Origin of the sequence: Falsiroseomonas sp. HW251, from assembly GCF_050563545.1 — a bacterium.
Classification (GTDB): Bacteria; Pseudomonadota; Alphaproteobacteria; order Acetobacterales; family Acetobacteraceae; genus Falsiroseomonas.
On the sequence record NZ_JBNXUM010000005.1, the window covers coordinates 111,514 to 165,210 of the forward strand.

The following is a 53,697-nucleotide window of genomic DNA, read 5'->3' on the forward strand; positions in this document are numbered from 1 at the left end:
GCGCTTCGCCGCGCTGATCCGCAGCGACGCCGAGAAATACCGCGCTATCATCCGCGAGATCGGGCTGAAGGCGGAGTAGCTGTCAGTACACCTCGGTGTAGGTCCGCCGCAGCTTCGCCAGGAAGCTGGGCGAGGCCTTAGCGCGCGTGCCCATCACGACGTCGGTGCCCGGCACCAGCGTGTCCGACGCCTCCAGCGAGAAGTCGCGGACGAAGGCGACGCGGGGGTCGCGGATGGCCGCGATCTCCTGCACGGTACCGCCGCGCTTCAGCACCTCGGCCGCCACGACGGCGCATTCCACGGCCTGGGTCGCGCCCTGGCCGAGCGTCGGCACCATGGCCTGGGCGGCATCGCCCAGGAACAGCGCACGGCCCGACGCGCCGTGCCGCAGCAGCGGCGCGGTGGCGGAGCGCGCCCAGTGGATCTGGTCGATGTGCCTGCCGACCTTGTCCAGCATCCAGGCGACGGCGGGGCAGGGTGGCGCGTGCTCCGGCGTGTAGAGCGCGCGCTGCGCGGCCTCGGTCTTCATCTCGTCGCGGATCCGCGCGTCGGGGCCGAGGGGAAAGGTGCCGGCGATGTAGACGGCGCCGCCCGGCACGCGGAAGGACAGCAGCCGCGCGTTGCCGCCGAACCATTGGCCGTAATCGTCATAGGGGCAGTCCGCGGCATCGGTCACCAGCAGGCGCCAGATGCAGACGCCGAGCAGCGTGCCCTCCGGCTCCCCGCAGGTCAGCGCGCGCAGGCGGCTGTAGCGGCCATCGCCCGCGACCAGCAGGTCGAAGCCGCCGTCGCGCACCAGGCCGTCCGCGGTGCGGAAGACCGGAAGGAGCCGGCCCTGGGCATCCTCCTCCAGCGCCTCCATCGCGTGCCCGTTGCGCGTGCAGCCTGCCGCGGGCTCGCGCAGCAGGCGATAGAGCTCGGACCAGCGGATTCGCATCCCCGGCTCCTCCGCGAGGTCGAGGAGATCGAGGTCGAGAAGCCGCGTCCCGTCCGTGAGGTCCACGAACCAGCGGCGCCATTCCAGCGACGCCGCGCGCAACGCCGCATGGCGCTTCGGCATGTGCAGGCGCAGCGCCTTCAGCGCGTTGGGGCCGACATTGAGGCCTGTGCCGGCCTCGGACTGTTCGCCCCGTGCGACGCGCTCATAGGCGGTGACGGAGATGCCAGGCGCCTCCAGCAGCGCCTCCGCGAGCAGGCTGCCGGCGACGCCGGTGCCGATGATGCCGATCCTCATGACGGGTAGTATGCTAGCGCCATGCCGCGCCTTGCCATCCATCGCCTGTCCATGGCCCATCCCGGCGACCTGTCCGAGCTGGAGGGAGTGATCAGGCGCGGGGAGGTCCGCGCCGGCGATGTCCGCGCCGTCATCGGCAAGACCGAGGGCAATGGCGGGCTGAACGACTTCACGCGGGGCTTCTTCACGCAGACGCTGATGCTGCTGCTGGCGTCCCACACCGGCGAGGCGCCGTCGGCGCTGGCCGCGCGGATCCCCTGCGTGCTGTCCGGCGGCACGGAGGGCGCGCTCAGCCCGCACTACATGGTGTTCAGCGTATCGGACGAGGCCGCGCCGGGTCAGCGCGGCCTGGCCCTGGGCACCGCCATGTCGCCCGTCACGCCGGCGCGCGAGATCGGTCGTGTCGCGCAGATCGAGGCAGTGATTGCCGCCGTCCGCGCCGCCATGGCGGATGCCGGCATCGGGCGGCCCGAGGACGTCGCACTCGTGCAGGTGAAGGCGCCGGCCCCGCAGGCGCCGGACCCCGCGGCGCGCAGCACCGACGCGAAGTTCCTGATGGCGCTGTCGCGCGCCGCGGCCGCGGTCGGCGCCGGCGTGGCGCTGGGCGACATCGACGCCGCCCGCGCGACGGAGGCCGCGCTGCTGACGGATCTGTCGCTGTATTCCAACCGCGTCTCGATCTCCTCCGGCGTCGAGGTCACCTGCAACGAGGTCGTGGTCTTTGGCTATGCGGAGGGCTGGCAAGACGGGATTGTCGCGGGCGTCGCCCCGATGGCGGATCTGCTGGACCTGGCCGGCGTGCAGGCTGCCTTCCCCGCCGCGCCGGGCGAAGTGCTGGGCGTCATCGCGAAGGGCGAGCCCGACCGGTCCGGCGCGATTCGCGGGTTCCGCCACACCATGCTCGGCGACACCGACATTGACGCCCAGCGCCACCTGCGCGGCGCGCTGGGCGCGATCGTCGCGGCCGTGGCCGGCGACGGCCGCGTCTTCGTCAGCGGCGGCGCGGAACACCAGGGTCCGCCGGGCGGCGGGCTGGTCTGCGTCTTCGCGCGCCGCCCCTGAGCCCTACCTCGCCGCATCCATCACCGCATGCGTCCACGCGCCCGTCGGCGCGCGGGTGATCACCGGGCTATCCCCGCCGCTCGAGAGCAGCGTCTGCACCGTCCGCTCATAATCCGCCGGCACCAGGCGCCCGCCTCCCTGCGCGTCCAGCAGCTTCGCGATCTCGCCCATCATGCGGCGCTGATGCGCGATGGTCTGCGCGCCCGTCGTGTCGTTGTCGATCACGATCTGCGCGGCCTGGTCGGGGTTCTGCCGCGCCCAGTCCCAGCCCTGCATGGACGCCCGCACGAAGCGCGCCATCCGCTGCACGAAGGCCGCGTCGTTCAGCCGGCCCTCCAGCACATAGAGCCCGTCCTCCAGCGTCGCGACGCCCTGCTCCTCATAGCTGAAGACGACGAGCTGGTCCGGCCGGAAGCCGCCATCGATGACCTGCCAGTACTCGTTGTAGCTCATAGTCGACACGCAGTCGGCCTGGCGCTGCAGCAGCGGGTCCACGTTGAAGCCCTGGCGCAGCACGCGCACGCCCTGCGGCGAGCCGTCGGTGCGGTAGCCCAGCCGGCTCATCCAGGCGAGGAACGGATACTCGTTGCCTGAGAACCAGACGCCGAGGGTGCGGCCGCGCAGATCCTGCGGCGCGCGGATGCCGGTTTCCGCCCGGCAGGTCAGCTGCAGGCCGGAGCGGCGGAACGGCTGGGCGACGTTGACCAGCGGCACACCGCGCTCGCGCGAGGCCAGCGCGGCCGGCATCCATTCCACGATCACGTCGGCGCGGTTGCCCGCAATGATCTGCGGCGGCGCGATGTCGGGACCGCCCGGATTGATCCGGACGTCGAGATTGGCCTGGCGGTAGAAGCCGCGGGCCTGCGCGACGTAATAGCCCGCGAACTGCGCCTGCGTGACCCATTTCAGCTGCAGCGTCAGGCGGTCCTGCGCGCGCGCGTCGGGCGCGGCGGCGAGGCCGAGCGCCACGAGCAATCCCAGCCACTTCTTCATCCCGTGATCTCCCTGCTTATCGACGGATGGATGGATGCCAGAAGGTCGCGGCGCGTTCGGCGAGCGCCACCAGCCCATAGAAGACGGAACCCGCGGCGGCCGCCACCACGATCTCGGCCCAGACCAGGTCGAGGGCGAGCTTGGCGGCCTCGGTCGTGATGCGGAAGCCCATGCCGGAGGTCGGGGATCCAAAGAACTCCGCCACGATCGCGCCGATCAGCGCCAGCGGCGCGTTGACCTTCAGCGCGGTGAAGACGAAGGGCAGGGCGGCCGGCAGGCGCAGCATGGTCAGCGTCTGCGCGTGGCTCGCCGCGTAGGACCGCATGAGGTCGCGCTCCAGCGAGCCCGACGCGGCCAGGCCCGCCAGCGTGTTCACCAGCATCGGGAAGAACGTCATGACGACGACGACGGCCGCCTTGGACGGCCAGTCGAAGCCGAACCACATCACCATGATCGGCGCGATGCCGACGATGGGCAGCGCCGAGGCCAGGTTCGCAACCGGCAGCAGCCCCCGCCTGAGGAAGGGCACGCGGTCCACCAGCAGCGCGATCCCGAAGCCCAGCGCATTGCCCAGCACGTAGCCCGTCAGCACGGCCTTCAGGAAGGTCTGCACGAAGTCCTGCGTCAGGATGTCGAGCGAACCCGCCAGGCGCGCCGCGATCGCCGATGGCGCGGGCAGCAGCACCATCGGCACGGCGAACCCGACGACCAGCACCTCCCACAGTGCCAGCACGACCGCGCCGAAGGCGAGCGGCGCCAGCAGCTCCGACAGCCGCCCGTCGCGGAGGTTCCCCAGCCGCTGCACGAGCCAGGCGGACAGGGCGGCCAGCAGCGCGACGCCCGCCCACAGCATCGGCCCGGCGCCGGCATGCACGGCGTGAATCGCCAGCGCGAATCCCGCCGCGACGAGCGCCCCCAGCGCCGCCGTCACGCGCGCGCCCCGAGCCGTCGGCCCACCGCGCGCTCCAGCAGCCCGAGCAGCCCGACCAGCGAGGCCGAGAGCACGGCTGCCACCACCAGCGCTGCCCAGATCTGTACGGTCTGCCCGAAATAGGACCCCGCCAGCAGCCTCGCGCCCAGGCCCGCCTGCGCGCCGGTCGGCAGTTCCGCGACGATCGCGCCGACCAGCGACGCCGCGGCCGCGACCTTCAGGCTGGCAAACAGGAAGGGCAGCGATGTCGGCAGCCTCAGCTTCCAGAAGACCTGCGCGGGAGATGCCGAGTAGGTGCGCATCAGATCCGTCTGCAGCCGGTCTGCGGCCGTGAGGCCCTTGGTCATCGCGATGGTGACGGGGAAGAAGCAGAGATAGCCCGCGATGACCGCCTTGGGGAAAAGCCCCTCGAAGCCGATGGCGCCCAGCGCCACGATGATGATCGGCGCCAGCGCCAGGATCGGCACGGCCTGCGACGCGATCACCCAGGGCATCAGGCTGCGTTCCAGCGCGCGGAGATGCACGATCGCGACCGCGACGACGACGCCCGCGGTCACGCCGAGCACGAAGCCCGCGAGCGCCGCCGAAAGCGTCACCCAGCCGTGCCAGACCAGGCTGCGCGCCGAGCTCGGCGGCGTCAGAACCAGGCTGCGCCAGAGCTCGCCGACGATCTGATGCGGCGCCGGCAGCAGCGGGCGGGCGAAGGACATCGTGCCCTCGGCAACCTGCCAGGCGGAGGGCGGCGTGCCGGAGCGCGCGAGCGTGTCGGACACGACCTGCCAGTTCAGCGCGAGCGCGGCGGCGTACCAGATGGCGATGAGAGCCGCGACGACGGTGAGGACGGGGAGCGCGCTGTCGCTAAGGCGGCGCATCATTGGCCGCGATCCCGCCATGAAGCCCTCTCCACCCGCAGGGGGGAGAGGAAAGGGTGAGGGGGGCGTGCAACGTGAGGAGCGCACGCGCGTTCGGCGCGTCCCCCTCACCGAACCCTCTCCCCCGAAAGAGGGGGAGAGGGCTTTCGGGCAGCCAGCTAGCGCCCCGCATTCGCATCCGCCCAGAGCAGGTCCCGCACGCGATGCGCGACCGTCGTGAACTCCGCGCTGTCGCGGATCGCGAGCGGCCGGTCGGCGCCGAGGTCGCACTCCACGACATCCACGATCCGCCCCGGCCGCGGCGACATCACGACGATGCGCGTCGACAGATAGACCGCCTCGGGGATGGAATGCGTGACGAACACCACGGTCTTGCCGGTCTTCGCCCACAACCGGTGCAGCGCGCCGTTGAGGTGGTCGCGGGAGATCTCGTCCAGCGCGCCGAAGGGCTCGTCCATCAGCAGCAACCGCGGATCGAAGGTCATCGCGCGCGCGATGGAGGCGCGCTGCTGCATCCCGCCGGAAAGCTGCCAGGGGTACTTGCGGCCGAACCCCTCGAGCTCCACCAGCGCGAGCTGCTGCCGCGCGCGTTTTCGCCGCTCCGTGCGCGGCACGCCCATCACCTCCAGCGGCAGGGCGACATTCGCCTCGATCGTCCGCCAGGGCAGCAGCGCCGGCGCCTGGAAGACATAACCATAGTCCCGGCGCAGCCGCGCCTGTTCCGGCGTCACGCCATTGACCCTGATCTCACCGGCGGTCGGACGCTCGAGGTCCGCGATGATGCGCAGCAGCGTCGTCTTGCCGCAGCCGGACGGGCCGATCAGCGACACGAACTCGCCGGGCTGCACGGTGAGGTTCACGTCGGACAGTGCACGCACCTCGCCATCGCGCGTGCCGAAGGCCAGCGAGACACGCTCGGCGTCAATCGCCGCCATGCACGATTTCCCACAGGCGGCTTGGCGAGAGCGGGATCTCGGTGATCTCGATGCCGCGCGCCGGCAGGTCGAGCGCGTCCTCGATCGCCTGCGCGAAGAGCGCGCCGACCGGGATCGCGCCGCCTTCACCCGCCCCCTTGGTGCCGAGCGGGTTGAGCGGGGAGGGCGTCTCGGTGTGCAGCACCTCCATCCGCGGGACATCCAGCGCCGTCGGCAGCAGGTAATCCGCGAGCGAGGCGTTGAGCAGCTGCCCGTCATCGGTCCAGGCGAGCTGCTCGAAGAAGGCGTTGCCGATGCCCTGCGCGACGCCGCCCTGCACCTGGCCCGCCAGGATCAACGGGTTCAGCACCGTGCCGCAGTCATGCACGACGACGTAGCGCAGGATGGTCGGCTTCATCGTCAGCGGATCGACCTCGATCACCATGGCATGCGCGCCGGCCGCGGTCGCGCCCATCGCCGGGCCGAAATAGGACGTCGCCTCCAGGCCCGGGATCGTGCCCGGCTTCACCGCGCCGCGCATCGGGTTCGCCAGTCCTGCCAGCGCGCCGAGCGTGATGAACTTCTCCGCCACGCCGGCGATCGACACCTTGCCGTCTTCCAGCACCAGGTCGGCTTCGGCGCATTCGAAATGCTCCGCCGCGGTCTTCAGGATCTTCGCGCGGACCTCCGTCGCGGCGCCATGCGCGGCCGATCCCGCGACGACCGCGCCGCGGCTGGCGAAGGTGCCGGCGCCCCAATCGAAGACATCGGTGTCGCCGGTCGTGACCTCGACGTCGCGCGCATCCACGCCGAGCTGTTCGGCCACCACCTGTGCGAAGGCCGTGAAATGGCCCTGGCCCTGCGTGCCGATGCCGGTCGCGAGCGTGACCTTTCCGCTGGCCTGCACGCGCACCTTCGCGCCTTCATAGGGGCCGATGCCGGTTCCCTCGACATAGCAGACGATGCCGAGGCCGAGATGCCGGCCGTCCTCGCGCGCCTTCGCCTTCTCGGCCGGGAAATCCGCGTAGCCGATGGCGTGCAGCGCCTTGTCCAGGATCGGGGCGTAGTTGCCGCTGTCATAGGTCAGCGGCGCGAAATCCTGGTAGATCACCTCGTTGCGGTAGGGGAAGGCGTCGGCGGGGATCAGGTTGCGCCGGCGGATCTCGGCGCGGTCCAGCCCGAGCTCCCGCGCCGCCGCGTCCAGCATCCGCTCCATCACGAAGATGCCGTGCTGGCGGCCCGCGCCGCGATACGGCGTGACGAGCGTGCGGTTGGTGTAGATCGCGCGGAAGCGGCTGTCATAGGCCGGGATGTCGTAGCAGTTCAGCAGCGTGCACTGGCTGTTCAGCGGCACCGTCAGGCCATAGGGGTTGTAGGCGCCGGTATCCATCAGGAACTCGTCGCGCACGCCAAGGATGCGGCCGTCCGCGTCGAGCGCCAGCTCGCATTCATGGATCTGGCTGCGTTCGTGCGTCGTCGCCGTGAAGTGCTCCAGCCGGTCCTCGATCCACTTCACGGGCGTCCCGAGGCGCAGCGCCATCCAGGGCACCAGCACTTCCTCGGGGTAGAACATCATCATCTTCGGCCCGAAGCCGCCGCCGATGAAGGGCGCGACCACGCGGACCTGGCGCTCCGACAGGCCGAGCATGGCGGCGAGGCCGTTGCGGATGAAGACCGGCGCCTGGGTGGTATCCCAGATCGTGAGCCGATCGGCCTTGTCGTCCCAGTCCGCGACGATGCCGCGGGTCTCCATCGGGTTGGACGCGCCCCGGTCATAGGTGAAGCGGCGGCGGATGAGATGCGCGGCCTTCGCGCGCGCAGCCGCGTAGTCGCCCTTGGACTGATGGACGTCGGCCGCGATGTTGTCGGGCAGGTCGGCATGCACGCGGGGGCTTTCGGCGGAGAGCGCGGCGTGAAGCCCGATCACGGCCGGCTGCGGCGCGTAGTCCACGACGATGTCGCCGACCGCGTCCTCCGCGACGTAGCGGGAGGTCGCGACCACCATGACGACGGGCTCGCCGACATGGCGGACTTCGCCCTTCGCCAGCGGCACCTGGCAGCGCTGGCGGAAGGTCATGCCGGCGATCGGCGGCGGCGGCACCAGCAGCGGCCCCGGCTGCCAGTAGCCGCCAAGGTCCTCCGCCGTGATCACCGCAGCGACGCCGGGACGCGCCTTCGCGGCGGCCGTGTCGATCGAGTTGATCGTCGCGCGCGCATGCGGGCTGCGCAGGAAGGCCGCGTGCAGCATCCCCGGCAACTCGACATCGTCGACGAAGAGCGCGCGCCCCGTCAGCAGGCGCGGATCCTCGTTGCGCGTGACGGGGCGGCCGATCTGGCGGGTTTCCATCACGCGCTATCCCGCATGCGGCGCGCCGCCAGCAGCACGGCATCCACGATGTGCTGGTAACCCGTGCAGCGGCAGAGGTTGCCGGACAGGGCGTGCCGCACCTCGTCCTCGCTCGGGTCGGCGTTCTCTTCCAGGAAGGCGGTGATCGTCATCAGGATGCCCGGCGTGCAGTAGCCGCATTGCAGGCCGTGGCTGTCCTGGAAGGCCTGCTGCAGGACGGAGAGATTGCCCGGCGTGCCGAGGCTCTCCACCGTCCGGATGTCGTGGCCTTCGGCCTGCACGGCGAAGATCAGGCAGGACCGCACCGGCGCGCCGTCGAGCCGGATGGTGCAGGCGCCACAGACGCCGTGCTCGCATCCGACATGGGTGCCCGTCAGCCCGGCCTCGTGCCGGATGAAGTCCGACAGCAGCAGGCGCGGCTCGACCTCGCGCGCGACATGCGTGCCGTTGATGCTGAGCGTCACGCGCCGCGTCATGCCGCGCGTCCCGCCGCGGTCGCCAGCGCGCGCGCGGCGATCACGCCGGCCAGGTGGCGCTGATACGCCGCGCTCGCCTGCACGCTGCCGGTCGGCTCGATTTCGGACCGCAGCAGATCGGCGGCCTGCGCGATGTCCGCCTCGTTCAGCCGCGTCCCGACCAGCGACGCCGCGGCCTTCGGCGCCGCCAGCGGCGTCGGCCCGGCGCTGCAGCAGGCGAGGCTCGCCGCGGCGCAGACGCCGTCCTCGCGGCGGGTGACGATCGCCGCCACGCCCATTATCGCGTAGTCGCCGCGGCGCCGCGTGACCTCCAGCCAGGCGGTGCCGCTGCGCGAGGGCAGGGCGGGGATGCGGATCGCGGCCAGCATCTCGTCCGCTTCCAGCGCCGTGGTCAGCGGGCCCAAGAAGAAATCGACGGCCGCGACCTCCCGCTCGCCGCGGGCGCTGCGCAGGACGAAGCGCGCGCCGAGCGCGACCATCACCGCCGGCATCTCCGACGCGGGGTCGGCATGCGACAGGTTGCCGCCCAGCGTGCCGCGGTTGCGGATCTGCGGATGCGCGACCTCGTGCAGCGCCTCGGCCAGGATCGGATGGATCTTCGCCGCAGCGGCATGCCGCTCCACCGCCGCGTTGCGCGCCATCGCGCCGATCACGAGCGACCCGTCCTCCTGCACCGCGATGTCACCCAGCCCCGCGATCCGGTTCAGGTCCACCAGAACCGCGGGCTGCGACACACGAAAGTTCATCGCCGGGACCAGGCTCTGCCCGCCGGCCAGGAAGCGCGCCTCCTCGCCATGCCGCGCCTTCAGCGCGAGCGCCTCCGCCAGCGCCTCGGGCGCGTGCCATTCGAAGGGTGCCGGCTTCACTCTTCGTCCCTCATGCCCCGCAGCTTGGCAGAGATCGCGCCCCCGTCGAGAGGGGATTCAGCGGGCATCGGCCCCGCCCTTGCGCGGCCTGCCCAAGGGATGGTCAAGATGCCCGATGCCCATCGCCTATCTCGCCGGTCCCGACGTCTTCCTGCCGGACGCCCCGGCCCATGCCGCCCGCAAGGTCGCGATCTGCGCCGCCCACGGCATCACTGCGCTGCCCCCGCTGAACGAGGACGTCGCCAGCCTTCACGCCATGGAGGCCGGCCAGGCCTGGCGGACCATCTTCGCCAAGGACGTCGCAATGATGGAGCGCGCCGAGATCGTCATCGCCAACCTCACGCCCTTCCGTGGCGCCAGCGCGGATTCCGGCACGCTGATCGAGGTCGGCTGGTTCCTCGGCCGCGGGCGCCCGATCTTCGGCTATTCCAACAGCGCGACGCCCTTCGCCGCCCGCAGCGCCGCGCTGACCGCCCTCGTCCCCGACCCCGTCCCGGGCCTGTCGGTCGAGGGCTTCGGCCTGCCCGACAACCTGATGATCCCCGGCGCGGTCGAGGCCGGCGGGGGCCATCCCGTCGTCCTGCCGGAGGGCGGCCGCGACCTGCCCTTCGACAGCCTGCTTGTCTTCGAACGCTGCGTCGCGATCGCGGCGGCGACGATCAGAGCGAGGCCAGGTACGCCCGCCAGCCCCCGAAGCGGCTGATCTCCTCGGCGCCGGCCAGGCCCTCGGGCTCGACCAGGAAGCATTTCGGCCGCGTGCCGTCTTCCAGCAGCAGCGTGCCGATGCAGAGCGGCGCGGGCACGCCGGCGACGAACTCGCCGAAGCCGGCCGGGGGCAGGGCCCAGACCTCGGCCTCGATGGCGTGACCCTTGCCGGCCGCGACGCGCAGCAGGCCGGGACGGCGCGGCGGGCCGCCGGCGAGCGCGTGGAAGCGGTAGGACGGCTCGGTCCGGGCAGCGCGCAGGAAGACGCCGCCGCGCGAGGTCAGCTCATGGTTCAGCGGCAGGCCCGTCAGGTGCGCGCCGACGACGGCGATCTCGATCATGCGGCCTCCTGGAAGCGCAGCCCGAGCGCGGCCAGCCGCGCATCCGACCCGCGCGGCGCGATCAGCGTGATCCCTGCGGGCAGCCTGTCCGGCCGGAACGGCCCGGGCAGCGCCAGCGCCGCCAGGTCCAGCAGGTTCACGAAGTTCGTGTACGCGCCGAGCCGCGCATTCGGCCCGATCGGATCGGCCTCGAGCTCGGCCAGCGTCGGGAAGCAGGGCGCGGAGGGCACGGCCAGCGCGTCCACGCGGTCCCACATCGGCTCCGTCCTGCGGCGGAGTTCGGCCAGCAGGTAGAGGCCGCGGAAGGCGTCCACGGCGGAAAAGCGTCCCGCACCGGCGATGATGCCGCGCGTGACGGGATGCACCGCCCCCGGCTTCGCCGCACAGAAATCGCCGACGGCCGCGGCGCGCTCCGCGACCCAGGGGCCGTCGTAGAGAAGCCGCGCGACGGCGTGGAACGCCGAGAGGTCCACCTCCTCGATCGCGATGCCGAGCCTCGCCAGCCGCGCGCGGGCTGCATCCCAGGCCGCGCGGCCAGCGTCGTCATCGATTTCCGGCACGGGCGGGACACCGATCCGCCGGATCGGCGCGGCGCCCGCAATGTCCTGCGCGGGCATCGACCTCGATTGCGGGTCCCGCTCGTCGTATGCAGCGATGACCTCGAAGCCGGCCCAGGCATCCTCGACCGTTGCGGCGAAGACCGAGATGGTGTCCAGCGTTCGGCAGGCAGGCACCACGCCGCGCGTGGAGACCGCACCGAGCGACGGCTTCAGCCCCACCAGGTTGTTCAGCGCCGCCGGGATTCGCCCCGATCCCGCGGTATCGGTGCCGAGCGAGAGCGTGGCCAGGCCCTGTGCGACCGCGACCGCCGATCCGCTGCTGGATCCGCCGGGCACGCGCGCCGCGTCGAACGCGTTGCGCGGCACGGGATAGGGCGTTCGGACGCCGACCAGCCCCGTCGCAAACTGGTCGAGGTTGGTCTTGCCGATCAGCACCGCACCCGCATCGAGCAGCGCGGTCACCGCCGGCGCGCTGGCCTTCGCGACATAGGCGAAGCCCGGACAGGCCGCCGTGGTCGGCAGGCCCTCGATGTCGATGTTGTCCTTCACCGCGACCGGCAGGCCCCAGAGCGGATATCGAACAGGATCGAAGGGCGGCAGCGCGGCCGCGGCGGCACGCGCCGTCTCCTCCGGCACCAGGTGGATGAAGATGCCGGGATCGTTTATCTCGGCCATGCGCCGATGGATCAGCGACACGAGCTCCGCCGGCGTGGTCGTGCCGGCGGCATAGGCGGCGTGGAGTTTGGCGCGGGTCAGCGCGGGCTTGGTCGTCATGCGGTGTCCTGAGCAAGCCGCGTGCCGGTAAACCCTCTCCACCCGCGGGGGAGAGGGCTTTTCACCGTGCCTAGCGCCTCGCCGCGGCGAAGCGCACGGCTTCCTCCGCGGCGCGGAACAGGGCGCGCGCCTTCTGCCGCGTCTCCTCGTATTCTGCCTCGGGGTCGCTGTCGGCGACCACGCCGGCGCCGGCCTGCACATGCATCGTGCCGTCCTTCACCAGCGCGGTGCGCAGCGCGATGCACGTGTCCATGTTGCCGTCCGCGCCAAAATAGCCGACGCCGCCGGCATAGGTGCCGCGCCGCGACGGCTCCAGCTCCTCGATGATCTCCATCGCGCGGACCTTCGGCGCGCCGGACAGCGTGCCGGCGGGGAAGCCCGCCATCAGCGCGTCCAGCGCATCGAGCCCCGGGCGCAGCCGGCCCACGACCTCCGACATGATGTGCATGACCTGCGAATAGCGCTCGACCTGGAAGCGCTGGGTCACGCGCACGCTGCCGATCTCGGCCACCCGCCCGACGTCGTTGCGGCCGAGGTCGAGCAGCATCAGGTGCTCCGCCAGTTCCTTGGGATCGGCGAGCAGTTCACGCTCGAGCCGCGCATCCTCCTCCGGCGTCGCGCCACGCGGACGCGTGCCGGCCAGCGGCCGCAACTTCACCTCGCCATGCTTCACGCTGACCAGGATCTCGGGCGACGCGCCTACCAGCGCGAAGGCGCCGAGGTCGAGGTAGAAGAGATAGGGCGCCGGGTTCAGCCGCCGCAGCGCGCGGTACAGCGCGAAGGGCGGCAGCGCGAAAGGCACGGAGAAGCGCTGCGAGGGCACGATCTGGAAGGCGTCGCCGGCAGCGACGTATTCCTTCGCCCGCTCCACCGCCGCGCAGAAGGCTTCCTTGGTGAAGTTCGACGCGGGCGCCGGCAGCGCCGGCAGCACGGCCGGCGGCGCGGGGCGCGGGAGAGGGCGATCCAGCGCGGCCTCGGCCTCGTCCAGGCGCGTCTGCGCGAGGTCCCACGCCGCCTTCGCGTCCAGCCCCGGCTCCGGCCAGACCGGCGTCACCAGGGTCAGCGTGTCCCGCACATGGTCGAAGACCGCGACCAGCGTCGGGCGGAACATCACGGCGTCCGGCGTGCCCAGCACGTTGGCGTTCTTCTGGGGAAGCCGCTCGATCTGGCGGACCATGTCGTAGCCCAGGAAGCCGAACAGCCCCGCCGCGATCGATGGCAGCCCCGCCGGCATCGGCATCCGGCAGGTCGCGACCAGCGCGCGCAGGCTGTCCATCGCCGGGGCCGGCTCAGCCTCGAAGGCGTGCGGCGCGGCGAGCGCGTGCCGGTTCAGCTCCGCCTTGCCGTCGAGGCAGCGCCAGACCAGGTCGGGCTCGAAGCCCATCGCGGAGAAGCGCCCGCGCGCGGCGCCGCCCTCCACCGATTCCAGCAGGAAGGCGTTCGGCCGGCCCTGCGCCAGGCGGAGATAGGCGCCGACCGGCGTGTCGAGGTCGGCGACGCGCTCCCGGAACAGGATCTGGCCCTGGCCCGCCGCTAGGCCCTCCGCGAAGGCGGCGAAGCCCAGGCTCACGGGATCACCTGCTGCAGCACGGTCGGGCTGATCCGCGGCGCGGCGCGGTTGCGCAGCGCGTTGGCGAACTGGATCTCCAGGTCCTCGGCGGCCTGCGCCTGGGCGGTGCGGCGGGCGTTCTCCAGCGCGCCTGGCACGGTCGCGGGATCGGGGCGGATGATCTCGAGCAGCTGCGCCACCGCGAAGCCCTGCGCGGTCGGGATCATCGCGGGCTCGTTGACGCGGATGTTGAACAGGATGGGCAGCAGCTCCGGGGCGACGCCCGGCGCGCCCTGGTCTGGCTGACGGCCGAAGGGCCCGACGCGCTCGGACGGGATCCCGGCGGCTTCCGCGGCCTGGGCCAGCGTCTTGCCCTCCCGCATCGCGGCCATCAGCGCGCCGGCGCGCTCCTCCTGGAAGCGCTTGCGGGCGTCGGTCAGGAAGGCCAGCCGCACATCGGCCTCGACCTCGGCCAGCGGCTTGACCGCCGGGGGCACGACGGCGCGGACCTCGATCGCGACGAAGGCCTCGCCCTGGCGCAACTCCTGCAGGCGCGGCGCGCGGCCGGGTTCGGTCGTGAAGATCAGCCGCAGCGTCTCGGGCCGGCCGGCGACGGGGACGGGCAGCCCCACGGGCCCGCCTTCGGCGTCGTTGCCCCTCGCATCGGTGCGCACGGTCGCCACCGCCATGCCGTAGCGGCGCGCCGCTTCCTCCAGCGTCGCGCCGCCTGCGATCGCGTCCTCGACCTTGTTGGCGCGGTCGAAGGCGAGGTCGGCCGCCTTCTCCAGCGCCATCTCCTCGCGCAGCTGGTCGCTCGCCTGCTCGAAGGGGACGGTGGTGCCCGGGGTGATCCCGGTCACGCGCAGCACATGCCAGCCGAAGGGCGAGCGCACGGGCTGGGTCACCCCGCCATCGGGCGCGGCGAAGGCCGCCGCCGCGAGCTCCGGCAGGGGCAGGTCGTCGCGGGCCAGCGTCCCGAGCGCGGCCGCGCTGCCGCCGGCGGCCTGGGCGGCCTGGCGCACCGCGGCGAAGTCGGGGTTCTGGGCCCAGGCCGAGGCGATCGCCTTCGCGGCATCCTCGGTCGGCAGGAGCGCCTGCTCGATCGCGCGCTTCTCCGGCGTCTCGAACTGGGACCGGCGGGCCTCGTAGGCCTGGCGCAGCTCCTCCTCCGGCACCTCGACCTGGTCGGCCAGCACATCGGCCGACAGCACCGCGACCACGGCCTCGCGCAGCTCCGGCGTCGAGAATTGTTGGGGGTTGTTGGTGTAGAAGCGCTCGATCTGCGCCTCGGTCGGCGCCGCCGGTTCCGGCGCGTCCACCAGCGGCAGCTCGACGACCTGCGCGACCCGCTGCTCGGCTTCCCAGTCGAACAGCGCGCGCGCCAGCGAGGCCGGCGCCGGCGCCCCGGCCCGCACCGCGCCCACCAGCTGTATCCGCTGCAGGTCGTCGCGCACGAGCTGGAGGAACATCGCCTCGTTCATGTCGTTCTGGCGCAGGAACTGGTCGAGGATCATCCGGTCGAACCGGCCCGCCGTCTGGAAGGACGGGATGGAGCGGACATACTCCGCGACCTGGTCGTCGGGCACCGACACGCCGAGGCGCGAGGCCTCCAGCCGCTGCGCCCGGCCGCCGATCAGCCCTTCCAGCGCCTGGCGGGCGACGGCCTCGCGGATCGCGGCGTCGGCCTCGAAGCTAGGGCCGAGCTGGCGCTGGATGCGCTGCAGCTCGCGCCGCGCGGCGGACTGGGCCTCCGGCACCTCGATGTTGCCGCCTTCCATGCGCACCACGGCGGACTCGCGCCAGATGTTCCGCACGACGTCCTCGATGCCCCAGATCCCGAAGGACAGGACCAGGAGCAGGAAGAGGATGCGCGAGACCCAGGACTGCGCGAGCTTGCGGAACCAGCTGATCATGGGCGGTGGCGTAGCGCAGGGCCCGGCCCGTTGCCAGCCCGGGCCGCTGTTGGTAGCCCGGACGGGCAAGGAGGAAGGCAGGACATGACCCCGGGCGTGAGGCCGCTGATCGCGGGCAACTGGAAGATGCACGGCACCCTGGCCGAGGCCGCCGCCCTGGCCGGTTCAGTGCGGGACGGGGCGGGCGGCCTGCAGGCCGACCTCCTGGTCTGCCCGGCCTTCCTGCATGTGGCCGGCGTCGCGGCGCTGCTGGCGGGCAGCCCGGTCGCGGTCGGGGCGCAGGATTGCCACGCCGCGGCCAAGGGGGCGCACACCGGCGACGTCTCGGCGCCCATGCTGAAGGACGCCGGTGCCGCCTTCGTCATCCTCGGCCATTCCGAGCGCCGTGCCGACCATGGCGAGACCGACGCCGCCATCCGCGCCAAGGCCGAGGCCGCCGCGGTGGCGGGCCTGACGCCCATCGTCTGCGTCGGCGAGACCGAGGCCGAGCGCCTGGCCGGCCAGGCCGAGGCGGTGGTGGAGCGGCAGCTGGCGGGCAGCCTGCCCGACGGCTTCGCAGGGGTGGTGGCCTATGAGCCGGTCTGGGCCATCGGCACCGGCCGGACGCCGACCGAGGCCGACATCGCGGCGATCCACGCGGTGATCCGGGCGCGGCTCGCCGCGCGTTTCGGCGCTGCGGGGCAGGGGATGCGCGTCCTCTATGGCGGCTCGATGAAGCCGGGCAATGCGAAGGCGATCCTGGCGCTGCCGAACGTGGATGGCGGGCTGGTGGGCGGCGCGAGCCTGGTGCCCGCGGACTTCCTGGCGATCGCCAAGGCGGCGGGGTAGGCGGCCCTACGCCCCGTCCACCTTGATGATGATGTCCTTCGCCATGTCCACGGAAGCCAGGCGCAGCGCCTTCAGCGGCTGGTACTCCGGCGACGCGTACCACGCATCCAGCGCCGCCATGTCCGGGAACTCGATGAGCGCCACCCGGTCGGGCAGCCAATGCGTGGTTTCGACGACCCGGTGGCTGCCGCCTTTCGTGAGGTAGCGCCCGCCGAACTGCGCGATGACCGGGCCGACCTTGACCCGGTATTCCTCGAAGACGGCGGGGTCGGTGATGGCGTGCTCGACGATCAGATAGGCCGGCATGATTGTCCTCCCAGGCGGGCGTCCCGGCGGGCCCGGGCGACAGCCTCGCGCCAGGACTGCCCCCGGAACAAGGTTAAATCGCCCCGCCGCTGGCCTTCCCGCCGCGAAGCCGCTAGATAGCGGCCGCCATGAACACGGTTCTCCTCGTCCTTTTCCTGCTCGTCACCCTCGCGCTGATCGGCGTGATCCTCGTCCAGCGCAGCGAGGGCGGCGGTCTCGGCGTCGGCAGCTCCCAGGGAATGGGCTCCTTCATGACGGGGCGAGGCACGGCGAACCTGCTGACGCGGACCACGGCCGTCCTCGGCACCGCCTTCATGGTGCTGGCGCTTGCGCTCGCCATCCTCGGCAGGGGCCAGGCGCCGCGCGGCTCCATCCTGGACGGGCCGGGCGGACCGGCCGCGCCGACGGCCCCGGCTCCGGCCCTGCCGTCGCTGCCGACCGTGCCGACGAACTGAGCGCCGTGGCGTCCCGCCCCGCGCCGTACGCGCGGGGCCAATGCAACAGACGGGTATCCGCGACTCCGGCGGCACGCTAAGACGGACGCCCATGACGCGGTTCGTATTCATCACCGGCGGCGTGGTCTCCTCGCTCGGCAAGGGTATCGCGGCGGCCTCCCTCGGGGCGCTCCTGCAGGCGCGCGGCTACAAGGTCCGCCTGCGCAAGCTCGACCCCTATCTCAACGTCGATCCCGGCACGATGTCGCCCTATCAGCACGGCGAGGTCTACGTGACCGACGACGGGGCCGAGACCGACCTCGACCTCGGCCATTACGAGCGCTTCACCGGCGTCGCCGCTGCCAAGGCCGACAACTGGACGACCGGGCGCATCTATTCCGAGGTGATCGCGAAGGAACGCCGCGGCGACTATCTCGGCGGGACCGTGCAGGTGATCCCGCACATCACCGACAAGATCAAGGACGTCATCCAGGCCGAGACCGAGGGCTACGACTTCGTCCTGGTCGAGGTCGGCGGCACAGTCGGCGATATCGAATCGCTGCCCTTCCTGGAAGCCATCCGACAGCTCGCCAACGAGCTCGGGCCGACGCGCAGCCTCTTCGTCCACCTCACGCTCGTGCCCTGGATCCCCTCGGCGGGGGAGCTGAAGACCAAGCCGACGCAGCACAGCGTAAAGGAGCTGCTGTCGGTCGGCATCCAGCCGCAGATCCTGCTCTGCCGCTGCGACCGCCCGATCCCCGAGAATGAGCGGCGCAAGATCGCGCTGTTCTGCAACGTGCGCCCGGAGAGCGTGATCCCGGCCTACGACGCGGACAGCATCTACGCCGTGCCGATCAGCTACCACGAGGAAGGGCTGGACCGCGAAGTGCTGCGGCACTTCAACCTGTCCTTCTACGGCGCGCCCGAGATGAAGCGCTGGCAGGCCATCGTGCAGGGCATCCGCCATCCCGAGGGCGAGGTCACCATCGCCGTCGTCGGCAAGTACACCAATCTCCTCGACGCCTACAAATCGCTGGCCGAGGCGCTGACCCATGGCGGCATCGCGCACAACGTGAAGGTCCGGCTGGACTGGGTGGACAGCCAGATCTTCGAGGACGACGAGGCTGCGGTCGCGAGGCTCGAGAAGGTCAACGGCATCCTCGTCCCCGGCGGCTTCGGGGAACGCGGCACCGAGGGCAAGATCGAGGCGGTGCGCTTCGCGCGCGAGCGCAAGGTGCCGTTCTTCGGGATCTGCTTCGGCATGCAGATGGCGGTGATCGAGGCCGCGCGGAATCAGGCGGGGCTCAAGGGCGCGTCGTCCACCGAGTTCGGCCCCTGCGCCGAGCCGGTCGTCGGCCTTCTCACCGAATGGACCCGCGGCAACGAGGTGGAGCGGCGCGCCGCCGGCGGCGACCTCGGCGGCACGATGCGGCTCGGCGCCTATGCCGCGAGCCTCGCAGCCGACAGCCTGGTGCGGGAGGTGTATGACGGCGCGGCCGAGATCCGCGAACGCCACCGCCACCGCTACGAGGTGAACGTCAACTACAAGGACCGGCTGGAGGAGGTCGGCCTGCGCTTCTCCGGCATGTCGCCCGACGGCACCCTGCCGGAGATCGTGGAGCGCCCGGACCACCCCTGGTTCATCGGCGTGCAGTTCCACCCCGAGCTGAAGTCCAAGCCCTTCGAGCCGCACCCGCTGTTCAGGGGCTTCATCGGCGCCGCGGTCCGCCAGGCCCGGCTGGTCTGAGGAGGACGCGATGGACGAGAAGGCCCGCTTCCGCCGCTTCGGCTACGGCATGGCCGCGACGGTCGTGCTGGTGCTGGTCGCCGGCTACTTCTTCGGCTCGATCGGGGTGACCTTCGGGCTGATGGCCGGGCTTGTCATCACGCTGCTGGCCGGCGGGGGCCTGTCCAGGAAGGGCTAAGTCCGGCCCGCTTCGCGGTCCGGGGCCGACAACGTCCAGGGCGTCGCGCGACGCCGCGTTCACCCTTCCGGAACATTCCCGCGCTAGCCAGCGAGCATGCGCATCATGTCCGGCCATGGCGGCGTCGAGATCTACCACTACGAGGTCGGCGACCTCGTCCGGCTCTGCCGGGACGAGGACGGGCCGCTGATCACCGCCTTCGCAGGCGACTGGGGTAGGGTGCTGCACGTGCATCCCGACGGGTCGCTCGACATCAAGTTCGCGGGCTCCGGCCGCGCGCGCGACGCCACGCTGACACGCGCCACCGCCGTCCACCGCAGCCGGGTGGAACCCTGCGACGACCAGGGCCGGCCCCGGATGCGCGGCACCGTCGCGGTCTGGGACACGCGCAAGGCGCTCTGACCTCGCCTCTCTTGCCGGCCCGGCGGGGCAGGGTTAATCGCCCTGCCACGCAACCGCCGGAGAGCCCCCGATGGCCGCCATAGCCGACATCATCGCCCGCGAGGTCCTCGACAGCCGGGGCAACCCGACGGTGGAGGCCGAGGTCGTGCTCGACACCGGCGTCCGCGGACACGCCATCGTTCCCTCCGGCGCCTCCACCGGCGCGCATGAGGCCGTGGAGCTGCGCGACGGCGACAAGGCGCGCTATGGCGGCAAGGGCGTGCTGAAGGCCTGCGCCAATGTCGAGGGCGAGATCTTCGACGCGATCGGCGGCATGGACCCGACCGAGCAGGTCAGGATCGACGAGACGATGATCGAGCTCGACGGCACGCCGAACAAGTCGCGCCTCGGCGCCAACGCGATCCTCGCGGTCAGCCTGGCGACGGCAAAGGCCGCCGCGGCCGAGCTCGGCCAGCCGCTCTATCGCTATGTCGGTGGCGTCTTCGCCCGCACCCTGCCGGTGCCGATGATGAACATCATCAATGGCGGCAAGCACGCGGACAACCCGATCGACATCCAGGAATTCATGATCATGCCGGTCGCCGCCGGCACGGTCGCGGACGCCGTTCGCATCGGCTCGGAGGTCTTCGCGCAGCTCAAGAAGGCGCTGCACGACGCCGGCCACAACACCAATGTCGGCGACGAGGGCGGCTTCGCGCCGAACATCGGATCGGCGGACGAGGCGCTCGGCTTCATCGCCAAGGCCTGCGAGAAGGCCGGGCATCGCATGGGCGAGGACATCGTCCTCGCGCTCGACTGCGCCTCCACCGAGTTCTTCCACGACGGCGTCTACAGGCTGGAAGGCGAGGGCAAGACGCTGGATTCCGCAGGCATGGTGGACTACCTCGCCGCGCTCGTCGCGAAGTGGCCGATCGTCTCCATCGAGGACGGCATGGCCGAGGATGACTGGGCGGGATGGAAGCTGCTGACGGAGAAGCTCGGCGCGACGTGCAACCTGGTGGGCGACGACCTTTTCGTCACCAACACCGAGCGCCTGCGGCGCGGCATCGAGGGCGGCTACGGCAACGCCATCCTGGTGAAGGTGAACCAGATCGGCTCGCTGACCGAGACGCTGGAGGCGGTCGAGACCGCCCAGCGCGCCGGGTACCGCGCCGTGATGTCGCACCGCTCCGGCGAGACCGAGGACGCGACCATCGCCGACCTCGCCGTCGCCACGAATTGCGGGCAGATCAAGACGGGCTCGCTGTCGCGATCGGACCGGACGGCCAAGTACAACCGGCTCATCCGCATCGAGCAGGAGCTTGGCCCGGCGGCGCGCTATGGCGGGCGGACGGCGGTCCGCCGCTGACCGTTGCGGTTTGACGGGCGGGGCAGGCTCTCACTAGGCTCCCCCCATGGCCGCGTGCCGCGGCCAGGCCCCCCGGAGCCCGCCCGATGCAGATCTCGACCCAGACGGTCCAGGACGTCCTCGTGGTGGGACTGTCCGGGCGTCTCGATTCCCACACCGTCGGCGACGTCGGCGACCGCATCGCGGCGATCGGCACGGGCGATGCGAAGCGCGTGCTGCTGAACCTCTCCGGGCTCGACTACGTCAGCTCCGCCGGTCTGCGCATCGTGCTGCGGCTGTCGCGGCTGCTGCAGTCGCATGGCGGGGAGCTGAAGGTCAGCGACGCCCAGCCCATGGTCGCGCAGGTCCTGGAGACCGCCGGCTTCGACAGCCTCCTGCGCATCCATGCCACGCAGGACCAGGCGCTGGCGGCCTTTTCCGGCGGCTGAACAGGGCCGCGCGTCATCAATATTCGCCGCCGCGTTGCTTTCCGCTGGACAGTAGACGCGCATCCTGATTCCTTCCCCTCCGCGCCGCGCAGGAGGGGCTGCCGCGTCGCATCGGGCTGGGGGGCTCGACGTGCTGGGGAATGACGAGGAGATCGAGCACGGCGGCGTTCTCGCCTGGATCGGGCGACGTCTGCGTGCGGCCGTGCTGCCGGTGCTGTTCCTGGCGTGCTGCGGCTATTTCGTGTGGCATGCCGTCCATGGCGAGCGCGGGCTGAACGCGCGCGCGGTGCGGGAGCATCAGATCGCCGTGGCGACGGTGGAGCGCGATCGCGCGCAGTCCGACCTCGCCGCGATGGAACGACGCGTGCAGGGCCTGCGCGGCGACCGGCTGGACCGCGACCAGCTGGACGAACGCGCGCGGCAGCTCCTGAACATGGTCGGCAAGGACGAGATCGTGATCCCCTACGGCCCGGAGCGCCGGCTGTTCTGACCGGCCTGGCCTGACAGCGCCTGGCGCGGCCTGTCCCCATCGGGGGCAGGCCGTTTTCGTGTTCGGCGCGGTTGCGTCACGCCCGTTGCGTCCAGCGGCGGAGCCGTTCCACGATGTCCTGCGCGATCCTCCCCGGCCATCGGTCCCGCCCCTCCCGCAGGCCTGGCCTGCCACGCGCACGGACGGTCGGCGCTCCCGTGCAACCGGTTGCGGCGCTTAACCATGATTCGGTTAAGTCTGCTATTGCGTTGCAACATAAGGATAATTCCGTCGGCTGGTCCGCTTGCATCGACCGCCGCCTTTGCGTAGATGCCACTTGCTAAGCTCGCCAAGGAAGGAAACCCGGCATGGCAGACGCCGCCCCCAGGAAGCCCCGTGGGAAGGGCTCCGCCCCCGGCTTGACCCGCGAGCAACTGCTCCGCGCCTATCGCGACATGCTGCTGATCCGTCGCTTCGAGGAGAAGGCCGGGCAGCTCTACGGCATGGGCCTCATCGGCGGCTTCTGCCACCTCTACATCGGCCAGGAAGCCGTTGTCGTGGGCCTGCAGATGTGCCTCAAGCCCGGCGACCAGGTCATCACCTCCTACCGCGACCACGGCCACATGCTGGCGACCGGCATGGAGGCGCGCGGCGTGATGGCGGAACTGACGGGGCGCATCGGCGGCTATTCCAAGGGCAAGGGCGGCTCGATGCACATGTTCAGCCGCGAGAAAGGCTTCTACGGCGGCCATGGCATCGTCGGCGCCCAGGTCGCGCTCGGCACGGGCCTCGGCTTCGCCGACTGGTACCGCGGCAACGACAACGTCTCCGTCACCTATTTCGGCGAGGGCGCGTCCAACCAGGGCCAGGTCTATGAGAGCTTCAACCTGGCAGCACTGATGAAGCTTCCCGTCGTCTTCGTCATCGAGAACAACAAGTACGGCATGGGCACCTCGGTGGACCGGGCCTCGGCGTCGAAGGACCTGTCGAAGAACGGTGCGCCCTGGGGCATCCCGGGCGAGCAGGTGAACGGCATGGACGTCGCCGCCGTGAAGGAAGCCGGCGAGCGCGCCGTCGCGCACTGCCGCGCCGGCAACGGGCCGTACCTCCTGGAGATGAAGACCTACCGCTACCGCGGCCATTCCATGTCCGACCCCGCGAAGTACCGCACGCGCGAGGAAGTGCAGAAGATGCGCGAGCAGAACGACTGCATCGAGACCGCGCGTAGGCAGCTCGGCGAGAGCCACGGCGTCACCGAGGCCGAGCTGAAGGTGATCGACGACGAGGTGAAGGCGATCGTGCAGGAGGCCGCCGACTTCGCCCAGACCTCGCCCGAGCCGGATGAGAGCGAGCTCTACACCGACATCCTGATCGAGGCGCGCTGAGCCATGACGCAGATCCTGATGCCCGCGCTGTCGCCGACGATGACGGAGGGCAAGCTTGCCCGCTGGCTGAAGAAGGAAGGCGACGCCATCAAGGCCGGCGACGTCATCGCCGAGATCGAGACCGACAAGGCGACGATGGAGGTCGAGGCAGTGGACGAGGGCACGCTGACCTCGATCCTGGTGCCCGAGGGCACGGACGCCGTCGCCGTCAACACCCCGATCGCCGAGCTGAACGGCGGTGGCGGCGCTGCCGCGCCGGCCCCGGCCGACAAGGCCCCGGCGCAGCGCGAGGTCGCGGCCCCGCTGCCCAAGGCAGAGGACCACGCCGCAGTCGCCGCCACGGGCGCGGCGAAGAAGGAAGGTGCGGCCACCATCCCCGCCGCCCCCGCCCCCGAGAAGGATTGGGGTCCGACCAAGCCGATCACGGTGCGCGAGGCGCTGCGCGACGCGATGGCGCTCGAGATGCGTGCCGACAAGGACGTCTTCCTGATGGGCGAGGAAGTCGCGCAGTACCAGGGCGCCTACAAGATCAGCCAGGGCCTGCTGGACGAGTTCGGCCCGAAGCGCATCATCGACACCCCGATCACCGAGCACGGCTTCACCGGCATGGCGGTCGGCGCGGCGATGACGGGCCTGAAGCCCATCGTGGAGTTCATGACCTTCAACTTCTCGATGCAGGCGATCGACCACATCATCAACTCGGCGGCCAAGACGCTCTACATGTCGGGCGGGCAGCTCGGCTGCAACATCACCTTCCGCGGCCCGAACGGCGCCGCGGCGCGCGTCGCGGCGCAGCACAGCCAGGAATACGCCTCGTGGTACGCGCATGTACCGGGGCTGAAGGTGATCGCGCCCTGGTCGGCGGCGGATGCGAAGGGGCTGCTGCGGGCCGCGATCCGCGACCCCAACCCCGTCATCTTCCTCGAGAACGAGATCCTCTACGGCCAGACCTTCGAATGCCCGACGGCGGACGACTTCGTCCTGCCGATCGGCCAGGCGAAGGTGGAGCGCGAGGGCACCGACGTCACGCTGGTGAGCTTCTCCATTACCGTCGGCCTCTGCATGCAGGCGGCCGAGGCGCTGGCGGCGCAGGGCATCAGCGCGGAGGTCATCAACCTCCGCACCATCCGCCCGATGGACATCGGCACCATCGCGCGCAGCGTGAGGAAGACCAACCGCATCGTCACGGTGGAGGAAGGCTGGCCCTTCGCCGGCATCGGGTCGGAGATTGCGATGCAGGTGCTGGAGAACTGCTTCGACGACCTCGACGCGCCCCCTGTCCGGGTCTGTGGCGAGGACGTGCCGATGCCCTATGCGGCGAACCTCGAGAAGCTGGCGCTGCCGCGGCTCGAGCAGGTCGTCGCGGCGGTGCGCAAAGTCACCTACAAGTAAGAGGGCGCGGAACGATGGCCACGAACATCCTGATGCCCGCGCTCTCGCCCACCATGACGGAGGGCACGCTCGCGCGCTGGCTCAAGAAGGAAGGCGAGCCGGTCAAGGCGGGCGACATCATCGCCGAGATCGAGACCGACAAGGCGACGATGGAAGTGGAGGCCGTGGACGAGGGCATCCTCGGCAAGATCGTCGTTCCCGACGGCACGGCGAGCGTGAAGGTCAACGACGTCATCGCCGTGCTCGTCGAGCCCGGCGAGAGCGCGGATGCGGCACCCGCGGCAAAGCCCGCACCGGCCGCCGCGACGCCGAAGACCGAGCCCGCGCCGGCCACGCCTGCGCCGGCCACCACGCCATCCGTTGCGTCGCAGGCCAACGGCCAGGCCGCGCCGGCTTCGGGCGGCCGCACCATCGCCTCGCCGCTCGCGAAGCGCATGGCGCAGCAGGCCGGGATCGATCTCGGCAGCCTGTCGGGCTCCGGCCCGAACGGCCGCATCGTGAAGGCGGACATCGAGGCGGCCCTGGCCAAGGGCCCGGCTGCGAAGCCCGCGTCGGCCGCCGCGCCGGCGCCCGCTGCCGCGCCCGCGGCGAAGCCCGCTCCTGCGCCGGTCAACCTGGCCGGGCTCGGGCCGCACCAGCTCGTCCCGCACAGCTCGATGCGCAAGGTCATCGCGCGGCGGCTGTCGGAGTCCAAGCAGAACATCCCGCATTTCTACGTCTCGATGGACATCGAGCTGGATGCGCTGCTGAAGCTGCGGGGGCAGCTCAACGCGACCTCGCCGAAGGACGGGCCGGGCGCCTTCAAGCTCTCGGTCAACGACATGGTGATCAAGGCCGCTGCGGTGACTCTGCGGCGGATCCCAAAGGTCAACGCGTCCTGGACCGACGATGCGACGGTGCTCTACGACGACGTGGACATCTCGGTTGCCGTCAGCATCCCCGACGGGCTGATCACGCCGATCATCCGCAAGGCCGACCAGAAGGGCCTGGCCGCCATCAGCACGGAGATGAAGGACCTCGGCGCGCGCGCCAAGTCCGGCAAGCTGAAGCCCGAGGAGTTCCAGGGCGGCGGCTTCAGCATCTCCAACATGGGGATGTACGGCGTGCGCGACTTCAGCGCGATCATCAACCCGCCGCAGGCCGGCATCCTGGCGGTGTCGGCGGGCGAGCAGCGCCCGGTGGTGAAGGACGGGGCGCTCGCGGTCGCGACGGTGATGACCTGCACGCTGAGCGTGGACCACCGCATCGTGGACGGCGCGCTAGCGGCGGAGTGGATCGCCGAGTTCAAGCGGGTGATGGAGAATCCGCTGAGCCTGATGCTGTAGGCGCGCGTCACGAAGGCGTCGGAAGTGGCCCCCTCCCAACCCTCCCCCGCAACAGCGGGGGAGGGCTCCTCGCCTCCCCCGCTTGGCCTTCTCCCTCCCCCGCTGTTGCGGGGGAGGGGTGGGGAGGGGGCCAGTGCGCCATGACCCTCGCTATCCGCGACGCCACCCCCGCCGACCTCCCTCTCGTCCTCCGCTTCATCCGCGCGCTCGCCGACTACGAGCGCCTCTCCCACGAAGTCCGCGCGGACGAAGACACGCTCGCGAAGTTCCTCTTCTCCGAACCCCGCCGCGCCGAAGCGCTGATCGCGCGCTGGGACGGAACCCCCGTCGGCTTCGCCGTCTGGTACTATTCCTTCTCGACCTTCCTCGGCCGCCCCTCCCTCTACATCGAGGACGTCTTCGTGAACCCCGACATCAGGGGCAGGGGGATCGGCAAGGCGATCTTCGCCCACCTCGCCGCCCGCGCCATCGCGCAGGGCTGCGGGCGGATGGAGTGGTCCGTCCTCGACTGGAACGCGCCCTCCATCGCCTTCTACCGCAGCCTCGGCGCAAAGCCGCGCGAGGGCTGGACGCTGCAGCAACTCACGGGCGACGCGCTCTCGGCGCTCGCCGCACGGCAAGGACAATAACCATGGCCGAGACCTTCGACATCGTGGTGGTGGGCGGCGGCCCCGGCGGCTACGTGGCCGCGATCCGCGCGAGCCAGCTCGGCATGAAGACCGCGCTGGTGGAGCGCGAGAATCTCGGCGGCATCTGCCTGAACTGGGGCTGCATCCCGACGAAGGCGTTGCTGCGCGCGAGCGAGATCAACCACCTGCTCCACAGCCTCGACCAGTACGGCTTCGCCGTGGACAACATCCGCTACGACTTCGCCAAGGTCATCAAGCGCAGCCGCGGCGTCGCGGGCCAGCTTTCCGCCGGCGTGAAGCACCTCATGAAGAAGAACAAGGTCACGGTCTTCGACGGCCACGGCAAGCTCGCCGGCCCCGGCAAGCTCTCCGTGACGAAGGATGGCAAGCCCGTCGCCGACATCGCGGCCAAGCACATCATCCTCGCCACCGGCGCCCGCGCCCGCGTCATCCCCGGCATGGAGCCCGACGGCAAGCTCATCTGGTCCTACCGCGAGGCGATGGTGCCGGCCTCCATGCCGAAGTCGCTGATCGTGGTCGGATCCGGCGCGATCGGGTCCGAGTTCGCGAGCTTCTTTCTCAACATGGGCGCGCAGGTGACGCTCGTCGAAGTCGTGGACCGCATCCTCCCGGTGGAGGACGAGGAGATCTCCGCCTTCGTCCACAAATCCTTCGCCAAGCAGGGCATGAAGATGCTGACCGGCGCCCGCGTGCAGGGCGTGCGCAAGAACGCCGACAGCGTCACCGCCGTGATCGAGGCCGGCGGCAAGGTGCAGGAGATCACCGCCGACCGCCTGATCTCCGCCGTCGGCATCGTCGGCAATGTCGAGGATCTCGGCCTGGAAGGCACCAAGGTGAAGGTGGACCGCACCCACGTCGTCACCGACCCCTTCGGCAACACCGGCGAGCCCGGGGTCTACGCCATAGGCGACCTCTGCGGCCCGCCCTGGCTGGCCCACAAGGCCTCGCACGAGGCGATCATCTGCGTCGAGGCCATCGCGGGGAAGCACCCGCACCCCATGGACATCCTGAACATCCCGGGCTGCACCTATTGCCGCCCGCAGGTCGCCTCCGTCGGCCTGACGGAAGCCAAGGCGAAGGAGCTCGGCCACCAGGTGAAGGTCGGCCGCTTCCCCTTCATCGGCAACGGCAAGGCCATCGCGATGGGCGAGCCCGAGGGCCTGGTGAAGACTGTCTTCGACGCCAGGACCGGCGAGCTGCTCGGCGCCCACATGGTCGGCCCGGAGGTCACCGAGATGATCCAGGGCTACGGCATCGCCCGCACGATGGAAGCGACCGAGGCCGAGCTGATGCACACGGTCTTCCCGCACCCCACGGTGTCGGAGACGATGCACGAATCCGTGCTGGACGCGTATGGCCGCGTCATCCACATCTGAGGACTGGCGCGCGCTGAACCGGGCGAACTGGGAAGAGCGCACCGCTCTCCATCTCGGCCCGTCCGGCTACGACGTGTCCTCGCATCTCGCCGGGCGCGGGCGGCTGGACGGCATCGTGGAGGCCGAGATCGGCGATGTCGCCGGCCTCTCCATCCTCCATCTGCAATGCCATATCGGCGACGACAGCGTGGCCCTGGCGCAGCGCGGCGCCGCGCGGGTCCTGGGCGTGGATTTCAGCCCCGCCGCGGTCCAGGGCGCTCGCGACCTGGCGGCGCGCTGCCGCCTGTCGAACACGCGCTTCGTCCTCTCCGACGTGCTGGACACGCCGGGCGCGATCCCGGAGGAGGCCGGCGCCTTCGACCTGGTCTTCACGAGCTGGGGCACGATCGGCTGGCTGCCCGACGTCGACCGCTGGGCTGGCGCCATCGCCTTCGCCTTGCGTCCGGGCGGGCGGCTCTATTTCGCCGATATCCATCCCCTTTGCCTGGTCTTCGACGATTCCGGCGCGCGCAGGGCGGAGGGGTTCCCGGGCTGGCTCGTGCCCTATCTCGGCCGCGAGCCCGTGCGTTACGAGGACGCGATCGACTACGCGGATCCCGCCAGGCCGCTGACGAACAGCGCCACCGTGGTGTTCCTTCACCCCCTGGCCGATATCCTCGGCGCGCTGCGTCGTGCGGGGCTGCGCCTCGATTGGCTGCACGAACATGCCCGCCTGCCCTGGGCACCCTTCGCGGGCCTGGTGCGGGGGCCGGACGGCCTGTTCACCTGGCCCGACCAGCCCTGGCTGCCCCTCGGCCTCAGCCTCGCCGCGGTGAAGGCCTGATGCGCGGTCGCAAGCCCTCGTCGCCGCGCCGGACCGTCGCTATATCCGGCCGATGACCACGCGCGTCCAAATCGACCACCGGAAGGCCGAGGGCCCGCTCCGCGGCGCCGACCGGCACCCCGAGAAGGCCAACCGCCCGGACAACCCGATCCAGCGCAAGCCCGACTGGATCCGGGTCAAGGCGCCGACCTCGCCGATCTACCGCGAAACGCACGCCTTGATGCGCGCCAACGGCCTGGTCACGGTCTGCGAGGAAGCGGCCTGCCCGAACATCGGGGAATGCTGGTCGCAGCGCCACGCCACCATGATGATCATGGGCGATACCTGCACGCGCGCCTGCAGCTTCTGCAACGTCGCCACCGGCATCCCGAAGGCGCTCGACGCCGACGAGCCCCGCCGCGTCGCCGATGCCGTGGCCAAGCTAGGCCTGCAGCATGTCGTGGTGACGTCGGTGGACCGCGACGACCTGGCCGATGGCGGCGCCGAGCACTTCGCGCAGACGATCCGCGCCATCCGCGACGCCGCGCCGGCGACCACGGTCGAGATCCTCACCCCGGACTTCCTCCGCAAGGACGGCGCGCTCGAGGTCGTCGTCGCGGCCCGCCCCGACGTCTTCAACCACAACCTGGAGACCGTGCCTGGCCTTTACCCCACCATCCGGCCCGGCGCGCGCTACTACCATTCGCTGCGGTTGCTCGACCGGGTGAAGCAGCTCGATCCCTCCATCTTCACGAAATCCGGCCTGATGGTCGGGCTCGGCGAGGAACGGATCGAGGTGCTGCAGGTCATGGACGACCTGCGCAGCGCGGAGGTGGACTTCCTGACCATCGGCCAATACCTCCAGCCAACGGTGAAGCACGCCGCGGTGGAGCGCTTCGTCACGCCGGACGAGTTCGCCGACTATGCCAAGGCCGCGCGCGGCAAGGGGTTCCTGCTGGTCTCGGCGACACCGCTCACGCGCAGCTCCTACCATGCCGACCGCGACTTCGCCGCGCTGCGAAGCGCGCGGGAGGAACAACTGCGGGCCGCGCGCGAGGCGCAGCTCCGGGCCGCCTGATGCCGACGCACGCGGAGAAGAAGGTCCTCCCCTACAGCCAGGACCAGCTCTTCGACATGGTGGCGGATGTCCGCCGCTACCCCGAGTTCCTGCCCTGGTGCGTCGGAGCGCGGATCGTCTCGCGCACGGACACCGAGCTCGTCGCCGACCTCACCATCGGCTTCAAGATGTTCCGCGAGACCTTCCGCAGCCAGGTCACGCTGGAAAGGCCGCACCATGTCCATGTGCGCTACCTCACAGGCCCGTTCCGCTACCTGAACAACCACTGGCGCTTCCACCCGGTGCCGAACGGCACCGAGGTGGATTTCTTCGTGGACTTCGAATTCAAGTCGCGCCTGCTGCAGGCCGTGATCGGCACGGTGTTCAACGAGGCGGTGCGCCTGATGGTCCGCGCCTTCGAACGCCGCGCCTATGTGCTCTACCGGCGCGGGACGCCGCCCGCCGCGGCCCCGGCCCCGCGCGAGGCCTGACGGCTCCTACCGCCTCGCGTCCCGGATCTCGCCGGCCTTCCTGACGACGTCGGCGACATGGCCGATCTCCTCGGCATAGTCGCGGGAGGCCTGTTCCAGGAAGCGGAACTGCGCCTCCATCAGGCCCTTGATGTCGCCGAGCGGCAGGGACGCCACGAACTCCGCCTGCGCCTTCATCCGGCGCTGCGCGAAGTCCATCATCTCCTGCGTGACCTGCGAGGCCATCTCGCCGAGCATCAGGTTGGCGGTGAACGGGGTTTCGGTCAGCGCCGCCAGTCCCTGCGGCTGCGGCGTCGTCGTGTCGATGCGGCTCATGCGCTTACCCTCCTCGTTGCTTGTGGGAGAGGTGCTACGCCCCGATCGTATGCAATTTCAATCTGGCCAATTTGCCGCCACGCTGCGGCGCGGCTGCAACGCCTTGCCGTTCCTGGAAAGTCTACCGCGCCGGCGCCTCGCCGCACCGGTTGCGCAACCGTCCGGCATCGGCAATGGCCATCGCGACCAGGATCTCGTCGGGCCGCGGCGCATCCGCCAGGCTGACTGTCACCGCGTCGAAATGCGGAAAGCTCCAGGGATCGTCCTTGTGGCCGAGCGGGATGTCGAGCGTCGCGCCGGCATGGCCCACCTTCACCACCGAACCGATCACCGCCTGCCCGCCGCCGACGGCCGCCCGCATCGGCTTGCCGAGGCGCGGGTGCACGCAGGCCCCGCCATGCTCCACCTCGCCGGCGACGCCGACCAGCGCGGCCTTGCCGTAGGACACCGCGGGCCCGTTCAGCAGCTCGACCAGCTTCGGCATCAGCCGTTCGCCGAGCGCCGCCCCGGCCTCGAACAGGGCCGTGAGGTCGCCGGCCATCGGCTTGCCCGCGAAGGGGTTGCGGATCACGGCGATGCCGACGGCCTTGACAACGGGCCGGTCCGGCCGGCTGCCGAGTTCCTCGAAGGTCTCCTCGCGCCAGGTGAGGATCTTGCGGACATGCATGCGACTGTTCTCCTCCGCCCCCACATCACGCGCGTTGAACCGCGGCATCAAGGGATTGCGTTGGGCATTCCCGCGTGAGGCAGGGCAGGGTGACGGGCATGGGATACCTCCTCTACGGCGACCGGGGCTCCGGCTCGGCCATGGTCGAGATGGCGCTGGCCGAGGCCGGGCAGCCCGTCGACCTGCGCGAGGTGCCGCTGGAAGGCGACCACCAGCTGCGCGCGGCCTATCTCGCCATCAACCCGATGGGGCGGCTGCCCACGCTGGTCCTGCCCGACGGCACGGTGATGACCGAGAGCCTGGCGATCCTGCTGACCATCGCCGACCGCCATCCCGATGCGGCGCTGCTGCCGCCGGCAGGTTCGACGGAGCGCGCGCTCGCGCTGCGCTGGATGACGCTGCTCGCGGCCGAGTTCTACCCGCATGTCACGCGCTGGGACTATCCCGACCGCTTCGGCCCGAAGGACGCGGCGCCGGCGATCCGCGAGCGTGCGGAGGCGCTCGGCCATGACGTGCTGCGCGTGATCGAGGATCATGCGGGGCTGCGCAGCGGCGACGCGCCCTTCCTGCTCGGCGCGCGCTTCTCGGTGGCCGACATCCCCGTCGCCGTGATGTCGCGCTGGATGGGCGGCCGCGCCTGGACGCCCGCCAACCTGCCGCGCGTCGAGGCGCTCGCCCAGGCCGTCGCGCGCCGTCCCGCGATCGCGCCGATCTGGGAACGTCACGGGCTGGCGGCGAAGCGTTAGACCGCCTCCGGCAGGTCGCGCCCTGTCCAGAGCGCGCAGAGCAGCCTCTCCGCCCGTTCGGCGCCTATCGTCGGCACGGCCAGCTCCCGGAACTTCGCCGACAACTCGGCGTCGGTCAGCGGCATGTCCGGATCGCCCTTCCGCGTGGGCTGGTGGCGCTCCAGCACGCGCCCGTCCTTCAGCCGCACCGTGACGTTGGCCGCCCGCACCTGCGGATAGGCGTCCGCCAGCGCGGGATCGAGCGACACCGTCACGCGCGCCATCAGCCCCCGGATCGCGGGATCACGCAGCTTCTGCGGCGAGAACGCCTCGATCCGCACGCCGCCCAGCACCAGCAGCGCCGCCGCGCAGTATTGCAGGGAAAAGCGCGCCTCCTGCTCGGTCTCCGCGACCGCCCGATCGCAGATTTCCTTGGTCGGCCCGTAGCCCCCGACATGGATCGCCTCGACGTCGCCGGGCCCGAAGCCGTGCTCCGTGCGCAGCGCCGAAAGCCCGTCGAGCCCGGCGAAGATATGCCCGCAGCAGCCGTGGTTCTTGACGGTGATCGCCGCGATCGCGTGCTCCTCGCCGAGCCCCGCCAGCGCCTTGTCCCACTTGCCGCGGTCCTCGCTTGTCGCGGCCGCGAAGCCCACGGGCCCGTCCAGCACATCCAGCGCCCCCGTCACGCCCGACGCCGCCGCGATCGCCGCCAGCGCGCCCGCTTCCGCCGCGTGGCCGGCATGCAGCGGCTTGCTCATCCCCGCACCCCGGAAGGCCTGCTGCAGCCCGCCTGCCATCGTGGCCGCCGTCGCGATCGCATGCGCGATCCGTTCCGCATCCGACCCCAGCACCACGGAGACTGCCGCCGCCGCGCCGAAGGTCCCGACCGTGCCCGTGGTGTGCCAGTAGCGGTAGTGGCTGGGCTGCACCGCGACGCCGATCCGGCATCCCACCTCGTAGCCCGCGATCACCGCGCGCAGCAGCGTCGCCATGTCGGCACCCCGCGCCTGCGCCGCCGCCAGCGCCGGCGGGATGGTCGGGCAGCCCGGGTGGTAGCCGCTGTCGCGGTGGATGTCATCGAATTCCGGCGCGTGGCTCGCCGTGGCGTTGAGCAGCGCCGCGCGCCGCACCGACCCGCGCAGGCCATCGACATAGCAGACCGCCCCGCGCCCCTTCGGCGCGCCTTCCTCCAGCGCCGCCGCCATCAGGCTCGCCGGCGGCATCGCGGCGCCGGCCAGCAGCGCCGCGAACCAGTCCACCAGCGCGCGCCTGGCGTGCCGTTCCAGATCCGGCGGGATCGGCCGGTCGCGCCATCCCGCGGCGTGCTCGGCCAGGCGTTGCAAGGGGGTCATAGCCAGCGAGACTACCACCGTCTGGCCGCGCCCGCCCATTCCGCCATAATGCGCGCCACACGCAGGAGACGTCCGACCTTGGCCTCGACCGAGCTGCCCCACGCCACGCGCTTCACCCCCGTCCGCCCGCCCGCCGGCGCGCCCCCCGTGCGCATCAATCTCTATTCCGACACCCAGACCCGCCCGACCCCGGCGATGAAGGACGCGATGATGCGCGCCGAGGTCGGCGACGAGCAGCATGGCGACGATCCCACGGTGCATGCGCTCTGCGACCGCATGGCGGCCCTGATGGGCAAGGAAGCCGCGGTCTTCATGCCGTCCGGCACCATGTGCAACGTCGCGGCGACGCTGACGCATTGCCGCCCCGGCGAGGAGATCATTGCGCACGAGACCGCGCATATCCTGACCAGCGAGGGCGGCGCGCATGCCGCGCTCGGCGGCTTCCAGATCCTGCCGCTGAAGGGCGCGCGTGGCATGTACGGCCCCGACGAGCTCCGCGCCCATATCCGCGGCAAGTCCCGCCACACGCCGACCCAGCGTCTGGTGGAGGTCGAGCAGACCGCCAACATCGGCGGCGGCGCGGTCTGGCCGAAGCACGTCCTGGATGAGATCGCCGGCATCGCCAAGCAGCACGGCCTGGCGACCCATATGGACGGCGCGCGGCTGATGAATGCCTGCGTCGCCGCCGGCATCCCCGCTTCCGAGATGGCTGCCGGCTTCGACAGCGTCTGGCTCGACTTCACCAAGGGCCTCGGCGCGCCGCTCGGCGCGGTGCTCTGCGGCAGCGCCGATTTCATCGACGAGGCCTGGCGCTGGAAGCAGCGGCTCGGCGGCGCGATGCGCCAGGCCGGTGTCTGCGCGGCGGGCTGCCTTCATGCGCTCGACCACCACATTGACCGGCTCGCCGAGGACCACGCCAATGCGAAGGCGCTCGCGCGCGGCCTTGCGCAGATGCCGGGGATGAAGGTCGAGGATCCCGACACCAACCTCGTCTTCTTCGATCCATCCGGCACCGGCGTCGGTGCGATGGAACTGGTGAACCGCGCGCGGATGGAAGGCGTGCAGCTCAGCATGCTGGGCGGTCGCATCCGCGCCTGTACGCATCTCGACGTCACCTCCGGCATGATCGAGGAGGCGCTCCAGGTGCTGCGCGCCGCCGTCGCAAGGGGGTGATGGCCGCGCCGCGCCGTGCTTGCGCACGGCGATTCACGGCGTGGCATGCCCAACTGCGGTGCGCGCGCTCAAGCCGATCGCGGGCTAGCGCGGCGCCCGGGCCAGGAAGGCCGCGCGTTCAGCATCCTTCTCGATATGCCGTGCGAGACGCTGCCAGATGATGTCGATGCTGGCGCCGTCGGCGGCCGCGCGCTTGACCAGCGTGCCGGCCAGCGGACCGATATAGGGCAGCAGCGCCCGCCTTACGGCGTCCAGCGCCGCCGCATCCACGGGAGGCGGGGGCCCGGCCGGCGTCGCCATGGTGGCCACCACAGGATCCATCGGCGAACCCGCCCGCGATGGGGTTGCGGCCGCCACGCCGGCGACGCCGCGCGTCACCTCGGCCAGGAAGCGGGCGCGGTCCGTGGCGGACTGGATGGTGGAAGCGACATGTTCGACCAACTCCTCCCTCGAGCGCGCCTGGCGCAGCGCATCGCGCAACACCGCCCCCGCGACCGGCCCGATATAGGCCGCGAGGTGGCGCTCCAGCGCGCGGATCGCGCCGTCGTCGATCCGCCCGCCCGCCGCGTGCGGCGATGCCTGCACCGTCGTCGCATCCGCCGCCGGTCCCGGCGCGGCCGGCGCAATGGAGGCGCGCAGCGCCCTGGCCATCGCCTCGGCGGATGGGAAGCGCGTCTCGGCGCGCTTGGCGAGCGCGCGATGCAGCACCGCGGCGAGAGCCGGGAAACCCTGGAGCAGTTCCGGCGGCAGCGGGGGCGGCTCGGCGTCCACGACGCGGCGCACCACCTCCACGATGGAGCCGCCGGCGAAGGCGCGGAGGCCCGACAGCATCTCGTACAGCACCGCGCCGGCCGAGAAGAGGTCACTGCGACCATCGACCTCGTTGCCCAGGCACTGCTCCGGCGACATGTAGCTCGGCGTGCCGATCATGTCGCCGACACGGGTCAGTTCCGACCCGCCGAGCCGCGCGATGCCGAAATCCACGATCTTCGCGACGAGGTCGGGCGTCAGCAGGATGTTCGACGGCTTGATGTCCCGGTGCACGATCCCCGCGGCATGCGCCGCCGACAGCCCGTCCAGCACCTGGCCCATCACGTGCACGGCTTCCGCCGGGCCGAAGCGCCGCCCGCCCGCGATCTCGGCGGCCAGGCTGTTCCCCGCCACGAACTCCATGGCCAGGAAGGGCTGGCCGTCATGCAGCCCGAAATCGTGCACCATTGCGATGTTCGGATGTGGGCAGCGGGAGGAGGCGCGCGCCTCCCGCTGGAAGCGCGCGACGTATTCCGCGCCGTCGGCGCCCTGCAGCAGGTCCTTCGCGATCAGCTTGATGGCGAGCCGCCGGTCCAGGTCGGGGTCATGGGCGCGCAGGATCACGCCCATCGCGCCGCCGCCGATCTGCGCCTCGACGACGTAGCGTCCGATCCGTTCGGGCAGCGCCATCATGACGATCCCGTGCCTGAAGGGCTCACGCGTCCAGCAGCTTCATCGCATTGGCAAGGCTGCGCCGCATGAGGTTGAACGACCGCGCGAGCGAGGCGATCTCGTCGCGGCCCGCCGCGGTGAATTCGGGCTCGGAGAAATCGCCGGCCGCGATCTTCTCGGCCGAGGCCGTCATCCCGCGGATCGGCTTGATGACGACGACATGCAGCAGCACGTTCATCAGGACGAGCATCGCCAGGAAGACGGCGCCGAGGCTGATCAGCAGCGCCTCGAGCTGCTGCGCCGCTCGTCCCAGCGGCAGGCTCATCGGCACCGAGACGATCTGGGCCCCGATCACCTCGCCCATGTGCCAGCCGAACCCGTTGTTCGGGCCATAGAGTTCCACCATCGGTACCGGCGCGGCCGCGGGCGTCGAATGGCAGGTCAGGCAGGCCTCGTTGGTGATACGGAAAGGGCGGGAGAAGGTCAGCACCGGGCCGTTCGGCGTCTGCCTCTCCCCGATATGCTCGCGCGCGGCCGTGTCGCGCCGGAAGAAGCTGATGATGTCGGCCTCCCAATCCGTCGCCCGGTCGGCGGGGTTGGTCGGGTTCAGCGCCGCTTCCTTGTAGTCGTAGTCCGGGAAGTTCCGCTGCAGCGTGCGGACAACCTGCTGAGCCGCCCAGGACGGCACCGTGTGCGGCAGGAAGCGCTGCGCGCTCTGCTCGGCGAGCAGCGGCTCGATCTCGGCCGCGGTGTAGCCGCGAACGGAGGTGGCCTGCTGCATCAGCAGCGACGCCTCATGCAGGACCTGGGCGCGCGCCGTCGCCTCGGCGATGCCGCGGGAGAACCAGGCCGCGGCGGCGAGACCCACGGTGAAGGCGATGATCATGACCAGGTTGAACTTCAGCCAAAGTCGCATCTCGGCTCCTTCCGCCCCCAAGGCTCCCGACGGCCCGCGGCCGGCCCGCCAGGCAGCGACGCCAGGCGCCAATCGTCATGCGGCGCACGCCGCCACCGCACGCGGCTAGGGCTGCACCAGGCGGCTCGCCTGGGCAGCGGTCAGCGTGCCCGTCATCTCCGTCCCGAGTTCGAACTGGTAGCGCCGGATGGCAGCGCGGGTGTTCGGCCCGAAGACGCCATCGGCCTGCCCGCTGTAGTAGCCGAGCCGGGCGAGCGCCTGCTGCACGCGGCGGCGGTCGCCTTCGGTCATGGCGGGCTCGTCGGGCATGGTGATCGCGACCGCGGCGGGGACGGGCGCAGGTGCTGGCGCCGGGGCGTCGACCGGGGGTGCCGCTGCGGGCGGCGGGGCTGGCGCTGCGACGACCGGCGGCGGCGGTGGTTCGCCGGCCAGGAAGCCCGGGTTCGCCGGCACGGCGAAGCTCACCAGCGTGCCCGGCGGCAAGGTTCCGCGCAGCGAGGCCATGGCCTCGCCCAGCCTGACCTGCGGTCCCGACAGCGCGGCTTCCAGCGCGGCGGCGAGCGGCGTGCCGTCGCTGCGGGGTTCGTCGAGCGCGGCGGCGAAGCCGATGCCGCCGGCGGCGGCCGCCTCCGCCACCGGCCTCAGCGCGGTCGCCAGCGGTGCCGCGGCCGGCCGGGAGGGGACGAAGCCATCCAGCACGACAAGCCCCAGCGCGGCTTGAGCGCGGATCATCGCCTCCGGAATGCCGCGGGCCACGATTCCCTGCGTGACCGCATCGGCCTCCCGCTCCATCGTCGCCGAGGCCGGCAGCAGGAAGGCGCGGTCGCCGAGGCTCGCCATCTGCCCGCAGACATAGGCGACCCCGACGGCACCCGGCGAGTCGCGCAGCTCTCGGGCGAAGCCGGCGATGGCGACATCGGCCGCGCCGCGTCCGACGTTCAGCCGCTCGGTCACCCTGAATCCCACGCGGCGCAGCGCGGCGGAGACCTGGCGCGCGGCCGGTGCGCAGCCCGGCACGGCGGCCACGCGGCTGCCCTCGGCATAGGTCGCGTTGCCGATGACGAGCGCGACGCGGGCGGGCTGCGCGGTCGCGGCGACGGGCAAGGCCAGCGCCATCGCCGCCGCGCCCATGATCGCCTTGCGCCGCAGCCCCATCGTCACCGTCCCCGGTCACCGGGCCCAGGTTAGCGCCGCCGGACGTCGCGGCACAGTGCGCTTCGGCACTGTTTCATCGCCCCGGCCGCGGCGCCGCCCTATGCGCCGAGCCTTGCCAGCATCCTCGCATGGCTCCGCGTGCCGCCGAGCAGGCAGCGCATCTCGAACTTCTCGTTCGGGCTGTGCACCTGGTCGTCCTCCAGGCCGAAGCCCATCAGCACGGTGTCGAGGCCGAGGATCTCCTTGAGCTGCGACACCACGGGGATCGAGCCGCCGCAGCCGATCATCGCGGGCGGCACGCCGTATTCGTCGGCCAGTGCGGCCTGCGCCGCCCGGATGAAGCGGCTGTCCGTCGGGACCTCGATGCCCTCGCTGGTGCCGAAGACCGTGAAGGACGCCTGGCAATCCGCGGGCAGGCGCTCCCGCACGAAGGCCTCGAAACAGCCCACGATGCGCTGCGGGTCCTGGCCGGGGACGAGGCGGAAGGAGACCTTCGCATGGGCCTCCGACGCGATGACGGTCTTGCTGCCCGCGCCGGTATAGCCGCCCCACATGCCCGTGATGTCGGCCGTCGGCCGCGCCCAGAGCCTCTCCAGCGCGCCGCGATCCTTCTCGCCGACCGGGATCGAAAGCCCGATGTCGCGGAGGTAGTCGTGCTCGCTGAAGTCGAGCGCCTGCCAGGCCGCGCGCTGCGCCGGCGTCGCTTCCTTCACGTCGTCGTAGAAGCCGGGCAGGCGGATGCGTCCGTTCGCGTCGTGCAGGTCGCCCATGATGGAGGCCAGCAGGTTCACCGCGTTCCGCGCGCTGCCGCCATACATGCCGGAATGCAGGTCGCGGCTGGACGCCTTGATGTCCACCTGCAGGTGGGTGTTGCCGCGGAGCTGCGTGGTGATCGCGGGGGTCGCGATGTTCCACATGCCGGTGTCGCTGATCACGGCGACATCGGCCTTCAGCTCCTCGCGATGCGCCCTGAGGAAGGCCGGCAGGGATTGCGAGCCCACTTCCTCCTCGCCCTCGATCACCGCGACGACGGGGCAGGGCGGGCCGCCGGCGACCTTGCACCAGGCGCGCATCGCCTCGATCCAGGTCATGGAGTTGCCCTTGTCGTCCACCGCGCCGCGCGCGACCACGCGCTTCCCATGCGGCCCCTCCACCAGCACGGGCTCGAAAGGCGGGCTGGCCCAGAGCTCGAAGGGGTCGGCGGGCTGCACGTCGTAATGGCCGTAGTAGAGCAGCCGCGGCGCGTCCGCATTGGTGCCGGGATGCGTCGCGACCACGACGGGATGCCGCGGCGTCTGGCGCAGGCTGGCCGTGAATCCCATCGAGGCCAGGTCGTCGCGGATCCATTCCGCCGCGGCGACGCAATCCGCGGCGTGCTGCGGCTGGGCGGAGATCGAGGGGATGCGCAGCCATTCCATCAGCCGCGCCACGGCCTTGTCGTGGTCGGCGTCGATGGCGGCGAGCAGCGTGTCGAGGGTCATGGCGTTCACTCCGAAAGCGCTTGGCGAATCACCGCGCTGAAAGCGCGAGGCGGATCATCCCGAAGGCCGCGTCCACCGTGGCGGCGCGGATGGCGGTGCGGTCGCCGGGGAAGACGTGGCGCTCGACCTCGGTGACCGCGCCGCGCCGGGCGCAGCCGATGAAGACGAGGCCGACGGGCTTGGCCGCGCTGCCGCCGCCCGGTCCCGCGATGCCAGTGCAGGATACCGCGATGTCGGCGCCGGCGTCGGCAAGCGCGCCCTGTGCCATCTGCCGCGCCACGGGCTCGCTGACCGCGCCACGTGCCTCGAACAGTGCGGGGGGCACGCCGACCATCCGCGTCTTGGCGGCGTTGGAATAGGTGACGTAGCCCGCGAGAAGCGTCGCCGAGGATCCCGGGATCGCCGTCAGCGCCGCGCTGATCAGCCCGCCGGTGCAGCTCTCCGCGGTCGCGAGCGTCAGGCCTCGTTCCTGCAGCGCGGCGAGCAGCGCGGCGGCCTCGTCCAGCGTCTTCTGCGTCAGCATCACGCGAGGATCCCCGGGAAGAAGCGGCCGATGGCCAGCAGCAGCGCGGCGCCGATCGCGCCGGCCAGGATGTCGTCCAGCATCACGCCGAGCGTGCCAGCCTGCGCATCCGCCCAGGAAACCGGCCAGGGCTTGGCGATGTCGAGCGCGCGGAAGATCACGAAGCCGAGGATCACGCCGAGCCAGGACGGATGCGGCAGCGCGGCCAGCACCAGCAGCATCCCCGCGCCCTCGTCGGCCACGAACCAGCCGGGATCCTCCTCCGCCGTCAGCACGCGCGGCCCCGCCCAGAAGCCCGCGACGGTGACGGCGCCCGCCAGCACCAGGCAGGGCAGGGGGCCCAGCAGGGCCAGGGGCAGCACCACCGCCGATCCCCAGGTGCCGGGCGCCGGCCGGATCAGCCCCGCCCCGCCCAGCGTCGCGACCCACTTCGCCGGCGTCACGGGACGGCGTCGAGGAAGCGGTCGAGCAGCGGCACGACGGCCCTCTCCTCCAGCGAGGGACAATGCCCGCAGCCCGGCACCTCCACGAAGGCCATGTCGGGCCGCGCCCGCCGCATCGCGGCCGCCGTCTCCGCCGAGAGCAGTTCCGACACCCCGCCGCGGACCAGCATCACCGGCGCATGGGCGAGCGCCCGGAACGGCCCCCAGAGGTCCGGCGCCGCATTGCCGCGCAGCGCCTCCGCGATGCGGATGTCCCAGCGCGGCCGCCATGTGCCGTGGTCGTCCGGCGCATAGGTGCCCGCGGCGAAGCGCCGCCAGCCTTCCTCGTCATGGCTCAGCGGCGGCAACGTCGCCTTGAGATGCGCGACGCAGGCCTCGAGGCCCGGCAGCGCGGGATCGCGACCCACGAAGTTCTGCACGTGATCGAGCCCGGCCGGCTCCAGCGCCGGCCCGATGTCGTTCAGCACCGCGCCGGCGATGCAGGACGGGCGCAGCACCGCCGTGACCATGGTCAGGATGCCGCCGAAGCTCGTGCCCACGAAGACCGCGCGCGGCGCGTGGAGCGCGGCCATCGCGTCCAGCACGTCGTTCACGGACTGGAAGATGCCGTAGCGCGCGATGCCGTCGGGCCGCGCGCTGTCGCCATGCCCTGCATGGTCCAGCGCGATGACCCGCCGCTTGCCGGCGTGCCTGGCCGCGAGCCGCTCGAAATCGCCGCTGCCGCGTGTCAGCCCGGAGAGGCACAGGATCGGCGTGCGATGCTCCGGCCCGTCATACTCGACCGCGGCGAGTTCGAGCCCGTCCCGCGCGTGGAAGCGATGGCGCCGCGGCGTCACTTCCGCCCTTCCAGGTAGCGATCGAGCGGATTGGGCTGGTCCGCCGTCGCGGGGTTGCGGGCGCGATAGACCACGGTGTTCTCCACCACGCGCTGGACGTAGTTGCGGGTCTCGGCGAAGGGGATCAGCTCGATCCATTCGCGGATGTCCGGCCCGTTCGGCGCGCGCGGGTCGCCATAGGTCACCAGCCACTCGTCCACGCGCCCTGCGCCGGCGTTGTAGGCCGCGGCCGCCAGCGGCAGCGCGCCGTCGTAGCGGGCCAGCCGGTCCTGGATATAGGCCGAGCCGAGCCGGATATTGTGCGCGGCGTCGGTCGTCAGCATCGCCGTGTTGTGCGGGACGTTGAGCCGCCGCGCCACGGCCTGCGCGGTTGTCGGCAGCAGCTGCATCGGGCCCCGCGCATTGGCCGACGAGATCGCGCCGAGGTCGAAATTGCTTTCCTGCCGCGTGATCGCGTTGACGATCGCCGCCTCCGCCCCGTCGGGCGGCGTGGCATAGGGCGTGGGCCACCCGTCCTCGAGCAGGATGATCCCGTCCACCCCCGACCGGCGCGCGATCCAGACGGCGTGGTCGGGCCGCCCGATCAGCACCGCGAGCCGTGCGATCAGCCAGCGATCGGCCGCGTCGGGCGAGACATCCTCCATCCGCAGCAGGAACAGCCGCGCGCGGTCGGACTGGCCGAGATCCGCCAGCGTCACCACCGCCCGCGCCAGCTCCCGCCCGCCGAAGGCGCGCGCGCGATCCTCGGGCGGGGTCGGCAGCGCGGTGGCGTTGATCCGCGCGGCGAGCTGCGCCGGGCTCTCGCCGAGCGCGCGGCTGGCGAGCTGGCCGTAATAGGCGACGGGCAAGGCCGCGGCCTCGTTCCATTTCGCGCGGGCCTCGTTCTCCCGCCCCAGAACATACAGCGCGACGCCGTCCCAATAGGCGCTGCGCGCGCGGGTGATGACGGAGGTGCTGCCCTCCGCGACGCGGGCGAAGTGCCGCTGCGCGCCGGCGGCATCGTCCAGCCGCCGCAGCGCGATCAGCCCTGCGAGGAACTCCGCCTCCTGCCGCGCCTCGCCCGCTTCGGTCACGCCGTGATTGGCCGCCACGCGATAGGCCGTGCGGGCATCCAGCTGGCGCAGCAGCTTGCGCGCGAGGATCTGCCGCTCCGCCCAGATCGCGCGCTGCGCCTCGGGCGAGAGGTCGCGCTGCAGCGGCTCGGCCTGCGCCCAGGCGGCGGCAGCCTCGGCGTCGCGGTCGCGCCGGCGCAGCAGGCGGGCCTGCTCGTACCAGACGCCGATGTCCCGATAGGCGGCGACGCCCTCGATGTCGCGCTCCCCGCGCAGGTTGAGCCGCGCATTGGCCGCGTTCTGCCGCCGCGCATCGAGCCGCGGCGAGACGCGGGCGGCGGCGGCGACCTGGCCGTCCCACATCAGCCGATCGAAGCGTCGGAAATGGTCGTCGGCGGCCAGCACCGGCGCGTTGCGGTCGGCGAAGGCGGCCTCGGCGGCCGGGTCGGACGTCGCGCCGCCGCGCCAGGCTTCCCGCAGCACCGGCGTGGCGTCGCGACCGCGCCCGGCGCGGTTCAGCGCATCGGCGTAGCGCTGGGCGGCGTCCAGGCCGCGCGGCGCGATCCGGCCGAAATGGCGCAGCACCAGCGCGTCGTCGGGCTCGCCGGCCAGCGCTTCCTCGGCGCGGCGGGCGACGGTCTCGGGCAGCGGCCAGTCCGGGTTCGCCTCCAGCCAGGCCGCGATCTCGGCGCCGGTTGCCGGCGAGCCGCGGCTCTGCACCCGGATCCAGGTGACGAGCTTGCGCGCCATCGGGTCGGCGCCGGCGGCGAGCGCCTCGGCATCGGCGAAGCGGTTGGCCTGGGCGGCCGCGAGCGCCTGGCGCCCGGCCTCGCGCTCCGCCCGGCTGGCCCAGGGCTGCGCGGCGGCGGGTGTCGCGAGGCTCAGCAGGAGCAGGGCGACCAGACGCAGCTTGCTCATCCACACGATCCGTTGTTGCTTGGCGCAGCAGGATCGCGGCCCAGGGGTTCATGAACCAGGGCCGGCCGATCCCCCGCCGGTAGGAAGCTGGAGCAGGGCGGTGCGTGCCATAGTTGTGGGCTTTCCGAAAGCGGGCACGACCACCCTGCAGGAAGCACTGACCCGCTCCGGCCTGCGCTGCGCGCATTGGGTCCATGGGGACAAGCCGGTCGGGCAGCTCGTCTATGACGGCTGGTTCGAGCGCGACGACCCCTTCGCCTACCTCCGGGACCTCGACGTGCTGACGCAGATGGATATCTGCGTGCCGGCCTGGGGGGCGAACTACTGGCCCAATCTCGACATCGCGCTGCTGCTGGCGATCCGCCGCAAACACCCGGACTGCCTCTTCATCCTGAACGCCCGCCCGCCGCAGCAGATCGCGGACAGCATCATGCGCTGGCCCGGCCTGCCGCAGCGCCTGGCCGGCGTCGCCATCACCGGCCTGCCGCGGGGCCGCGGGGCGCGGCCCCGGGACCTGCGCCGCTGGGTCGCCGCCCACTACGCGGCGATGCGCCAGGTCTTCGCCGGCGATCCGCGCTTCCTCGACCTCGATATCGCCAGCCCCGAGGCGCCGGCGCGACTCGGCGCCGCGCTCGGCATCGAGATCGCCTGGTGGGGCCGCGCCAACGCCAATCCGCCGCCCGAGGCGGCCTGAAGGTTGCCCCGCCGCGCCGCCGGGCCTAGGTATCGCGGTCCTACACGGCCAGGGGTTAGAACATGTTCCGGGGATCGCTGGTGGCGCTCGTCACGCCCATGCAGGCCAATGGCGACCTGGACCTCAAGGCCTTCGTCGACTTCGTGGACTGGCAGATCGCCGAGGGCACGCAGGGCCTGATCCCCGTCGGCACCACGGGCGAAAGCCCGACGCTGAGCCACGAGGAACACCACGAGGTGGTCGAGCACTGCGTCGCCGCTGCGAAGGGCCGCGTGCCCGTCATCGCCGGCACCGGCAGCAACTCCACGTCCGAGGCGATCGCGCTGACGAAGCACGCAAAGCGCGCCGGCGCCGATGCCGCGCTGGTCGTAACACCCTACTATAACAAGCCGACGCAGGAGGGCCTCTATCGCCACTTCATGGCGATCGCGGATGCCGCCGACTTGCCGATCATCATCTACAACATCCCGCCCCGCAGCGTCATTGATATGACGGTCGAGACGATGGCGCGGCTCGCGAAGCACCCGAACATCGTCGGCGTGAAGGACGCGACGGCGAACCTGGCGCGCCCGATCCACACGCGCCTCGCCTGCGGTCCCGATTTCTGCCAGCTCTCGGGCGAGGATCACACCGCGGTCGCGTATCTCGCGGCCGGCGGGCATGGCTGCATCAGCGTCACCGCCAACATCGCCCCGCGGCTCTGCCGGCAGATGCACGACGCCTGGGCAGGCGGCAACCCGCAGGAGGCGATCGCCATCCAGGACCGCCTGGTGCCGGTGCACGACGCCATGTTCTGCGAGACCTCGCCCGGCCCGGTGAAGTTCGGCGCCAACCTGCTCGGGAAGGTCCCGACGGATTTCTGCCGCCTGCCCATGGCGCCCGTCGCGGAGTCCACCAGGGCCCGCGTCCGCGAAGCGATGACGGGCGCCGGGCTGCTGAACTGAGCGGCGGAACGGGATGGCGGAACCCCGCAAGAAGGGCCTGATCAGCCACGGCATCGCCTCGCAGAACCGCAAGGCGCGCTTCGACTACAAGATCGGCGACACGATCGAGGCCGGGCTGATGCTCGTTGGACCGGAGGTGAAGTCGCTGCGCGCGGGCCGCGCCACGCTGTCCGAGGCCTGGGCCGGCGAGCGCGACGGCGAGATGTGGCTGTTCAACTGCTACATCCCGGAGTGGCAGGCCGGCAGCTTCATGGCCCGCTTCGAGCCGCGGCGCCCGCGCAAGCTGCTGCTGCACAAGAAGCAGGTGACGGAGTTGATCGGCGCCATCACGCGCGAAGGCGTCACCGTCGTGCCGATGGACATCCACTTCAACGACCGCGGCGTCGCCAAGGTCACGCTGGGCGTGGCCGAGGGCAAGAAGAAGCACGACAAGCGCGCCGCCATCGCCGCCCGCGACTGGCAGCGCGACAAGGCCCGGCTGATGCGGGACAAGGGGTAGGACCCCTACCGCGGCACCGCGCGCTGGAGCACCGGGTCGATCGAGATCGTCCGTGCGCCGTCGCCGAACACGGATGACAGGCCCGGCAGGCCCGTCACCAGCGGCCAGGCTAGCAGGATCACCGCGACGCCCACCGCCGCGAAGAGCAGGTCGCGCTGGCGCATGCGCCGCCTCCCACCGTTGCGACACCGATCCTGCCACGGAGGGGCGCCAACTGCGCGCCCCTCGCGCCGATGTGCAGAGCCGAACGCCGGGATGCGGCGCGCGGCGCGTCGTCAGGCTAAGCGTCGGCCCGCAACGCCGCCGCCAGCCCGGCATCCACCGCGGGGTTGTCGGTGACGACCTGCGGGCAGCGGCGGCAGGCCGCGGCCCCTTCCTCCTGCCACCAGCGGCAATCCCGCCTGATGCCGCAGCGCGGCAGGTCCGAGGCCGCCTCGGGCAGCAGCGCGACGACCTTGCGCACCAGACCGCAGCGCCGACCGTCGAAGTGGTGGCAGGCGCGCTCCTGGCAGGTGGCGGCGAAGCGGAACACCTCGGTCGGCTCGACGGGAGCGGCCAGCGCGAGGAGATCCGGCGTCACAGGCATCGGCCCGGTGTAGCCGATCGCCGGCGCTTCCGCCGTGCCCGCCGCCACGCCGATCAGCCTGGCGTCCGGCCAGTCGGGCGGCGCGCTCGGGCAGAGCGGGCCAGGCGCCCTCACCCCGCGCGTTCCCGGAGCCCGCCGAGCTGCTGGATATCAATCGGCCCGACCCGGCCGCCGACGCGTATATTGAAGTCCACGGTGTAGCCCGCGGCCACCAGGTCGCGGAAGTTGATGCCGCCGGCGGAGACCTTGCGGGCGTCCATGGCGCGCAGCACGCCATGCGTCGCCTGCTCGACGATGTCGTCGATCCCGATCTTCATCCCTTCCTGTGCCATGCTCCGACCCTCCGGGTTGCCGCGTCGGTCCGGCAGGTCCGCACGGCGTGTGCAGCCTAGGCACGGCACAACCCTCGGTGAGGTGAACTCCGCGTGAAGGCGGAACGGCCGGGCTTGCGGCGCCGAGCCGCGTTCCCCTTGCATCCGCCCGCCTCGCCTGCACGTATGCCCGGAAGAGGAGGCCCCATGGCCGAGGACGAGGTCCCGCTGACCGGCAAGGTCAAGGACAAGCTGATCGAGGCGAAGGAAGGCTGGGCGCGCGAGGGCCGGCTGCTGACCGGCACGCATGGCGACCCGCTGGCCGACCGGCTGCCGCCGGGCCAGCGCCTGGTGCGCGACTTTCCCGTCCTCGACCTCGGGGTCCAGCCCGACGTGAACCCCGGGAACTGGCGCCTGCGGATCGAGGGCCTGGTCGCCGCGCCGGTCCGCCTCACGCTGGAGGAGTTCATGGCCCTCCCCCAGGAGGAGCGGGTGAACGACATCCACTGCGTCACCCAGTGGTCGCGCTACGACAACACCTGGCGGGGCGTCCCGGTGGCGGCGCTGCTGGCGATGGCGCGCCCGAAGGACGAGGCGCGCTTCGTCGCGCTGAGCAGCTACGACGGCTACACCACCAACCTGGCGCTGGACGACTTCGCCCGCGACGAGAACCTGTTTGCCCATGCCTGGGCGGGCGCGCCGCTGGAGCGCCAGCATGGCGGCCCGGTGCGGCTGGTCGTGCCGCATCTCTATTTCTGGAAGTCGCCGAAATGGGTGACGCGGATCGAATTGCTGCGGGAGGACCGGCCGGGCTTCTGGGAGGTCCGCGGCTACCACAATCGCGGCGACCCCTGGATGGAGGAGCGCTATGGTTGACCTGTCGCGGCGTGCGCTGCTCGGTGCGCCGCTGATGATGGCTGCTGCGCCCACGCCGGCCCAGACCGTCTTCGACCTCAGCCTGCCCGCGCTGGAGGGCGGGACGCTCGCGCTCGCCGAGTTCCGCGACCGCGTGCTGCTGGTGGTGAACACAGCCAGCTTCTGCGGCTACACGCCCCAATATGCCGGGCTGCAGAAGCTGCACGACCGCTTCGAGGCGCGCGGCTTCGCGGTGATCGGCGTGCCCTCCAACGACTTCAACCAGGAAAGCACCGACAGCCGCGCCGTGCGGCAGTTCTGCGACGCGATGTACGGGATCACCTTCCCGCTTTCCGCGGTCTCCGCGGTGCGCGGGCCGAACGCGAACCCGCTGCACGCCTTCCTCGCCGCGCGCGCCGGCGGCCCGCCGCGCTGGAACTTCCACAAATACCTCATCGGCCGCGACGGGCGTTCTGTCCGCGCCTTTCCTACCCAGACCGAGCCCGACGCCCCGGTCCTGACCCGTGCCATCGAGGCCGCGCTGGCCGGACGGCCCATGGCCTGACGGCTGCAAGGCGGGGTGACGGGCACCATCATGGCGGCGGCCCTCAAATTTGCCGCCTGAGTTGCCGCTTGCTGCCGGCCACGGGACCGGCATATTATCCTATATGACCGACGACGACCGATCCGCCCCCGACCCGACCCGACCGACACGGCATTCCGGGTCGGATTGCGGCGGGGTTGCGGGTCCATTGGAATTTGTCCGACGCGAGGGCCCGTTGAGGGCTAAAAGACTAAAATCCCAAAACCCTAAAATCGGCTCAAGCCTGGGCGGCGTGGCTCTTCGCGATCGGGGCGATGAACTGCGGCTCGGTGTCCCAGGGGAACAGGATCCAGGTGTCCTGGCTCACCTCGGTGATGAAGGTGTCCACCGTCGGCTTGCCCGCGGGCTTCGCATAGACGGTCGCGAAATGCGCCCTCGGCAGCAGCGCGCGCACCACCTTCGCGGTGGTGCCGGTGTCCACGAGATCGTCCACGATCAGCCAACCCTCGCCCTGGCTTTCGAGCGCGGCGCCCGGCGGCTTCACGACCTGGGGCTGGCCCCGCTTTTCCTCGTCGTAGGTGACGATGGAGACCGTCTCGATCAGGCGGCATTCCAGCTCGCGCGAGATGATGGCGCAGGGGATCAGCCCACCGCGGGTAATCGCGACCATGCCCTTCCACGGGCCCTTCTCCACCAGCCGCCAGGCCAGCGCCTTGGCGTCGCGGTGCAGCTGGTCCCAGGTCACGGTGTAGTAGCGGATGGCCATCCCCGCGCTTCCCCCTCAGAACATCTTCCCGCCATCGGGGACCTTGAGGTCCGGGCGGATCAGCACCACCGCCCCGTTCTCGTCCGGGACGCCGAGCACCAGGATCTGGCTCTCGAAGCCGGCGATGCGGCGGGGCGGGAAATTGACGACGGCGAGCACCTGGCGGCCGATGAGCCGGTCCGGCGTGTAGTGGATGGTGAGCTGGGCCGAGGACTGGCGGGTGCCGATCTCGCCGCCGAAATCCACCCAGAGCTTGATGGCGGGCTTGCGCGCCTCGGGGAAAGGCTGAGCGTCCACGACGGTGCCGGCGCGGATGTCGACCTGCTCGAAGTCGGCATAGGCGATCTGGTCCATGTCGCGTCCTACTCCGGCGACGGGTCGGCGGGAAGGCCCGGGGCAGAAAGTGGGTGGCTTGCGCGGGGCCGGGCGGGGGTTCATTCACCCCCGCAGGAGACGCCCCAGGACCGCATGCCATGACCCTTCCCGTCACGCCGAGCTTCCGACTGGACGGGAAGCGCGCGCTGGTGACGGGCGCGAGCAAGGGAATCGGCCGCGCCGGCGCCGTGGCGCTGGCCGCGGCCGGCGCCGAGGTCGTGCTCGCCGCCCGCACCCTGCCCGGGATGGAGGAGACCGTCGCCGAGCTCGCGGCCGCCGGGCTGCGCGCGACGGCCGTGCGGCTGGACGTGACGGACCGGGCGGCCGTGCGCGCCGTCGTCGCGGATCACGGGCCCTTCGACGTGCTGCTGAACAACGCCGGCACGAATATCCGCGAGCCTTTCCTCGAGGTCTCCGACGCCTCGCTCGACACGCTGCTGGAGCTGAACGTCGCCGCGATGTTCGCCGTGGCGCAGGCCGTGGCGGCGGGGATGGTCGCGGCGGGGAAGGGGGGTGCGATCGTCAATCTCTCCTCGGTCAACGGCCACGTCGCCGGCGCCAACCGCTCGGTCTACACCGCGACCAAGCATGCGGTGGAAGGGATGACCAAGGCGATGGCCTTCGAGCTCGGCCCGAAGGGTATCCGCGTGAACGCTGTCGCGCCGGGCTTCGTGGAGACGCCGCTGACCGCGGGCGTGCTGTCGGACGCGAAGTTCCGAGACCGCATCGTGCGCCAGATGCCGCTCGGCCGCGTCATGCAGGTCGAGGACATCATCGGCGCGATCGTCTTCCTCGCTTCGGACGCGAGCCGCATGGTCACAGGTGCGAGCCTGCTGATCGACGGCGGCGCGTTGACGCATTGATGTGCCCTCAGACGCCGGGCGGCCGCATCCGCGGCCTTGGCTGGCTTCGCCAGCCGCCAGCGCAAACAACGCAGGTCTAGAGAATGAAGCGCGATTTCCACGCCCCCGGCCGCAGCGCCGTCTATGCCGAGAACGGGATGGCGGCGACCTCCATGCCGCAGGCGACGCTCGCCGCGCTCGACATCCTGCGCGCCGGCGGCAATGCGCTCGACGCCGCTATCGCCGCGGCGGCGGTGCTCGGCGTGGTGGAGCCCGCGAGCACGGGCATCGGCGGCGACTGCTTCTGCCTCTACGCGCCGGCCGGCACGGGCCAGGTGATCGCGATCAACGGGTCGGGCCGCGCGCCGCGCGGCGCGACGCCCGAAGCGCTCCGCGCCGCGGGGCTGACGAGGATGGAGCCGACATCGGCCCATTCCGTCACCGTGCCCGGCGCGGTCAGCGCGTGGGAGACACTGAACGCCGCGCATGGCCGCAAGAGCCTCGAGGAGCTCCTGCAGCCCGCGATCCGCTTCGCCGAGGGCGGATTCCATATCTCGCCGCGCGTCGCCTGGGACTGGGAAGCGTCGGTCGGCAAGCTCGCCAATCACCCGGCTGCCGCGCGCCGCTTCCTCAGGAACGGCGAGGCCTATGCGCTGGGCGACAAGTTCGTCCAGCCCGAGCTCGGCGCCACGCTGCGGGCGATCGGCCGGCACGGCGCGAAGGCCTTCTACGAGGGCCCGATCGCGGCCGACATGGTCGCGACCCTGCGCGAGGCCGGCGGCACGCATACCGCCGAGGATTTCGCGCGTGGCGCCTCGGTCGCGGAATTCGTCACGCCGATCAGCCGCACCTGGCGCGGTATGGAGGTCTACCAGTGCCCGCCCAACGGCTCGGGCCTGCTGGTGCTGATGATCCTCGGCATGATCGAGCGGCTCGGCACGGCGGAAGGCGGGTTCCTCTCGGTCGAGCGCATGCACCGCCATGTCGAGGCTGCGCGGCTCGCCTATCGCGACCGCGACGCCTTCCTGGCGGACCCGTCCCAGGTCGAGGTGCCGGTCGCGAAGCTGATCTCCGACGGCTACCTCGAGAAGCTCGCGAAGCTGATCTCCGACGAGCGCGCGATGCCCGAGATGCCGCCGGCCGGCGAGGCCGATTGGATGAAGCACAAGGACACGGTCTATCTCTCGGTCGTCGACCGCGACGGCAATGCGTGTTCGTTCATCAACTCGCTCTTCGCGGGCTTCGGCACGGGGATCCTCGCGGAGCGGTCCGGCGTGATGCTGCACAACCGCGGCTTCGGCTTCCGGCTGGAAGAGGGCCATCCCAACTGCATCGCGCCGGACAAGCGGCCGCTGCACACCATCATCCCCGGCATGGTGATGAAGGACGGACAAGCGGTCATGCCCTACGGCGTGATGGGCGGGCACTACCAGCCGATGGGGCAGAGCTGGTTCCTGGCCAACCACTTCGAATACGGCCTCGACGTGCAGGAGGCGCTGGACGCGCCGCGCCTCTTCCCCTTCCAGGGCAAGGTGCAGGTGGAGACGGGCATTCCGCTTTCGGTCGTGGATCGCCTCAACCGCCTCGGTCATCAGTGCGAGCTGGTGGACAAGCCGCATGGCGGCGGCCAGGCCATCCTGATCGACCGCGAGCGCGGCTGCCTGGTCGGCGGCAGCGATCCACGGAAGGACGGCTGCGCGCTGGGCTACTGAGGGCTCAGCGCGGCCGCACGTCGTAGGTGAAGAGCCTCGTCGTGTCGTCCTCCGGCGCGAACCAGAAGCGAAGGCCCGGTCCTTCCGCCGCGACGGCGAAGGGGTTCTGGGTCATGGGCTTGCCCTGCTCGGTCCAGAGCTCGATGGGCAGCTGGAACACGGGCTGGCCGCGGCGGAGGTCCACGAGTTCGACCCCGCCGAGCGAGAAGACCGGCCCCTGCGGACCCTGCGGACGGTAGGTGTTCAGCCCCGAGCACAGCGCCAGCCCTTCGCCGACGGAGTGGCAGTCCTGGTAGTCGATGTAGTGCGAGACATTGGGCCGGCGCAGCGCCTCCGGCCGCTCGTCACGGTTGGTCGGCCGGCCATCGGCGCCGATCGGCCAGGCATAGAGCCGCCGCGATCCCCAGGACACGCCGTAGAGCGTGCGGCTCGCACGATCCATCACCAGGCCGCCGATGTGGTCGGGGAAGCGGAACACCTCCTCCGCGCGCAGCGTCGCGGGGTCCACGCGGTAGATGATGCTGCGGCTGTTCGGGCGGTATTCCGCGACCGGCATCCAGATATGGGTGCCGTCGAAGTCGAGCCCGCCGGGGTGGTAGATGTCGCCGTCGCCGATGGTGATCCCGCGCAGCAGCCGGCCATCCCCGGCGACCTCGAAGAGGTGCCCGCGCCCGCTTCCGGGCGAGCGGTCCATGCCGTCGCGAAGCTCGGGGTAGCGCTGCGTCGCCTCATTGATCTCGACGGAGGAGAGGAAGAAGCGCCCGTCGTGCCGCACCATTCCCTGCGGGTGATGGGTCGGGAATTGCAGGGTGACGACACCGGCCTGCGTCCATCGCGCGCCGCGGTCGAGCTGGCGGAGCCGCTCGGCGATGCCGTCCTGCGCGGCGGCGGGCATGGCGGCGGAGAACGCGGCTGCGCAGGCGGCCGCCAGGACGTGTCTCTTCATGGCGCGAGCCTGCCCCGGGGTGCACGCGGGGGTCAAAACAAGCTTCTATGCGCCTCATGAAATCGAGGAGCCCAAGCGCATGACCGAACCCTGCGACCTCACCGCCGTCGAGGCGCGCCGCCTGATCGGCGCGAAGAAGCTCAGCCCCGTCGAGTTGCTGGAAAGCTGCCTGGCCCGCATCGAGGCCGTGAACCCCGCGGTCAACGCCATGGTCGCGATGGACACCGACCGTGCCCGTACAGCCGCGAAGCAGGCCGAGGCCGCCGTGACGCGAGCCGAGGCGCTGCCCGCCCTGCACGGCCTGCCCATCGGCATCAAGGACCTCGAGGAGACGAAGGGCCTGCGCACGACCTGGGGCAGCCCGCTGTTTGCCGACCACGTGCCCACGCGCGACGAGGCGATGGTGGCGAATCTCCGCGCCGCCGGCGCCATCGTCATCGGCAAGACCAACACGCCGGAATTCGGCGCCGGCGCCAACACCCGCAACACCGTCTACGGCGCGACGGGCAACCCCTTCGACCCCACGAAGTCGGCGGCCGGCTCCTCAGGCGGGTCGGCGGTGGCGTTGGCCTGCGGGATGGCGCCGATCTGCTCGGGCAGCGACACCGGCGGCAGTCTGCGCAACCCCGCGGCCTTCAACGGGATCGTGGGCTACCGGCCCTCGCCCGGCCTGGTGCCGGCGGAGCGGCGCGGGCTCGGCTGGTCGAACCTGCCGGTGCTGGGGCCGATGGCGCGGACGGCGGAGGACGCGGCGCTGCTGCTCTCGGCCATGGCGGATGACGACGGATTGGACCCGCTGGCCTACACGCTGCATGGGCGGGCGGTGCGGAAGGGTGACCGGGACCTGTTCCCGCCGATGCGCGTGGACCTGGCCTCGCTGCGGGTCGCGGCGACGCCGGATTTCGGCTTCACGCCGACCGAGACGCATATTCGCGAGGTTTTTGCAGATCGCGTCGCAAAACTGGAACCGCTCTTCGGCCGGGTCGCCCAGGCGACCCCGGATTGCCGCGGCACCGACGAGGCCTTCGAGGTCCTCCGCGCCGCCAGCTTTCTGTCCTCCCATCTCGAGAAGTGCCGCAAGACCCCTGACCTCGTCGGCCCGAACGTCCGCGCCAATGTCGAGGAAGGCCTGCGCTACACGCTGGAGGACTACAGCCGCGCGGCCACCGAGCAGACCCGCCTCTACCGCGGCTGGCAGCGCTTCTTCGCCGACCACGACGTGATCGTCACCCCCGCCATCACGATCAGCCCGCGCAGCTGGCGGGAGCTCTATCCCGCCGAGATCGACGGCCAAGCCACGCGCACCTACTACCACTGGCTCGCCCTGGCCTACGCCGTGACGCTGGTCGGCCATCCCGCGATCAGCATCCCGCTCGGGAAGGACCGCGCGGGCATGCCCTTCGGCCTGCAGATCGTCGGGCCGCGCGGCGGCGACGCGCTGGTCATGGCCGTCGCCGCGGCGATCGAGGCGGCGGTGGCGGGCGACGCCG

Annotated in this window: 59 protein-coding genes (2 of these 59 cut by a window edge); 29 read left to right on the top strand and 30 right to left on the bottom strand. The window is 71.4% G+C overall.

Annotation, left to right across the window (positions count from 1 at the left end):
* Positions 1–79, top strand: the end of a protein-coding gene (locus tag ACLF3M_RS07465) for a Bug family tripartite tricarboxylate transporter substrate binding protein (RefSeq protein ID WP_430656252.1). Its footprint begins 902 nt before the window's first position; 79 of the gene's 981 nt are visible here — the last part of the coding sequence; its start codon lies beyond the left edge, outside the window; it ends in the stop codon at positions 77–79.
* A gap of 3 nt (positions 80–82) precedes the next feature.
* Here ACLF3M_RS07465 and ACLF3M_RS07470 read toward each other — a convergent pair whose 3' ends face one another.
* Complete coding sequence (locus ACLF3M_RS07470; protein ID WP_430656253.1) at positions 83–1,234, bottom strand: hypothetical protein; 1,152 nt, start codon at positions 1,232–1,234, stop codon at positions 83–85.
* Between the two features lie 21 nt (positions 1,235–1,255).
* On the opposite strand from ACLF3M_RS07470, the gene ACLF3M_RS07475 reads away from it, so the two are divergent.
* Positions 1,256–2,296 carry a ring-opening amidohydrolase gene (locus ACLF3M_RS07475; protein WP_430656254.1) on the top strand — a complete coding sequence of 347 codons (1,041 nt, stop codon included), beginning with the start codon at positions 1,256–1,258 and terminating at the stop codon, positions 2,294–2,296.
* Positions 2,297–2,299: 3 nt separating this feature from the next.
* On the opposite strand, the gene ACLF3M_RS07480 is transcribed toward ACLF3M_RS07475, so the two are convergent.
* The 7 genes from ACLF3M_RS07480 to ACLF3M_RS07510 form a co-directional block, all read right to left on the bottom strand.
* Positions 2,300–3,289, bottom strand: a complete 990-nt coding sequence (locus ACLF3M_RS07480; RefSeq protein WP_430656255.1) for an ABC transporter substrate-binding protein — start codon at positions 3,287–3,289, stop codon at positions 2,300–2,302.
* Positions 3,290–3,305: 16 nt separating this feature from the next.
* A complete protein-coding gene (locus ACLF3M_RS07485; protein WP_430656256.1) occupies positions 3,306–4,220 on the bottom strand; it encodes an ABC transporter permease in 915 nt (304 codons plus the stop codon).
* The gene (locus ACLF3M_RS07490; protein ID WP_430656257.1) at positions 4,217–5,095 is read right to left on the bottom strand and encodes an ABC transporter permease; all 879 of its coding nucleotides are present in this window, start codon (positions 5,093–5,095) and stop codon (positions 4,217–4,219) included. The genes ACLF3M_RS07485 and ACLF3M_RS07490 overlap by 4 nt, the downstream gene beginning before the upstream one ends.
* Before the next feature lie 155 nt (positions 5,096–5,250).
* On the bottom strand, positions 5,251–6,027 hold the full coding sequence (locus ACLF3M_RS07495; RefSeq protein WP_430656258.1) for an ABC transporter ATP-binding protein: 777 nt from the start codon (positions 6,025–6,027) through the stop codon (positions 5,251–5,253).
* Positions 6,014–8,353, bottom strand: coding sequence for a molybdopterin cofactor-binding domain-containing protein (locus ACLF3M_RS07500; protein WP_430656259.1), 2,340 nt, complete (start codon positions 8,351–8,353; stop codon positions 6,014–6,016). The genes ACLF3M_RS07495 and ACLF3M_RS07500 overlap by 14 nt, the downstream gene beginning before the upstream one ends.
* Positions 8,353–8,817: a (2Fe-2S)-binding protein gene (locus tag ACLF3M_RS07505; RefSeq protein ID WP_430656261.1), complete on the bottom strand. Its 465-nt coding sequence runs from the start codon at positions 8,815–8,817 to the stop codon at positions 8,353–8,355. Before ACLF3M_RS07505 ends, ACLF3M_RS07500 begins: the two co-directional genes overlap by 1 nt.
* A gap of 8 nt (positions 8,818–8,825) precedes the next feature.
* On the bottom strand, positions 8,826–9,695 hold the full coding sequence (locus tag ACLF3M_RS07510) for an FAD binding domain-containing protein (protein ID WP_430656262.1): 870 nt from the start codon (positions 9,693–9,695) through the stop codon (positions 8,826–8,828).
* 115 nt (positions 9,696–9,810) lie between these two features.
* Between ACLF3M_RS07510 and ACLF3M_RS07515 the strand changes: the two genes are divergently transcribed.
* Positions 9,811–10,398 (top strand): nucleoside 2-deoxyribosyltransferase, encoded by a 588-nt coding sequence (locus ACLF3M_RS07515; protein ID WP_430656263.1) that lies wholly within the window; start codon positions 9,811–9,813, stop codon positions 10,396–10,398.
* Here the strand turns inward: ACLF3M_RS07515 and ACLF3M_RS07520 are convergent.
* The 4 genes from ACLF3M_RS07520 to ACLF3M_RS07535 all read right to left on the bottom strand — a co-directional run bounded on the left by ACLF3M_RS07520 (position 10,355) and on the right by ACLF3M_RS07535 (position 15,537).
* Complete coding sequence (locus tag ACLF3M_RS07520; RefSeq protein WP_430656264.1) at positions 10,355–10,741, bottom strand: allophanate hydrolase-related protein; 387 nt, start codon at positions 10,739–10,741, stop codon at positions 10,355–10,357. The genes ACLF3M_RS07515 and ACLF3M_RS07520 overlap by 44 nt on opposite strands.
* Positions 10,738–12,075 (bottom strand): allophanate hydrolase, encoded by a 1,338-nt coding sequence (gene atzF / locus ACLF3M_RS07525; protein ID WP_430656265.1) that lies wholly within the window; start codon positions 12,073–12,075, stop codon positions 10,738–10,740. Before atzF ends, ACLF3M_RS07520 begins: the two co-directional genes overlap by 4 nt.
* Positions 12,076–12,145: 70 nt before the next feature.
* Positions 12,146–13,645, bottom strand: a complete 1,500-nt coding sequence (trpE, locus tag ACLF3M_RS07530; RefSeq protein ID WP_430656266.1) for an anthranilate synthase component I — start codon at positions 13,643–13,645, stop codon at positions 12,146–12,148.
* Positions 13,642–15,537, bottom strand: a complete 1,896-nt coding sequence (locus tag ACLF3M_RS07535) for a SurA N-terminal domain-containing protein (RefSeq protein ID WP_430656267.1) — start codon at positions 15,535–15,537, stop codon at positions 13,642–13,644. Before ACLF3M_RS07535 ends, trpE begins: the two co-directional genes overlap by 4 nt.
* Before the next feature lie 96 nt (positions 15,538–15,633).
* Here ACLF3M_RS07535 and tpiA point away from each other — a divergent pair, with 96 nt between their 5' ends.
* Positions 15,634–16,365 (top strand): triose-phosphate isomerase, encoded by a 732-nt coding sequence (tpiA, locus tag ACLF3M_RS07540; protein ID WP_430656455.1) that lies wholly within the window; start codon positions 15,634–15,636, stop codon positions 16,363–16,365.
* 6 nt (positions 16,366–16,371) lie between these two features.
* On the opposite strand, the gene ACLF3M_RS07545 is transcribed toward tpiA, so the two are convergent.
* The gene (locus tag ACLF3M_RS07545; protein ID WP_430656268.1) at positions 16,372–16,671 is read right to left on the bottom strand and encodes a DUF1330 domain-containing protein; all 300 of its coding nucleotides are present in this window, start codon (positions 16,669–16,671) and stop codon (positions 16,372–16,374) included.
* A 128-nt stretch (positions 16,672–16,799) separates the two neighbouring features.
* On the opposite strand from ACLF3M_RS07545, the gene secG reads away from it, so the two are divergent.
* The 15 genes from secG (at position 16,800) to ACLF3M_RS07620 (ending at position 30,155) form a co-directional block, all read left to right on the top strand.
* Positions 16,800–17,126, top strand: coding sequence for a preprotein translocase subunit SecG (gene secG / locus ACLF3M_RS07550; protein ID WP_430656270.1), 327 nt, complete (start codon positions 16,800–16,802; stop codon positions 17,124–17,126).
* A gap of 91 nt (positions 17,127–17,217) precedes the next feature.
* A complete protein-coding gene (locus tag ACLF3M_RS07555) occupies positions 17,218–18,852 on the top strand; it encodes a CTP synthase (RefSeq protein ID WP_430656271.1) in 1,635 nt (544 codons plus the stop codon).
* A gap of 10 nt (positions 18,853–18,862) precedes the next feature.
* Complete coding sequence (locus tag ACLF3M_RS07560; protein WP_430656272.1) at positions 18,863–19,030, top strand: hypothetical protein; 168 nt, start codon at positions 18,863–18,865, stop codon at positions 19,028–19,030.
* Positions 19,031–19,126: 96 nt separating this feature from the next.
* Complete coding sequence (locus ACLF3M_RS07565) at positions 19,127–19,432, top strand: hypothetical protein (RefSeq protein WP_430656273.1); 306 nt, start codon at positions 19,127–19,129, stop codon at positions 19,430–19,432.
* Between the two features lie 70 nt (positions 19,433–19,502).
* Positions 19,503–20,780, top strand: coding sequence for a phosphopyruvate hydratase (eno, locus tag ACLF3M_RS07570; RefSeq protein WP_430656274.1), 1,278 nt, complete (start codon positions 19,503–19,505; stop codon positions 20,778–20,780).
* 86 nt (positions 20,781–20,866) lie between these two features.
* Positions 20,867–21,208, top strand: a complete 342-nt coding sequence (locus ACLF3M_RS07575) for an STAS domain-containing protein (RefSeq protein WP_430656275.1) — start codon at positions 20,867–20,869, stop codon at positions 21,206–21,208.
* Between the two features lie 130 nt (positions 21,209–21,338).
* A complete protein-coding gene (locus ACLF3M_RS07580; RefSeq protein ID WP_430656277.1) occupies positions 21,339–21,698 on the top strand; it encodes an FtsB family cell division protein in 360 nt (119 codons plus the stop codon).
* Between the two features lie 347 nt (positions 21,699–22,045).
* Positions 22,046–23,062 carry a pyruvate dehydrogenase (acetyl-transferring) E1 component subunit alpha gene (gene pdhA / locus ACLF3M_RS07585; protein ID WP_430656278.1) on the top strand — a complete coding sequence of 339 codons (1,017 nt, stop codon included), beginning with the start codon at positions 22,046–22,048 and terminating at the stop codon, positions 23,060–23,062.
* Between the two features lie 3 nt (positions 23,063–23,065).
* Positions 23,066–24,454: a pyruvate dehydrogenase complex E1 component subunit beta gene (locus ACLF3M_RS07590; protein WP_430656279.1), complete on the top strand. Its 1,389-nt coding sequence runs from the start codon at positions 23,066–23,068 to the stop codon at positions 24,452–24,454.
* A 14-nt stretch (positions 24,455–24,468) separates the two neighbouring features.
* Positions 24,469–25,779 (top strand): pyruvate dehydrogenase complex dihydrolipoamide acetyltransferase, encoded by a 1,311-nt coding sequence (locus tag ACLF3M_RS07595; RefSeq protein WP_430656280.1) that lies wholly within the window; start codon positions 24,469–24,471, stop codon positions 25,777–25,779.
* Between the two features lie 140 nt (positions 25,780–25,919).
* Positions 25,920–26,408 (top strand): N-acetyltransferase family protein, encoded by a 489-nt coding sequence (locus ACLF3M_RS07600; protein WP_430656281.1) that lies wholly within the window; start codon positions 25,920–25,922, stop codon positions 26,406–26,408.
* Positions 26,409–26,410: 2 nt separating this feature from the next.
* A complete protein-coding gene (gene lpdA / locus ACLF3M_RS07605) occupies positions 26,411–27,805 on the top strand; it encodes a dihydrolipoyl dehydrogenase (RefSeq protein WP_430656282.1) in 1,395 nt (464 codons plus the stop codon).
* Positions 27,783–28,628, top strand: coding sequence for a class I SAM-dependent methyltransferase (locus ACLF3M_RS07610; protein WP_430656284.1), 846 nt, complete (start codon positions 27,783–27,785; stop codon positions 28,626–28,628). Before lpdA ends, ACLF3M_RS07610 begins: the two co-directional genes overlap by 23 nt.
* Positions 28,629–28,680: 52 nt before the next feature.
* A complete protein-coding gene (gene lipA / locus ACLF3M_RS07615; protein WP_430656285.1) occupies positions 28,681–29,685 on the top strand; it encodes a lipoyl synthase in 1,005 nt (334 codons plus the stop codon).
* Entirely contained in the window at positions 29,685–30,155 is a 471-nt protein-coding gene (locus ACLF3M_RS07620) for a type II toxin-antitoxin system RatA family toxin (protein ID WP_430656287.1), read from the top strand. The genes lipA and ACLF3M_RS07620 overlap by 1 nt, the downstream gene beginning before the upstream one ends.
* Before the next feature lie 6 nt (positions 30,156–30,161).
* Here the strand turns inward: ACLF3M_RS07620 and ACLF3M_RS07625 are convergent, their stop codons facing one another.
* Positions 30,162–30,470, bottom strand: coding sequence for a hypothetical protein (locus ACLF3M_RS07625; protein WP_430656289.1), 309 nt, complete (start codon positions 30,468–30,470; stop codon positions 30,162–30,164).
* A 121-nt stretch (positions 30,471–30,591) separates the two neighbouring features.
* A complete protein-coding gene (locus ACLF3M_RS07630; protein WP_430656290.1) occupies positions 30,592–31,137 on the bottom strand; it encodes an amino acid synthesis family protein in 546 nt (181 codons plus the stop codon).
* A 74-nt stretch (positions 31,138–31,211) separates the two neighbouring features.
* Between ACLF3M_RS07630 and ACLF3M_RS07635 the strand changes: the two genes are divergently transcribed.
* Positions 31,212–31,883: a glutathione S-transferase family protein gene (locus ACLF3M_RS07635; protein ID WP_430656292.1), complete on the top strand. Its 672-nt coding sequence runs from the start codon at positions 31,212–31,214 to the stop codon at positions 31,881–31,883.
* Here the strand turns inward: ACLF3M_RS07635 and ACLF3M_RS07640 are convergent.
* Positions 31,880–33,214 (bottom strand): MmgE/PrpD family protein, encoded by a 1,335-nt coding sequence (locus ACLF3M_RS07640; protein ID WP_430656293.1) that lies wholly within the window; start codon positions 33,212–33,214, stop codon positions 31,880–31,882. The genes ACLF3M_RS07635 and ACLF3M_RS07640 overlap by 4 nt on opposite strands.
* A 78-nt stretch (positions 33,215–33,292) precedes the next feature.
* Between ACLF3M_RS07640 and ACLF3M_RS07645 the strand changes: the two genes are divergently transcribed.
* A complete protein-coding gene (locus ACLF3M_RS07645; RefSeq protein ID WP_430656294.1) occupies positions 33,293–34,387 on the top strand; it encodes a threonine aldolase family protein in 1,095 nt (364 codons plus the stop codon).
* Between the two features lie 84 nt (positions 34,388–34,471).
* Here the strand turns inward: ACLF3M_RS07645 and ACLF3M_RS07650 are convergent, their stop codons facing one another.
* The 8 genes from ACLF3M_RS07650 to ACLF3M_RS07685 form a co-directional block, all read right to left on the bottom strand.
* Positions 34,472–35,830: a serine/threonine-protein kinase gene (locus ACLF3M_RS07650; RefSeq protein ID WP_430656295.1), complete on the bottom strand. Its 1,359-nt coding sequence runs from the start codon at positions 35,828–35,830 to the stop codon at positions 34,472–34,474.
* Positions 35,831–35,852: 22 nt separating this feature from the next.
* Positions 35,853–36,725 carry a c-type heme family protein gene (locus ACLF3M_RS07655; RefSeq protein ID WP_430656296.1) on the bottom strand — a complete coding sequence of 291 codons (873 nt, stop codon included), beginning with the start codon at positions 36,723–36,725 and terminating at the stop codon, positions 35,853–35,855.
* A 105-nt stretch (positions 36,726–36,830) separates the two neighbouring features.
* Positions 36,831–37,880: a peptidoglycan-binding protein gene (locus ACLF3M_RS07660; RefSeq protein ID WP_430656297.1), complete on the bottom strand. Its 1,050-nt coding sequence runs from the start codon at positions 37,878–37,880 to the stop codon at positions 36,831–36,833.
* A gap of 98 nt (positions 37,881–37,978) precedes the next feature.
* Positions 37,979–39,361 carry a M20/M25/M40 family metallo-hydrolase gene (locus tag ACLF3M_RS07665; RefSeq protein ID WP_430656298.1) on the bottom strand — a complete coding sequence of 461 codons (1,383 nt, stop codon included), beginning with the start codon at positions 39,359–39,361 and terminating at the stop codon, positions 37,979–37,981.
* A gap of 28 nt (positions 39,362–39,389) precedes the next feature.
* Positions 39,390–39,884 (bottom strand): CinA family protein, encoded by a 495-nt coding sequence (locus ACLF3M_RS07670; protein ID WP_430656300.1) that lies wholly within the window; start codon positions 39,882–39,884, stop codon positions 39,390–39,392.
* Positions 39,884–40,327, bottom strand: a complete 444-nt coding sequence (locus tag ACLF3M_RS07675; RefSeq protein WP_430656301.1) for a phosphatidylglycerophosphatase A family protein — start codon at positions 40,325–40,327, stop codon at positions 39,884–39,886. The genes ACLF3M_RS07670 and ACLF3M_RS07675 overlap by 1 nt, the downstream gene beginning before the upstream one ends.
* Positions 40,324–41,163, bottom strand: coding sequence for an alpha/beta fold hydrolase (locus tag ACLF3M_RS07680; protein ID WP_430656302.1), 840 nt, complete (start codon positions 41,161–41,163; stop codon positions 40,324–40,326). Before ACLF3M_RS07680 ends, ACLF3M_RS07675 begins: the two co-directional genes overlap by 4 nt.
* Entirely contained in the window at positions 41,160–43,133 is a 1,974-nt protein-coding gene (locus tag ACLF3M_RS07685; protein WP_430656303.1) for a transglycosylase SLT domain-containing protein, read from the bottom strand. Before ACLF3M_RS07685 ends, ACLF3M_RS07680 begins: the two co-directional genes overlap by 4 nt.
* 100 nt (positions 43,134–43,233) lie before the next feature.
* Here ACLF3M_RS07685 and ACLF3M_RS07690 point away from each other — a divergent pair, with 100 nt between their 5' ends.
* The 3 genes from ACLF3M_RS07690 (at position 43,234) to smpB (ending at position 45,270) form a co-directional block, all read left to right on the top strand.
* A complete protein-coding gene (locus tag ACLF3M_RS07690; RefSeq protein ID WP_430656304.1) occupies positions 43,234–43,827 on the top strand; it encodes a sulfotransferase in 594 nt (197 codons plus the stop codon).
* 62 nt (positions 43,828–43,889) lie between these two features.
* Positions 43,890–44,771: a 4-hydroxy-tetrahydrodipicolinate synthase gene (gene dapA / locus ACLF3M_RS07695; protein WP_430656305.1), complete on the top strand. Its 882-nt coding sequence runs from the start codon at positions 43,890–43,892 to the stop codon at positions 44,769–44,771.
* Positions 44,772–44,784: 13 nt separating this feature from the next.
* Positions 44,785–45,270 (top strand): SsrA-binding protein SmpB, encoded by a 486-nt coding sequence (gene smpB, locus ACLF3M_RS07700; RefSeq protein ID WP_430656306.1) that lies wholly within the window; start codon positions 44,785–44,787, stop codon positions 45,268–45,270.
* A gap of 5 nt (positions 45,271–45,275) precedes the next feature.
* Here smpB and ACLF3M_RS07705 read toward each other — a convergent pair whose 3' ends face one another.
* The 3 genes from ACLF3M_RS07705 to ACLF3M_RS07715 form a co-directional block, all read right to left on the bottom strand.
* Positions 45,276–45,434: a hypothetical protein gene (locus ACLF3M_RS07705; RefSeq protein ID WP_430656307.1), complete on the bottom strand. Its 159-nt coding sequence runs from the start codon at positions 45,432–45,434 to the stop codon at positions 45,276–45,278.
* Between the two features lie 116 nt (positions 45,435–45,550).
* Positions 45,551–45,970 (bottom strand): hypothetical protein, encoded by a 420-nt coding sequence (locus ACLF3M_RS07710; protein WP_430656308.1) that lies wholly within the window; start codon positions 45,968–45,970, stop codon positions 45,551–45,553.
* The gene (locus ACLF3M_RS07715) at positions 45,967–46,188 is read right to left on the bottom strand and encodes a hypothetical protein (protein ID WP_430656309.1); all 222 of its coding nucleotides are present in this window, start codon (positions 46,186–46,188) and stop codon (positions 45,967–45,969) included. Before ACLF3M_RS07715 ends, ACLF3M_RS07710 begins: the two co-directional genes overlap by 4 nt.
* 186 nt (positions 46,189–46,374) lie before the next feature.
* Here ACLF3M_RS07715 and ACLF3M_RS07720 point away from each other — a divergent pair, with 186 nt between their 5' ends.
* Both ACLF3M_RS07720 and ACLF3M_RS07725 read left to right on the top strand, forming a co-directional pair.
* The gene (locus ACLF3M_RS07720) at positions 46,375–47,043 is read left to right on the top strand and encodes a sulfite oxidase-like oxidoreductase (RefSeq protein ID WP_430656310.1); all 669 of its coding nucleotides are present in this window, start codon (positions 46,375–46,377) and stop codon (positions 47,041–47,043) included.
* A complete protein-coding gene (locus ACLF3M_RS07725) occupies positions 47,036–47,587 on the top strand; it encodes a glutathione peroxidase (RefSeq protein WP_430656311.1) in 552 nt (183 codons plus the stop codon). Before ACLF3M_RS07720 ends, ACLF3M_RS07725 begins: the two co-directional genes overlap by 8 nt.
* Before the next feature lie 256 nt (positions 47,588–47,843).
* On the opposite strand, the gene gpt is transcribed toward ACLF3M_RS07725, so the two are convergent.
* Positions 47,844–48,332, bottom strand: coding sequence for a xanthine phosphoribosyltransferase (gpt, locus tag ACLF3M_RS07730; protein ID WP_430656312.1), 489 nt, complete (start codon positions 48,330–48,332; stop codon positions 47,844–47,846).
* A 15-nt stretch (positions 48,333–48,347) separates the two neighbouring features.
* Positions 48,348–48,686 (bottom strand): tRNA-binding protein, encoded by a 339-nt coding sequence (locus ACLF3M_RS07735; protein WP_430656313.1) that lies wholly within the window; start codon positions 48,684–48,686, stop codon positions 48,348–48,350.
* Positions 48,687–48,805: 119 nt separating this feature from the next.
* On the opposite strand from ACLF3M_RS07735, the gene ACLF3M_RS07740 reads away from it, so the two are divergent.
* Positions 48,806–49,570, top strand: coding sequence for an SDR family NAD(P)-dependent oxidoreductase (locus tag ACLF3M_RS07740; RefSeq protein WP_430656314.1), 765 nt, complete (start codon positions 48,806–48,808; stop codon positions 49,568–49,570).
* Between the two features lie 83 nt (positions 49,571–49,653).
* Complete coding sequence (gene ggt, locus ACLF3M_RS07745; protein ID WP_430656315.1) at positions 49,654–51,261, top strand: gamma-glutamyltransferase; 1,608 nt, start codon at positions 49,654–49,656, stop codon at positions 51,259–51,261.
* 4 nt (positions 51,262–51,265) lie between these two features.
* On the opposite strand, the gene ACLF3M_RS07750 is transcribed toward ggt, so the two are convergent.
* Positions 51,266–52,207 (bottom strand): DUF6454 family protein, encoded by a 942-nt coding sequence (locus tag ACLF3M_RS07750; RefSeq protein ID WP_430656316.1) that lies wholly within the window; start codon positions 52,205–52,207, stop codon positions 51,266–51,268.
* 79 nt (positions 52,208–52,286) lie between these two features.
* On the opposite strand from ACLF3M_RS07750, the gene ACLF3M_RS07755 reads away from it, so the two are divergent.
* A protein-coding gene (locus ACLF3M_RS07755; RefSeq protein ID WP_430656317.1) for an amidase crosses the window boundary here: on the top strand, positions 52,287–53,697 show its 5' portion. The gene runs 86 nt beyond the window's last position; 1,411 of the gene's 1,497 nt are visible here — the first part of the coding sequence; its start codon is at positions 52,287–52,289; its stop codon lies off the right edge, out of view.

What these genes read in the sequence shown, in the direction of transcription:
- ACLF3M_RS07520 (WP_430656264.1), bottom strand. Translation starts at nt 10,741, where the DNA reads ATGATCGAGATCGCCGTCGTCGGCGCGCACCTGACGGGCCTGCCGCTG.
- ACLF3M_RS07595 (WP_430656280.1), top strand. Translation starts at nt 24,469, where the DNA reads ATGGCCACGAACATCCTGATGCCCGCGCTCTCGCCCACCATGACGGAG.
- ACLF3M_RS07670 (WP_430656300.1), bottom strand. Translation starts at nt 39,884, where the DNA reads ATGCTGACGCAGAAGACGCTGGACGAGGCCGCCGCGCTGCTCGCCGCG.
- eno (WP_430656274.1), top strand. Translation starts at nt 19,503, where the DNA reads ATGGCCGCCATAGCCGACATCATCGCCCGCGAGGTCCTCGACAGCCGG.
- ACLF3M_RS07555 (WP_430656271.1), top strand. Translation starts at nt 17,218, where the DNA reads ATGACGCGGTTCGTATTCATCACCGGCGGCGTGGTCTCCTCGCTCGGC.
- ACLF3M_RS07650 (WP_430656295.1), bottom strand. Translation starts at nt 35,830, where the DNA reads ATGATGGCGCTGCCCGAACGGATCGGACGCTACGTCGTCGAGGCGCAG.
- ACLF3M_RS07565 (WP_430656273.1), top strand. Translation starts at nt 19,127, where the DNA reads ATGCGCATCATGTCCGGCCATGGCGGCGTCGAGATCTACCACTACGAG.
- ACLF3M_RS07735 (WP_430656313.1), bottom strand. Translation starts at nt 48,686, where the DNA reads ATGGACCAGATCGCCTATGCCGACTTCGAGCAGGTCGACATCCGCGCC.
- ACLF3M_RS07665 (WP_430656298.1), bottom strand. Translation starts at nt 39,361, where the DNA reads ATGACCCTCGACACGCTGCTCGCCGCCATCGACGCCGACCACGACAAG.
- ACLF3M_RS07625 (WP_430656289.1), bottom strand. Translation starts at nt 30,470, where the DNA reads ATGAGCCGCATCGACACGACGACGCCGCAGCCGCAGGGACTGGCGGCG.
- ACLF3M_RS07590 (WP_430656279.1), top strand. Translation starts at nt 23,066, where the DNA reads ATGACGCAGATCCTGATGCCCGCGCTGTCGCCGACGATGACGGAGGGC.
- ACLF3M_RS07535 (WP_430656267.1), bottom strand. Translation starts at nt 15,537, where the DNA reads ATGATCAGCTGGTTCCGCAAGCTCGCGCAGTCCTGGGTCTCGCGCATC.
- ACLF3M_RS07560 (WP_430656272.1), top strand. Translation starts at nt 18,863, where the DNA reads ATGGACGAGAAGGCCCGCTTCCGCCGCTTCGGCTACGGCATGGCCGCG.
- gpt (WP_430656312.1), bottom strand. Translation starts at nt 48,332, where the DNA reads ATGGCCATCCGCTACTACACCGTGACCTGGGACCAGCTGCACCGCGAC.
- ggt (WP_430656315.1), top strand. Translation starts at nt 49,654, where the DNA reads ATGAAGCGCGATTTCCACGCCCCCGGCCGCAGCGCCGTCTATGCCGAG.
- lipA (WP_430656285.1), top strand. Translation starts at nt 28,681, where the DNA reads ATGACCACGCGCGTCCAAATCGACCACCGGAAGGCCGAGGGCCCGCTC.
- ACLF3M_RS07685 (WP_430656303.1), bottom strand. Translation starts at nt 43,133, where the DNA reads ATGAGCAAGCTGCGTCTGGTCGCCCTGCTCCTGCTGAGCCTCGCGACA.
- ACLF3M_RS07470 (WP_430656253.1), bottom strand. Translation starts at nt 1,234, where the DNA reads ATGAGGATCGGCATCATCGGCACCGGCGTCGCCGGCAGCCTGCTCGCG.
- ACLF3M_RS07545 (WP_430656268.1), bottom strand. Translation starts at nt 16,671, where the DNA reads ATGCCGGCCTATCTGATCGTCGAGCACGCCATCACCGACCCCGCCGTC.
- ACLF3M_RS07500 (WP_430656259.1), bottom strand. Translation starts at nt 8,353, where the DNA reads ATGGAAACCCGCCAGATCGGCCGCCCCGTCACGCGCAACGAGGATCCG.
- ACLF3M_RS07575 (WP_430656275.1), top strand. Translation starts at nt 20,867, where the DNA reads ATGCAGATCTCGACCCAGACGGTCCAGGACGTCCTCGTGGTGGGACTG.
- ACLF3M_RS07740 (WP_430656314.1), top strand. Translation starts at nt 48,806, where the DNA reads ATGACCCTTCCCGTCACGCCGAGCTTCCGACTGGACGGGAAGCGCGCG.
- pdhA (WP_430656278.1), top strand. Translation starts at nt 22,046, where the DNA reads ATGGCAGACGCCGCCCCCAGGAAGCCCCGTGGGAAGGGCTCCGCCCCC.
- ACLF3M_RS07705 (WP_430656307.1), bottom strand. Translation starts at nt 45,434, where the DNA reads ATGCGCCAGCGCGACCTGCTCTTCGCGGCGGTGGGCGTCGCGGTGATC.
- ACLF3M_RS07750 (WP_430656316.1), bottom strand. Translation starts at nt 52,207, where the DNA reads ATGAAGAGACACGTCCTGGCGGCCGCCTGCGCAGCCGCGTTCTCCGCC.
- ACLF3M_RS07490 (WP_430656257.1), bottom strand. Translation starts at nt 5,095, where the DNA reads ATGATGCGCCGCCTTAGCGACAGCGCGCTCCCCGTCCTCACCGTCGTC.
- ACLF3M_RS07660 (WP_430656297.1), bottom strand. Translation starts at nt 37,880, where the DNA reads ATGGGGCTGCGGCGCAAGGCGATCATGGGCGCGGCGGCGATGGCGCTG.
- ACLF3M_RS07725 (WP_430656311.1), top strand. Translation starts at nt 47,036, where the DNA reads ATGGTTGACCTGTCGCGGCGTGCGCTGCTCGGTGCGCCGCTGATGATG.
- ACLF3M_RS07600 (WP_430656281.1), top strand. Translation starts at nt 25,920, where the DNA reads ATGACCCTCGCTATCCGCGACGCCACCCCCGCCGACCTCCCTCTCGTC.
- smpB (WP_430656306.1), top strand. Translation starts at nt 44,785, where the DNA reads ATGGCGGAACCCCGCAAGAAGGGCCTGATCAGCCACGGCATCGCCTCG.
- dapA (WP_430656305.1), top strand. Translation starts at nt 43,890, where the DNA reads ATGTTCCGGGGATCGCTGGTGGCGCTCGTCACGCCCATGCAGGCCAAT.
- ACLF3M_RS07720 (WP_430656310.1), top strand. Translation starts at nt 46,375, where the DNA reads ATGGCCGAGGACGAGGTCCCGCTGACCGGCAAGGTCAAGGACAAGCTG.
- ACLF3M_RS07655 (WP_430656296.1), bottom strand. Translation starts at nt 36,725, where the DNA reads ATGCGACTTTGGCTGAAGTTCAACCTGGTCATGATCATCGCCTTCACC.
- ACLF3M_RS07715 (WP_430656309.1), bottom strand. Translation starts at nt 46,188, where the DNA reads ATGGCACAGGAAGGGATGAAGATCGGGATCGACGACATCGTCGAGCAG.
- ACLF3M_RS07475 (WP_430656254.1), top strand. Translation starts at nt 1,256, where the DNA reads ATGCCGCGCCTTGCCATCCATCGCCTGTCCATGGCCCATCCCGGCGAC.
- ACLF3M_RS07610 (WP_430656284.1), top strand. Translation starts at nt 27,783, where the DNA reads ATGGCCGCGTCATCCACATCTGAGGACTGGCGCGCGCTGAACCGGGCG.
- ACLF3M_RS07495 (WP_430656258.1), bottom strand. Translation starts at nt 6,027, where the DNA reads ATGGCGGCGATTGACGCCGAGCGTGTCTCGCTGGCCTTCGGCACGCGC.
- ACLF3M_RS07620 (WP_430656287.1), top strand. Translation starts at nt 29,685, where the DNA reads ATGCCGACGCACGCGGAGAAGAAGGTCCTCCCCTACAGCCAGGACCAG.
- ACLF3M_RS07630 (WP_430656290.1), bottom strand. Translation starts at nt 31,137, where the DNA reads ATGCATGTCCGCAAGATCCTCACCTGGCGCGAGGAGACCTTCGAGGAA.
- secG (WP_430656270.1), top strand. Translation starts at nt 16,800, where the DNA reads ATGAACACGGTTCTCCTCGTCCTTTTCCTGCTCGTCACCCTCGCGCTG.
- atzF (WP_430656265.1), bottom strand. Translation starts at nt 12,075, where the DNA reads ATGACGACCAAGCCCGCGCTGACCCGCGCCAAACTCCACGCCGCCTAT.
- ACLF3M_RS07640 (WP_430656293.1), bottom strand. Translation starts at nt 33,214, where the DNA reads ATGACCCCCTTGCAACGCCTGGCCGAGCACGCCGCGGGATGGCGCGAC.
- ACLF3M_RS07480 (WP_430656255.1), bottom strand. Translation starts at nt 3,289, where the DNA reads ATGAAGAAGTGGCTGGGATTGCTCGTGGCGCTCGGCCTCGCCGCCGCG.
- ACLF3M_RS07515 (WP_430656263.1), top strand. Translation starts at nt 9,811, where the DNA reads ATGCCCATCGCCTATCTCGCCGGTCCCGACGTCTTCCTGCCGGACGCC.
- lpdA (WP_430656282.1), top strand. Translation starts at nt 26,411, where the DNA reads ATGGCCGAGACCTTCGACATCGTGGTGGTGGGCGGCGGCCCCGGCGGC.